This window comes from Virgibacillus alimentarius, assembly GCF_000709085.1.
Lineage (GTDB): Bacteria > Bacillota > Bacilli > Bacillales > Amphibacillaceae > Virgibacillus_B > Virgibacillus_B alimentarius.
On record NZ_JFBD01000037.1, the window covers coordinates 1 to 41,162 of the forward strand.

Annotated in this window: 37 protein-coding genes, 3 pseudogenes and 2 riboswitches; of the genes and pseudogenes, 9 read left to right on the plus strand and 31 right to left on the minus strand. The window is 37.2% G+C overall.

Annotated elements, in window-relative coordinates; all coding sequences use genetic code 11:
- The first annotated feature begins 413 nt into the window (after window positions 1–413).
- Window positions 414–2,345 carry a heavy metal translocating P-type ATPase gene (locus GZ63_RS0106470; RefSeq protein WP_029268008.1) on the plus strand — a complete coding sequence of 644 codons (1,932 nt, stop codon included), beginning with the start codon at window positions 414–416 and terminating at the stop codon, window positions 2,343–2,345.
- 17 nt (window positions 2,346–2,362) lie between these two features.
- Here the strand turns inward: GZ63_RS0106470 and GZ63_RS0106475 are convergent, their stop codons facing one another.
- Together GZ63_RS0106475 and GZ63_RS0106480 are read right to left on the minus strand one after the other, a co-directional pair.
- Window positions 2,363–3,190: a YihY/virulence factor BrkB family protein gene (locus GZ63_RS0106475; protein ID WP_029268010.1), complete on the minus strand. Its 828-nt coding sequence runs from the start codon at window positions 3,188–3,190 to the stop codon at window positions 2,363–2,365.
- A gap of 24 nt (window positions 3,191–3,214) precedes the next feature.
- On the minus strand, window positions 3,215–3,502 hold the full coding sequence (locus tag GZ63_RS0106480; protein ID WP_029268012.1) for a hypothetical protein: 288 nt from the start codon (window positions 3,500–3,502) through the stop codon (window positions 3,215–3,217).
- Between the two features lie 314 nt (window positions 3,503–3,816).
- Here GZ63_RS0106480 and GZ63_RS0106485 point away from each other — a divergent pair, with 314 nt between their 5' ends.
- Complete coding sequence (locus GZ63_RS0106485; protein WP_029268014.1) at window positions 3,817–5,166, plus strand: alanine/glycine:cation symporter family protein; 1,350 nt, start codon at window positions 3,817–3,819, stop codon at window positions 5,164–5,166.
- Window positions 5,167–5,277: 111 nt separating this feature from the next.
- Here the strand turns inward: GZ63_RS0106485 and GZ63_RS0106490 are convergent, their stop codons facing one another.
- The 3 genes from GZ63_RS0106490 to GZ63_RS0106500 all read right to left on the minus strand — a co-directional run bounded on the left by GZ63_RS0106490 (window position 5,278) and on the right by GZ63_RS0106500 (window position 7,976).
- Window positions 5,278–5,943: an SOS response-associated peptidase gene (locus tag GZ63_RS0106490; RefSeq protein ID WP_029268016.1), complete on the minus strand. Its 666-nt coding sequence runs from the start codon at window positions 5,941–5,943 to the stop codon at window positions 5,278–5,280.
- A 28-nt stretch (window positions 5,944–5,971) separates the two neighbouring features.
- Window positions 5,972–6,967 (minus strand): glutaminase, encoded by a 996-nt coding sequence (locus tag GZ63_RS0106495; protein ID WP_029268019.1) that lies wholly within the window; start codon window positions 6,965–6,967, stop codon window positions 5,972–5,974.
- 205 nt (window positions 6,968–7,172) lie between these two features.
- Window positions 7,173–7,976, minus strand: coding sequence for a CAP domain-containing protein (locus tag GZ63_RS0106500; RefSeq protein WP_029268021.1), 804 nt, complete (start codon window positions 7,974–7,976; stop codon window positions 7,173–7,175).
- Between the two features lie 503 nt (window positions 7,977–8,479).
- Between GZ63_RS0106500 and mreBH the strand changes: the two genes are divergently transcribed.
- Window positions 8,480–9,487, plus strand: a complete 1,008-nt coding sequence (gene mreBH, locus GZ63_RS0106505; protein ID WP_029268023.1) for a rod-share determining protein MreBH — start codon at window positions 8,480–8,482, stop codon at window positions 9,485–9,487.
- Between the two features lie 140 nt (window positions 9,488–9,627).
- Here mreBH and GZ63_RS0106510 read toward each other — a convergent pair whose 3' ends face one another.
- Complete coding sequence (locus GZ63_RS0106510; protein ID WP_029268025.1) at window positions 9,628–10,806, minus strand: saccharopine dehydrogenase family protein; 1,179 nt, start codon at window positions 10,804–10,806, stop codon at window positions 9,628–9,630.
- Window positions 10,807–11,381: 575 nt separating this feature from the next.
- On the opposite strand from GZ63_RS0106510, the gene GZ63_RS0106515 reads away from it, so the two are divergent.
- A complete protein-coding gene (locus tag GZ63_RS0106515) occupies window positions 11,382–12,719 on the plus strand; it encodes a sodium-dependent transporter (protein ID WP_029268028.1) in 1,338 nt (445 codons plus the stop codon).
- A gap of 267 nt (window positions 12,720–12,986) precedes the next feature.
- On the opposite strand, the gene GZ63_RS0106520 is transcribed toward GZ63_RS0106515, so the two are convergent.
- From GZ63_RS0106520 to GZ63_RS0106595, 16 genes and pseudogenes are all read right to left on the minus strand, one after another.
- On the minus strand, window positions 12,987–13,658 hold the full coding sequence (locus GZ63_RS0106520; protein WP_029268031.1) for a hypothetical protein: 672 nt from the start codon (window positions 13,656–13,658) through the stop codon (window positions 12,987–12,989).
- Window positions 13,659–13,908: 250 nt separating this feature from the next.
- Entirely contained in the window at window positions 13,909–14,961 is a 1,053-nt protein-coding gene (locus tag GZ63_RS0106525) for a C45 family autoproteolytic acyltransferase/hydolase (protein WP_029268033.1), read from the minus strand.
- A gap of 40 nt (window positions 14,962–15,001) precedes the next feature.
- Window positions 15,002–16,885: an ABC-F family ATP-binding cassette domain-containing protein gene (locus tag GZ63_RS0106530; RefSeq protein WP_029268035.1), complete on the minus strand. Its 1,884-nt coding sequence runs from the start codon at window positions 16,883–16,885 to the stop codon at window positions 15,002–15,004.
- A gap of 128 nt (window positions 16,886–17,013) precedes the next feature.
- Window positions 17,014–17,193, minus strand: a complete 180-nt coding sequence (locus GZ63_RS16470) for a hypothetical protein (protein ID WP_038221023.1) — start codon at window positions 17,191–17,193, stop codon at window positions 17,014–17,016.
- Window positions 17,194–17,308: 115 nt separating this feature from the next.
- Window positions 17,309–17,776 carry a 6,7-dimethyl-8-ribityllumazine synthase gene (gene ribH, locus GZ63_RS0106540; RefSeq protein ID WP_029268037.1) on the minus strand — a complete coding sequence of 156 codons (468 nt, stop codon included), beginning with the start codon at window positions 17,774–17,776 and terminating at the stop codon, window positions 17,309–17,311.
- Window positions 17,777–17,795: 19 nt separating this feature from the next.
- Window positions 17,796–18,989: a bifunctional 3,4-dihydroxy-2-butanone-4-phosphate synthase/GTP cyclohydrolase II gene (locus GZ63_RS0106545; RefSeq protein WP_029268039.1), complete on the minus strand. Its 1,194-nt coding sequence runs from the start codon at window positions 18,987–18,989 to the stop codon at window positions 17,796–17,798.
- A gap of 14 nt (window positions 18,990–19,003) precedes the next feature.
- On the minus strand, window positions 19,004–19,645 hold the full coding sequence (gene ribE, locus GZ63_RS0106550; RefSeq protein WP_029268041.1) for a riboflavin synthase: 642 nt from the start codon (window positions 19,643–19,645) through the stop codon (window positions 19,004–19,006).
- Window positions 19,626–20,739 (minus strand): annotated as a pseudogene (ribD, locus tag GZ63_RS16475) (bifunctional diaminohydroxyphosphoribosylaminopyrimidine deaminase/5-amino-6-(5-phosphoribosylamino)uracil reductase RibD). The gene ribE and the pseudogene ribD overlap by 20 nt, the downstream one beginning before the upstream one ends.
- Before the next feature lie 199 nt (window positions 20,740–20,938).
- Window positions 20,939–21,086: riboswitch (FMN riboswitch) on the minus strand.
- A 60-nt stretch (window positions 21,087–21,146) separates the two neighbouring features.
- Window positions 21,147–21,611 (minus strand): hemerythrin domain-containing protein, encoded by a 465-nt coding sequence (locus tag GZ63_RS0106560; RefSeq protein WP_051681413.1) that lies wholly within the window; start codon window positions 21,609–21,611, stop codon window positions 21,147–21,149.
- Between the two features lie 96 nt (window positions 21,612–21,707).
- A complete protein-coding gene (gene narI, locus GZ63_RS0106565; protein ID WP_029268044.1) occupies window positions 21,708–22,403 on the minus strand; it encodes a respiratory nitrate reductase subunit gamma in 696 nt (231 codons plus the stop codon).
- Window positions 22,404–22,444: 41 nt separating this feature from the next.
- The gene (gene narJ / locus GZ63_RS0106570; RefSeq protein WP_029268046.1) at window positions 22,445–23,047 is read right to left on the minus strand and encodes a nitrate reductase molybdenum cofactor assembly chaperone; all 603 of its coding nucleotides are present in this window, start codon (window positions 23,045–23,047) and stop codon (window positions 22,445–22,447) included.
- A gap of 3 nt (window positions 23,048–23,050) precedes the next feature.
- Window positions 23,051–24,547 (minus strand): nitrate reductase subunit beta, encoded by a 1,497-nt coding sequence (narH, locus tag GZ63_RS0106575; protein WP_029268048.1) that lies wholly within the window; start codon window positions 24,545–24,547, stop codon window positions 23,051–23,053.
- A pseudogene (locus GZ63_RS16480) lies at window positions 24,537–28,218 on the minus strand (nitrate reductase subunit alpha). Before GZ63_RS16480 ends, narH begins: the two are co-directional and overlap by 11 nt.
- Window positions 28,205–28,492 (minus strand): hypothetical protein, encoded by a 288-nt coding sequence (locus GZ63_RS0106585; RefSeq protein ID WP_029268050.1) that lies wholly within the window; start codon window positions 28,490–28,492, stop codon window positions 28,205–28,207. Before GZ63_RS0106585 ends, GZ63_RS16480 begins: the two are co-directional and overlap by 14 nt.
- Window positions 28,493–28,523: 31 nt before the next feature.
- Complete coding sequence (locus tag GZ63_RS0106590; RefSeq protein WP_029268053.1) at window positions 28,524–28,841, minus strand: hypothetical protein; 318 nt, start codon at window positions 28,839–28,841, stop codon at window positions 28,524–28,526.
- A gap of 42 nt (window positions 28,842–28,883) precedes the next feature.
- The gene (locus GZ63_RS0106595; RefSeq protein WP_029268055.1) at window positions 28,884–29,297 is read right to left on the minus strand and encodes a hemerythrin domain-containing protein; all 414 of its coding nucleotides are present in this window, start codon (window positions 29,295–29,297) and stop codon (window positions 28,884–28,886) included.
- A gap of 270 nt (window positions 29,298–29,567) precedes the next feature.
- On the opposite strand from GZ63_RS0106595, the gene GZ63_RS17840 reads away from it, so the two are divergent.
- Both GZ63_RS17840 and GZ63_RS0106605 read left to right on the plus strand, forming a co-directional pair.
- On the plus strand, window positions 29,568–29,738 hold the full coding sequence (locus GZ63_RS17840; RefSeq protein WP_156947688.1) for a hypothetical protein: 171 nt from the start codon (window positions 29,568–29,570) through the stop codon (window positions 29,736–29,738).
- A 158-nt stretch (window positions 29,739–29,896) separates the two neighbouring features.
- On the plus strand, window positions 29,897–30,166 hold the full coding sequence (locus GZ63_RS0106605) for an alpha/beta-type small acid-soluble spore protein (RefSeq protein ID WP_029268057.1): 270 nt from the start codon (window positions 29,897–29,899) through the stop codon (window positions 30,164–30,166).
- A 41-nt stretch (window positions 30,167–30,207) separates the two neighbouring features.
- Here the strand turns inward: GZ63_RS0106605 and GZ63_RS0106610 are convergent, their stop codons facing one another.
- From GZ63_RS0106610 to GZ63_RS18305, 3 genes and pseudogenes are all read right to left on the minus strand, one after another.
- A complete protein-coding gene (locus GZ63_RS0106610) occupies window positions 30,208–30,420 on the minus strand; it encodes a gamma-type small acid-soluble spore protein (protein WP_029268059.1) in 213 nt (70 codons plus the stop codon).
- 64 nt (window positions 30,421–30,484) lie between these two features.
- On the minus strand, window positions 30,485–30,964 hold the full coding sequence (gene rraA, locus GZ63_RS0106615) for a ribonuclease E activity regulator RraA (RefSeq protein ID WP_029268061.1): 480 nt from the start codon (window positions 30,962–30,964) through the stop codon (window positions 30,485–30,487).
- A gap of 196 nt (window positions 30,965–31,160) precedes the next feature.
- Window positions 31,161–31,298: pseudogene (locus tag GZ63_RS18305) on the minus strand (cytochrome o ubiquinol oxidase subunit III); the annotation flags it as partial.
- 181 nt (window positions 31,299–31,479) lie between these two features.
- Here GZ63_RS18305 and GZ63_RS0106620 point away from each other — a divergent pair.
- The gene (locus GZ63_RS0106620) at window positions 31,480–32,241 is read left to right on the plus strand and encodes a MerR family transcriptional regulator (protein WP_029268063.1); all 762 of its coding nucleotides are present in this window, start codon (window positions 31,480–31,482) and stop codon (window positions 32,239–32,241) included.
- A gap of 201 nt (window positions 32,242–32,442) precedes the next feature.
- Window positions 32,443–33,180 (plus strand): amidohydrolase family protein, encoded by a 738-nt coding sequence (locus GZ63_RS0106625; protein WP_029268065.1) that lies wholly within the window; start codon window positions 32,443–32,445, stop codon window positions 33,178–33,180.
- A 357-nt stretch (window positions 33,181–33,537) separates the two neighbouring features.
- Here the strand turns inward: GZ63_RS0106625 and wrbA are convergent, their stop codons facing one another.
- From wrbA to GZ63_RS0106645, 4 genes are all read right to left on the minus strand, one after another.
- Complete coding sequence (gene wrbA / locus GZ63_RS0106630; protein WP_029268067.1) at window positions 33,538–34,149, minus strand: NAD(P)H:quinone oxidoreductase; 612 nt, start codon at window positions 34,147–34,149, stop codon at window positions 33,538–33,540.
- 200 nt (window positions 34,150–34,349) lie between these two features.
- On the minus strand, window positions 34,350–34,802 hold the full coding sequence (locus tag GZ63_RS0106635; protein ID WP_029268070.1) for a MarR family winged helix-turn-helix transcriptional regulator: 453 nt from the start codon (window positions 34,800–34,802) through the stop codon (window positions 34,350–34,352).
- A gap of 492 nt (window positions 34,803–35,294) precedes the next feature.
- Window positions 35,295–36,635 carry a Na+/H+ antiporter NhaC family protein gene (locus GZ63_RS0106640; RefSeq protein WP_029268072.1) on the minus strand — a complete coding sequence of 447 codons (1,341 nt, stop codon included), beginning with the start codon at window positions 36,633–36,635 and terminating at the stop codon, window positions 35,295–35,297.
- A gap of 148 nt (window positions 36,636–36,783) precedes the next feature.
- A riboswitch (SAM riboswitch) is annotated at window positions 36,784–36,898 on the minus strand.
- A gap of 311 nt (window positions 36,899–37,209) precedes the next feature.
- Window positions 37,210–38,091: a helix-turn-helix domain-containing protein gene (locus GZ63_RS0106645; protein ID WP_029268074.1), complete on the minus strand. Its 882-nt coding sequence runs from the start codon at window positions 38,089–38,091 to the stop codon at window positions 37,210–37,212.
- A 206-nt stretch (window positions 38,092–38,297) separates the two neighbouring features.
- Here GZ63_RS0106645 and GZ63_RS0106650 point away from each other — a divergent pair, with 206 nt between their 5' ends.
- The gene (locus GZ63_RS0106650) at window positions 38,298–38,834 is read left to right on the plus strand and encodes a ribonuclease H-like YkuK family protein (RefSeq protein WP_029268076.1); all 537 of its coding nucleotides are present in this window, start codon (window positions 38,298–38,300) and stop codon (window positions 38,832–38,834) included.
- A 178-nt stretch (window positions 38,835–39,012) separates the two neighbouring features.
- Here GZ63_RS0106650 and GZ63_RS0106655 read toward each other — a convergent pair whose 3' ends face one another.
- Window positions 39,013–40,122 carry a flavin monoamine oxidase family protein gene (locus GZ63_RS0106655; RefSeq protein ID WP_029268078.1) on the minus strand — a complete coding sequence of 370 codons (1,110 nt, stop codon included), beginning with the start codon at window positions 40,120–40,122 and terminating at the stop codon, window positions 39,013–39,015.
- A gap of 148 nt (window positions 40,123–40,270) precedes the next feature.
- Window positions 40,271–40,570, minus strand: a complete 300-nt coding sequence (locus tag GZ63_RS0106660) for a hypothetical protein (RefSeq protein WP_029268080.1) — start codon at window positions 40,568–40,570, stop codon at window positions 40,271–40,273.
- Window positions 40,571–41,162 lie beyond the last annotated feature (592 nt).

Below are 41,162 nucleotides of genomic sequence, written 5' to 3' on the forward strand. Positions count from 1 at the left end.
GTGTTGCCTCATATATGATTTCTGTTCGTCAGACCAGAGGTTTGCCTTGAGCTTTCTTCAGATTCCATATCACTATGGACACCCTTGCTTTTGGCTATGTGCTTACCGCTACATGGTTGCACTCGGGACTTTCACCCGTTAGAGTTCGCCCATGCTGGGCGAACTAAAGACGCATTGGACTGCAATCCAATGCGCTTTTTTTGAGTTTATTCTTGACATCTCAGATTATCTTGATAATATAATAATAAGTATTAAATTATAATAGTTATAAATAGATGATAATGAAAATCATTCCCAAGCAGCTTTTGTTGCCCGTTTTGTAAAATATTTCTTGACATATAATATAATAATGATAATATAATAATAGATATTTATTTATAATTATTATAAATAAAAGATAATGGAGGACAGCTATGGAAACTAATATAGAGCAAGTTCGTTCAGTTAACATTAAAAATAAAGGTTCATCCAATATTGCTTTTTTTAATCGCCTTAAAGAACATAGTGAGTTAATCGCAGCACTTTTTAGTGGGTTGTTAATTCTAATAACATGGGCTTTAAAAGGTTCCTTGTCGCCGACGCTATGGATTACTTTCCATATAATCGCCTTCACAGTAGGTGGATTTGCTAAAGCAAAAGAAGGTATAGAAGAAACAATAGCAAATAAAGAATTAAATGTGGAAATGTTAATGATATTCGCTGCTATAGGCTCTGCGGCGATTGGTTATTGGACTGAAGGAGCTATTTTGATTTTTATTTTTGCTTTATCCGGGGCTCTAGAAACATATACCTTAAATAAAAGCAATAAAGAAATTTCTTCATTGATGAATTTACAACCGGAGGAAGCAGTTTTAGTAGAAAATGGAGTTGAAAAAATTGTTCCTGTTTCAGACCTAAAAGTTGGAGATACTATTTTCGTACGTGCCAGTGAGCGTATTCCAGCAGACGGGATCATCACAAAGGGGGCAACATCAATTGACGAAAGTGCTATTACAGGAGAATCCGTACCTGTTAATAAAGCAAATAAACAAGATGTTTTTGCAGGTACGGTTGCCCTAGACGGGTCCATCTCCATTGAAATTACAAAGCCTGCACATGAAACACTATTTCAAAAAATAATTCATTTAGTACATTCTGCTCAAAAAGAAAAATCACCGTCCCAATTATTTATTGAAAAATTTGAGGGCACGTATGTTAAGGTTGTCTTAGCTGTTGTTGCGGTTATGATGTTTTTACCTTATTTACTGTTTGGTTGGTCATTAACAGAAAGTATTTACCGTGCTATGATTCTACTTGTTGTTGCATCCCCATGTGCACTTGTAGCATCAATTATGCCAGCCACTTTAGCGGCTATATCGAATAGTGCTAAAAAAGGTGTCTTGTTCAAAGGTGGTGTTCATGCTGAAAACGTCAGTCATGTTAAAGCAATAGCTTTTGATAAAACCGGAACATTAACGAATGGTAAGCCCGTCGTAACTGATGTCTACTTTCAATCTGATACGGATAAAGAACGAATCATTGCAATTGCTGGAGCGATTGAAAAGGAATCGACACACCCTCTTGCACATGCAATAACAACATATAGCTTAAAACAGCAAGAGATTAATTCGATTCATGTTCAAGAAATGAAAACGATTAGCGGCAATGGAGTTTCAGCGTATGTAGATAATCAAAAGTGGGAAATTGGCAGAGCAGCTTTTGTAGGGGAAAAAGATGCATTAACCTTCCACGATGGAATTGCCTCTACCTTGGCAAATGAAGGGAAAACAATTGTATTTGTGAAGGTTGAAGACCAAATTGTAGCTCTCTTTGCTTTAAAAGATACACTTCGGAAAGACACAATAAAATCAATTAAAGCGTTAAAAAAACAAGGCATTCACACCGTTATGCTAACTGGAGATAACAAAGTAACAGCAAAAGCAATTGCATCCGAAACAGGAATAGATCAATATATTGCAGAATGTCTACCAGAAGAAAAAGTTAATTATGTCAAAGAGTTAGGTGAACGTTTTGAGAATGTTGCAATGGTTGGAGATGGAATTAATGATGCACCTGCATTAGCAAGTGCAGATGTAGGTATTGCGATGGGAGAAGGCACCGACGTAGCACTTGAGACAGCAGATGTCGTTTTAATGAAAAATGATCTGTCTAAAATCACAAATGCGATTAGCATGTCTAATCGAATGAATAGAGTTGTAAAGCAAAATATATTTTTCTCACTCGCTGTAATCGGATTGCTTATTTTATCAAACTTTTTTCAAATACTTGATTTACCATTAGGTGTTATTGGTCATGAAGGCAGTACAATTCTGGTTATACTAAATGGTCTTCGATTACTAAAATAGCTGCCCGTTTGGGTCAGCTATTTTTTTGCATTCATTTTCTCTTCTCGAATCATTGCGTTAATAATTCCACCAGTTATTATAATAATTCCAGAAATGTAAAACCAAATCATAAGAATGATAACTGCCCCTAGACTGCCATAGGTTGCTGAGTAGTTACCGATTGTACTGACATAATAGGAAAAGGCCAATGAAACTAATTGCCATCCAATCGTAGCAAATATAGCACCCCACATTGCATTCCTTAATCGTATTTTCTTGTTTGGAGCAAGCTTATATAACGCCAGTAAAACGATAAAAAATACAATGGAGGAAATGATCCAGCGCAATGTATTCCACACATGTATAAAGTCATCCGATAAACCGAAAAAAGAAAATAGATAAATGCCAATCGTTCTCCCGAAAATTGGCAACAAAAATGCTACACAAATAACAACTACCATTGATATCGTTAAGGCTATAGCGATTAATCGAGCAACAATAAACGAGCGATCTTCCTCAACCTCATATGCCCGGTTAAACGCTTTCGTTATCGCATTAACACCATTGGAAGCCGACCATAATGTGCCAATAATACCAATCGATAATAATCCGCCGTTTTGCGCATTAATTAATTGATTAAGATTTGTATTTATCAACTCCGTAATTTCAGGTGGAGCGTAAGTGTCAATAAAGCCCATAAATGACTGTTCATCAATTGGCAAATATCCAAGTAACGTTATTAAAAATAATAAGAAGGGAAATAAAGATAGCAAAAAGAAATATGCAAGTTGTGCTGAGAGACCGAACACATCCGCATCATTTATACGTCCGAAAAACGTTTTGCCAAAAGCCGCTACTCTCTTCACATAACAATCCCCCTTCTGTATTATCTATTCTTGGTCCTTCTTGCTAGATAGCTTGTCCAATGTGTTTTCCACTTGTTCTAGTGCATTTACCATGTTTTCCGCATTATAATTAATACGGTCATTTAATTGGTTAAAAGCTACTTTTGTTTTACGGACACCTTCTGAAGGATTTTTAACAAAATAAGTTGTTTTCGATTTGTATGAAGCTATTTTATCTTTCGTGTAAGCCCGTGTATCTTTATTAATTAAAGTAGCTATCCCACCAACAATAGCTCCTATTATCATTCCCAAACATAAATTTCGCTTACCCATTTTACTCTCTCCTTTTTTATATGATGTACACTCCAATTTTATGCCGAAACAACTTTTCCTTTATAAAAGATACTTACATTTATTCCAAAATCTTCTTTAAAAAAGTATTTCAGCTCATAGTAATTCTAGCATATAGCGACAAATTTTTACACTTTTATCTTATTTGTAACAACAATCAACACTTGACATTCTAACTAATATTCTAAATACTATAAATACACTGAATAGCAAAAGGAGGGTCTTTAAAAAATAGAGAGAACCTATATAAGCGGTTTCTTATAATTTATTATGTATGTTAAGAAGGGAGCACTGATATGGATACGTTATTGGACCTTTTATCAAAAGTAAGCGATTTCATTTGGGGACCGCCCTTGCTTATTCTGCTTGTGGGGACTGGTATCTTTTTAACTGCAAGACTTGGAATAATTCAATTAAGATTATTACCTTATTCATTAAAACTTGTTTTTTCCAGAAATCATGATAAGAAATCTGATGGTGATATTTCCCACTTTCAGGCTCTTATGACAGCTATGGCTGGTACTGTGGGAGTCGGTAACATCGTTGGTGTTGCAACAGCCGTCACGCTTGGAGGACCTGGTGCTATTTTTTGGATGTGGCTAGCCGGATTTTTTGGAATGGCAACGAAATACGGTGAAGCAATTCTTGCTGTTAAATATCGTGTAAAAGATTCACATGGTCAAATGGCTGGAGGACCAATGTATTATCTTGAACGGGGTTTAAAACAAAAATGGCTTGGAGTTCTTTTTGCGATATTTGGTGCACTTGCTGCATTCGGAATTGGAAATGGAACACAATCAAAAGCTGTAGCCGATGTAATGTATGATAATTTCTCAGTTCCGTATTGGGTTTCTGGTATTGCACTTGTTATTTTTGCAGGTGCAGTAATTCTTGGTGGTATCAAATCAATCGGAAAAGTTACAGCATTTTTCGTCCCAATCATGGCCGTATTTTATATCATTGCAGGATTGATTGTTTTAATTATGAATATAGAACTTGTTCCAGAAACATTTGGTATTATTTTTGAAGCTGCGTTCTCTAGTGAATCGGCTGCCGGAGGAGCAGTTGGGGCTGCTATTCGGTTTGGTATCGCCCGTGGTTTATTCTCCAATGAAGCGGGACTTGGTTCTGCTCCAATAGCAGCAGCTGCAGCGAAAACGGATATTCCTGGTCGGCAGGCACTGGTTTCAATGACACAAGTTCTTTTCGATACAATTTTCATCTGTTCTATTACTGGAATAACTATTGTCATGTCAGGTAAGTGGGAAGATAGCTCCATTGATGCCGGTGCACTTACTGCATCTGCTTTTGGCGAGCTCCTTGGTGATCCAGGCTCACTTATTATCTCGATTGGCCTATTGTTTTTTGCATCATCAACCATCTTAGGCTGGGGCTATTACGGGGAAAAATGCTTTCAATACCTATTTAAAAATCCCGCGGCCGTGAGAGCCTACCGTATCGTTTTTGTTTTATTTATTTTTGTTGGTGCAACTGCATCACTTGAAGTGATCTGGGTGTTTGCGGATGTACTAAACGGCCTTATGGCAATACCAAACTTAATAGGGCTTATCGGATTATCAGGAATAATCGTTTTTGAAACAAAAAGACTCCTAAACAAGCGGGAAGAGGAACGTGCAGAAGGATAAAATCAGAAATTATTTTGCAACTACTGAATGTATGGGATTACAAAAAAGACTGCTTAATACGCATATGCTGAAGCTTATCAAGCAGTCTTTTTTCGTTCCTTTTTAAATTAATTATAGAAGCGGCTCAATACATGCCTGGCTATTGTTTTTTGCAGCGTTAACATAGCTGCTGACTGAGTAAGCTGTTAGTTCATCCGTTTCTAGTGCCTGCAAAAATTGATTTGCTTCAAATGGCTGCCGGTTTTGCGGATGGATCCATGCATCCTCTTTGTCTTTTGGTAAAATAATTGGCATTCTATGGTGAATCTCTTTCATAAAATGATTTGAATCCTTTGTTAAAATTGTACAGGTGAAAAGCTCTTTTTCATCTCGCTGCCACCTGTCCCACAATCCAGCAAAAGCAAAAAGTCTGTGATTCGCTAATTGAATCCGTTTAGGCTGTTTTTCTTGTCCTGTTTTCTGCCACTCATAAAAGCTATCTGCAATAATTAAGCATCTCTTTCTAACCATCAAATTTTTAAAACTCGGTTTCTCATGTGCTGTTTCGCTACGGGCATTAATCATCTTATAACCAATTTTTTCATCTTTGGCCCAAGATGGAACAAGCCCCCATCGCACATAACCGGCACGCTTTTCTCTTCCATCATGTATGACCACTAATACATTTTGCCCTGGTGCAATATTATAACTTGGTTCATAAGCATCTATCGGACGGTCAATACCAAATTTTTGTAAAATTTCTGCTTCTTCTGCAAGCAATGTATACCTCCCGCACATATAAATCCCCCTATCTGTAGAAGATATGTTAAAACACACTTAAATCCCATTGTGTCGCGATATGACGCAATAGCCGAATACCAGCAATACTATTACCTTTATCATCTAACGCCGGCCCATATACACCAATTCCACACCCTTCCGTGAACGGTAGCTCCTCATCTCTGACCCGGGGTGGTGATAATGCTAAAATACCGCCAGATACACCACTTTTAGCAGGAATTCCTACATAAGTTGCAAATTTTCCAGAGGCGTCGTACATGCCGCATGTCAACATCAATGCTTTAGCTATCCGGGCAATTTGCCGCGGTATAATTTCTTCTTGTGTTTCCGGATCTTCTCCATCATTTGATAAGATCATTCCTATTCGCGCTAAATCGTCTGTCGTTATTTCAATGGAGCATTGTTTAAAATAGGTTTCTAACGTGATATTAAGATCAGATTCTAGAAAGCCGGTTTCCAGTAAGTAGTAGCCAATAGCTCTATTTCGCATGGAGGAATCTCTTTCAGATTCATACACATCGACATTGACTGCTGGACGGTAGCCGAGCATTTTCTCTAATAATACAAATATTGATTCCAATTTTTCATCGGATGTATTTCCAATTAAAGTCGAAGAAACTGTAATTGCTCCTGCATTAATGAATGGGTTAAAGGGTTTTTTTAACTGTTTCATTTCTAAGTGCATGATCGAATTAAATGCTTCACCAGTAGGCTCCACATCAACACGATCAAGCATATACGCCACCCCGCGCTCTATGCAAGCTGCAATAAAGCTAATTACTTTAGATATACTTTGAATGGTAAAGGGTATCCCTACATCCCCAGATCGGATTGTCATCCCGTTTTTCCCAATGATCGTAATTCCCAAATGATTAGGATTGGCTTCTTGCAATATTGGAATATATGACGCAACTTCACCATCTGTTATATGTTTCCGATAAAAGGAAATCCAATCATCAACATAATTTTGCAACCATTCTTTAGTCAGCTCTGTATTCCAGTTAGCTGAACCTTGTACCATTAACAACACCTCGCTACTAACATAGTATGCTACACAAAAATTTAAGTAAGCATTTTCCCATCTCACGTAAAAAACTTCATATTTATCCAAAATATAAAGGATACTTTCAAAAGTAGCAACAGAAAATGTTTCTAATATGCATTAACAGGAAATTCCAAAATATAAAAAAAGAAGCACTATTTAAAAAGTGCTTCCTTCATAACAGTTATTTTCCAATAAACTGTTGTGTCCAGTGATTACCCTGCTCGACATACCCTACTCCGATATGTGTGAAATCTTCGTTTAAAATGTTAGCTCGGTGACCATCACTATTCATCCATCCATTTACTACTTCAGCTGGTGTACGTTGTCCTTTTGCAATGTTTTCTCCAGCAGTGCGATAATCAATGCCAAAGCTCTTCATCATATCAAATGGTGATCCATAATTAGGACTATCATGTGAAAAATAATTGCTGTCAGCCATATCACGTGATTTTTCACGAGCTACTTTACTCAACTCTTCATCTATTTTTAATGGATCTAGTCCTTGCTTCACTCTTTCATCGTTTGTTAATTCGACGACTTCTTGTTCAAATTCATTTAATTGCTGATTTTGATTTGTCTGTTCTTGCTTATTTTCCTGTTGTTCTTGCTGTTGTGCTGGTGCCCCAGCTTCTTGTGAAGGCTGTTCTTGCTGTGTTGGTTTTTCAGCCTCTTGTGCAGATTGGTCTTGTTGTACTGGGTCTTTCTGCTTTTCAGGCTGCTCTTTTCCCTGTTCAGCGTTATCTTTATCTGCTTTATCTTGCCCTTTTTGTGAATGTTGTTCAATGTTCCAAACCCATTCATAATTTTGCAAGCAATCAAATGATTTCTTATCTATATTTCTATCATTAATATTAATAGCATATTTATCGTTATATGATTGCTCTGTATTATCTGTATTAGCAGATGCTTCTACAGAAGTATTTAAAGTTCCGCCAAGTAAAAAGGCTGATGATAATACGGTTACTATACTTGCTTTTTTAAACATAGTTTTTGTTCCTCTCCTTTTGTTTTGATTTGCAAAATTATCATAGCACGAGTTTTTTGTAATAATAATGGTAGGCTTTCCCATACGAGCTTAATAGAATCAATCACAAATTTTGAAATAATAAAACCGTTATTAAAATAGGATTTTTTGATCTCCTAAAAATAGAGTTGATGGAAGAAACTATTTTAGTTGGCAAAAAATACAACAATATTGCTATTGACACATTAAAAAATCTTCTTTTATATTACAACCAGCGGATAAATTGTAACGCAGTTGTTACTTGATTTTTTCTAAAGAATTGTTCTTTTTCTATCGAACCCATTAAATAAAAATAATATATGTATTAATTGTTTATATACCCCCAAAAACTATGATAAAATATAGTAATGAATATAGATGAGTATTAGAATGTAAAATCAGCAGAAATTAATAGATCAAATCTGTCTATTCTATTAAAGGCTGGATAAAATAAACGCAATGTCATCATTATTGGAGGAAATGATATGTTTTCAACTGAAGAAATTGGAATTGATTTAGGTACTGCTAATATTCTTATCTATTCCAAGTCAAAAGGGATAGTGCTAAACGAACCGTCCGTAGTAGCGATTGATGTTAATACAAAGCAAGTAGTAGCTGTTGGAGCTGAAGCAAAGGAAATGGTCGGAAAAACACCAAGAAATATCGTGCCTATCCGTCCATTAAAAGAAGGAGTCATTGCTGATTACGATGTAACAGCACAAATGCTGAAAGAATTCATGAAAAAGGTAAGCAAAAAAATTGGCTTGTCCATGCGTAAACCTACTGTTGTTGTATGTACCCCTTCTGGGAGTACAGCAGTAGAGCGCAGAGCAATTCACAATGCTGTTTCCAGTTATGGTGCAAAACAGGTTCATCTTATAGAAGAACCGATCGCGGCTGCGATTGGCTCAGACTTACCGGTTGATGAGCCAGTTGCGAGTGTTGTTGTCGACATCGGAGGAGGAACTTCAGAAATCGGTATTATTTCGTTCGGTGGAGTTGTTTCCTGTAAGTCCGTGCGTGTTGGCGGGGATAAACTTGATTCGGAAATCATTCAGTTTATTCGAAAAAAATATAATATATTGATCGGTGAACGTACAGCTGAAAACATAAAAATGGAAATCGGATATGCGCATCCTAATCATCAAGAAGCTACCATGGAAGTACGGGGTCGAGATATGGTTACTGGTTTGCCAAAAACGATAACCGTCACGTCTTCAGAAGTACATGAAGCTTTTAAAGAATCACTTGATCAAATACTAGAAGCAATTCGAGCAACACTTGAAAATTGCCCACCTGAACTAAGTGGTGACATCGTTGATCACGGTATTGTAATAACTGGTGGCGGGGCAATGCTAAATGAAATTCAAGAATGGCTTTCAGAAGAAATATCTGTCCCAGTACACATTGCACCAAATCCACTTGAATCAGTAGCAATCGGAACAGGACGATCTTTAAAAATGATTACAAAATTAGAAAAAGCAGCCAAATAAGTATAAAAAGGTGATGTACAGAGAATGGTACATCACCTTTTTATTTAACATATAAATAAACTACTCCCCAATAAGCAAATAGATTTTGTTTTTCTTTCTACTTAATGGGGAGCATATGGATAGGACTGCTTTTTCTTTTGTTAAATTTTCTTGTTGCCCGGAAGTTTCATTTCCCTTCTTGTTTCCATAATATGGACATCTCGTTTCGCCATTTCATCGATGTAGATAGCACCTGGTATAATCTGCTCTGGAGGATAAACCCCTTTTTTCGTAATCGTATGGTTTCCTATCATTTGAGCAACAACAGAGACTGTATTTGCTGTAGCTCTTGCCATTGCTGTTATATTATTTTTCCTATCTTTATATGTTGTCATTTCATACACATAAACGATAGGTTCCCTGCGTACCTCACCAGCGGTTTTCACCCGCAATAATACAGCATCTTCTTTTTCACCAAGCTCAACAATCGGATCTAGTACTTTTAAAAGCACTTCTCTTGGATTGATTTTTTGACCGTCAATACCTACTGTATAATCTGTTCTTGTCAGATTTAAATCTACCAATAACTTAAATTTTTCTGCGTGTCCAGGGTAACGAATGGTTTTATATTCCAGTGTATTTAAATCAGGAAATGAAAGCGATAATGTCGATGTTCCACCAGATGTATGGAAGGCCTCTAATGGGCCAAATTTCTTAAAGTGAACTCGCTCTACCTCAGTTAAAGATGGAATTTCCTGTTTAATTCCATTTCTAATGATCGTTGATGGATCTGTATAATGATCAAACAGGCCAGCCATTGAAAATACATGATTATATTCTAATGGTTCCTCAGGGGATACAGGAATACCACCAACGTACAATTTAATATCCTTCAAACTGTCTAACTTACTTGCACCATATCCGGATAAAATATTAATCATCCCCGGAGCTACCCCTAAATCCGGTATAATCGTTACATCGGCAGCTTTGGCTTCATCCTTTAAAGCTAAAACTTTATCAGTCATCGAACCAATGTGTCCACCTAAATCAATAGAATTTACTCCTGTTTGAATAGCTGTTTTAGCTACTATTTCATTAAAAGAATAAAATAAAGCATTGATGATTACATCGAATTTGCACATAAAATTTGCCAATTGTTCTTTATCGTTTGCATCTACTTTATAAGCTGTAAGTTTATGAGCGTAAATTTGATTACATATTTGCTGCGCTCGATCATAATCAATATCTGCTAAACCAACAGCTTTAACTTCCTTATTTGCTACCAAATCTCTGACTGCTTCTTTTCCCATTAGTCCAGATCCCAACACACCTATTTTCATCCGATCAGCTCCTGACAAGAAGGATTGTGTAACTAATTTAATCTACATTAATTTGAGCACGCTACAATTTTCAACTAACAACAACATAGATATCCTTCCCTCTGCTAAACACCTCTAAGGCCTAAACACCTACGCCAACCTGTCTTTAATTCTTCACTTTCATTCAATTTTTCATATCCTTTAGCTACATATCTATTCAATATTTCAACAAATTATAACTTTTTGTAGAAAAAATATAAACTTCATGTTATAATTTTTTATGCTGTGATGTTAAGCGCATTCATATTAAAGTGTACACCATTCTCACTAGTAGAATCGAAATTTATTCTAGTAAATGAAATCGCTTTCAAGTATATGCATATTAAGAAAACTAGAAAAGTGATACTAGAATCTAATTTAAGTATATTCCAGAGATAATATTTCTTCAAATTTCTGAATTATTGATTTTTATGGAATGTTTTCTAAAATAATGTTAACTGTTAACGATTAACTGTTGGCTGAATACTGAAATTTAAAAAGATTGAAATTCTACTTCTTGTCTAGTACACTTAAAAATTAAAGAAAGGAAGCGTATCATGCAAAAAGATCAATGGGCAACAAAGATTGGTTTTATTCTTTCGTCAGCTGGTGCTGCAATTGGTTTAGGAGCTATTTGGAAATTTCCGTACATAACTGGTATGAATGGTGGCGGTGCTTTCTTCCTACTGTTCATCGCATTCACTATAATTATTGGTCTTCCTATTTTAATTGCAGAATTTATTATTGGAAGGGGTTCACAAAAGGAAGCAGTAAGTGCCTATAAATCACTGGCCCCAAAAAGTGGTTGGTCTTTTATAGGACATTGGGGCGTTGCTGGATCATTTATCCTAATGTCTTTTTATAGTGTTGTTGGGGGCTGGGTACTTATATATTCCCTAATGTCAATCCCGGGTTTAATTATTGATAAAGGCACCAATTATGAACAGTTATTTGGGAGTATTACCGGAAGTCCATTAATTACAATTCTTGGACTGGCGCTATTCATACTGATTAATATCATCGTCGTTTCTTTCGGTATTAAGAATGGAATTGAAAAATCAAGTAAACTATTAATGCCTTTGTTATTTGTATTCTTTATTATACTTGTTATACGCTCTGTGTCATTTGAGGGAGCCATGGAAGGCTTGAAATTTTTCCTTCAGCCTGATTTTTCAAAAATTACAGCTGAAAACGTTTTATATGCACTTGGACAATCTTTTTTCTCACTTGCTGTTGGTGTTTCCGTAATGGTAACCTACAGTTCTTATTTAAATAAGAATGTGAGTCTTACAAGTTCAGCCCTTTCTGTTTCATTTATGAATATTTTCGTTTCACTTCTGGCTGGACTAGCAATATTCCCGGTTGTTTTCTCATTTGGACTAGAGCCAGCGGAAGGTCCTGGATTGTTATTTATTGTCCTGCCGGAAGCATTTGCACAAATGCCATTTGGTGAATTATTTTTAAGCTTATTTTTATTACTCTTTCTATTCGCAATTTTGACATCTTCATTCAGTATGCTAGAGATCATTACTTCAGCTTTTACTGCAAAAAAGCAACGTTCACGCAGAAAAGTAGCTTGGATAGCGGGATGTATTGTCTTTATTGCTGGTATTCCATCCGCATTATCATCAAGTACGATGGAAAATTTCAAAATATTTAACTTAACTGTTTTCGATGCTTCTGACTTTCTGGTAAGTAATATTATGTTACCAGCTGGTTGTTTATTTATCTCATTGTTTATCGGTTACAAAATGGAACGCACTTTAGTAAAAGAGGAATTCTTACTAAGCAGTAACCTATCTGTAGGAACCTTTAAAGCTTGGTATACCTTGATTAAAACGATTGTACCAGTTACCATTATTGTTGTATTCTTAACATCTATAGGAATCATTTAACTGAACTCCCCACAATAACATCCTTATGGATTGTTCGAGTGGGGAGTTTTTCCTTTTGTATTTCAGGCTGGTCTCATAAATCCTTTTAATCCGTCGTTGGTTATTCTCTTGTAATACGGGCATCACACTTATCCTCTTGCCCAATCTTTTTAAAGGATGTGCCTATTCACTGGGATTAACCCCCCTCATTGAGAAAGAGACTCCAAATAAAAAATAATAGGAGGATATTTCATTCACCTAATAACCTCCTATTTTTCTCTTTAGTTTTTATAAATCCTCTTCAATGCGGTAAATTAATTTAAAGTTATTTTCATCTAATAATTCAGCAACGTGCACGCGGAGACCGTGGCCAAAGATCACTTCATTATCTGTCATCGCAACGATCATAGCTTTTACTTCATTCTTCTTATCTATATATATATCTCCTACTACAGGTTTTAATTCATTGTCGCTGACGGAAAGGAAACCAGGTGATTCATCTTGTGCTCGTTGCGCTTCAGAAACTATACTAGCATCATAATAAGCTATTTCATTACTGTCTTCTGCTCGTCCTGGGACCATGACTACATATTCATGATGTTTTACTCCATTGTCTCTTGTGGTTACCACATTTCCATCTTCAATATAATCTACCTTTTCGATCTCATTAAGTGCATAATGATCTAAAAAGTCTGGGGCGGGTTTTATAATTAATATATAATCGCCCTGTTCCGGTATCTTGTCTTTATCAATCGTATATCTTTTTCCATAAAATATGAATGTGTCCTTATCTTTCGGTTTGTGAAGAGTTATATCAGCAGATCTCGTTAAAATTTGCTGCATATCTTTTAATCGGTAGAGGTGTACAGATTTTTTAAACATTGGTTTCACGGAATATACTTTATGCAGTTCGTTTTTATAGTAAACAAATTGTCCCTTTCTTACTTGAAAAAGATTCATTATGTTACCTCCAATATAAATTATTGATCCTTGATTCGCTTTAGCGTGGCATTTCCCTTTTCCCGTATGTATCACGCAACTAAACATCGAATTGAGGATTATTTTTCCACTTATCAAGGATCTACATTGCTATTCTAAAGGATAATTGTCTGTTTTTCATCTTATTTTTGCTTATCTATACTATTTTCTTTTTTGCCATAAAGTATACAAACTAATGCAGTATAGGAGTAAAAACTGTAGAAACGAGCAGTTATCTTGTGTTTCTATCTATATGAGGAAATCCTAAATCAGTTTCTACTTCACCATAAATGCGTGTCGTCTTCACATTTTCCCCTTTTAACCACTTCGCAAAATCAAAGATCATCGGATCACGATCCCCACCTAATGCAATCCATGCGATTTTTTGTTTTGGAAAATAGGCAGAAGTATGAATGGTCCCTGACCAATTTTTATACTGCTTTGAAAAAACTCCTTTATCTGTGCTATTCAATAGCCGAAATGCACGGATCGCATCTGTAGCTTGATTTTGTTGTGCTCGGATAGCTTCCATGCGTTGATAGGAATCATCCAAATGAAATCGATTTTCGTGCTTCAAAAGTTCAAAATGATTGGTACATACATTTGATTTGCGAACTTCGACGCCTCTTGGTGTAGCCTCCACTACAAATGTCTCTTCCTTATCGTCAAATACGATATAACTAAATGAATGGCGGTGTGGGATTTCTTTAAGCATGGATACTGCTTCGTCCACATTTGCACAGCTTTCTAAAACCATTCTTCCAATCATGTTGCATATAAACCCATCTCCTGGTTTTTTTCGGTGCATAAAATTGTACCCTAAAGCAAGGCCTTTTTCATTCATTCCATCCATTCGGCCCGTTATTCTCTGGGATGGTCCAATAATTGCATAGCCTTGATCAGAAGGTTGAAAAAAAGTATAACGACCCTCATATGTTTTTGGATGATAGTCATAGTTGCGAATCATATAATCTGGCCCAGTTAAAATCGAACAGCCACTGCGATTGTATTCCAACCGATACCCGCCAAAATCCTGTAAAATTTTTGCCATCGACCATTCCAACGCATCCTGAAGACCGAGCAATTCATCCCAAATGCCAGGTGCAAATGAGCGTATAGCTGCTTTTGCCTCATTTACATCAATCGCAAAGCGTGGTTTTCTAATTTTCCATTGCTTTTCCCTGTTTTCCACTGTTAGTGAGTCCTTTAGCAATTGCCCTTGCTTAAATCCAAAATCATAATGATTTCCACGAAACTGTATAATGTCACTATAGATTTGTTTCATAACATCCTCCCAGCCAAAAATGACTACACTTATTATTTAACTATCTCTCTAACTCTTCCACTAACAAGGATAATTCTTCCCATCGTTCCACTTTATCTTCTAATACAGCTTCGATCTCTTGTTGTTCTTTATACAACTCTTGTACTTTCTCCAAATCACTGCCTGCCTCTGCAACTTCTTGTTGAATGTCATTAACTTTCTCTTCTAACCCTATAATTTCATCTTCTATACTTTCCCATTCTTTCTGTTCTTTATAAGAAAGTTTCCGTTTTTGCTTCGTTGAACTGCGCGTTTCTTTTTTTGGCTTTGAGTCTGATTCTTTATGTTTTATTTTAGATTGGTTTTGTTCCAAGTAATCACTATAATTCCCATAAAACTTATTAACTTCCCCTGTACCAGAAAATACAAGCAGTTGATCTACAACCCGGTCTAGGAAATACCGGTCATGGGATACGGTAATAACAACCCCCGGATACTGATTCAAGTAATCCTCTAGTACACTTAAGGTTTGCGTATCTAGGTCATTTGTCGGTTCATCCAAAAACAGAACATTCGGCTCAGTCATTAATATTTTTAATAAATATAATCGCCTTTTTTCCCCACCGGAAAGTCTTCTTATATACGTCCATTGCTCCGGGCGGGAAAATAAAAAATGCTCAAGCATTTGCTCTGCAGTGATAGGCTGCCCATCTTTTGTATAGATAACTTCAGCCACTTCTTTAATGTATTCAATAATCCGCTTTTCCCCATCAAGTTCTTCGTCACCTTGGGTATAGTAGCCAATTTTTACTGTTTCTCCAATATGGACATTCCCTTCATCGGGAGCAGCTCGTTTTGCCATCATATTTAACAATGTTGTTTTTCCAGTACCATTTGGTCCAATAATCCCCAATCGACTGCCAGGGGTAATTAAATGATCAAAATCTTTCAATAAGGTTTTTCCCTGATAAGATTTCGTAATTCCTTGAAGTTCAATAACTTGCTTTCCTAATCTTTTTGTACCAACTTGAAAATTAATATTTTGGTTGTTTGTATCAAATGTTTGCTGCTGCATTTCGTGTATACGTTCAACACGGGCTTTTTGTTTTGTTGATCTAGCTCTAGCTCCCCGTTTCAGCCAAGCCAATTCTTTCCTTAATGTGTTTTGGTGTTTTTGCTGGTAACTGACTTCCAGCTCTTCCCGTTCTGCTTTCTTTTCTAGAAAAACTTCATAATTTCCTTCATATATATAAAGGTTTCCTTTATCTAATTCATAAATTTGATTGGTCACACGATTTAAAAAGTATCTGTCATGCGTAACAAGTAGTAACGCTCCGTTATAAGAAGCTAAATATTTTTCAAGCCATTCAACTGTTTCATTATCTAAATGGTTGGTCGGTTCATCCAAAATCAATAAATCAGCTGGCTGAATGAGAGATTTTGCAATCGCAACACGCTTTTTCTGTCCACCAGAAAGTTCAGTAACCTCTTTATTAAAATCTGTGATTCCCAATTTGGTAAGAATCGTTTTTGCAGTTGTGTTTGCTTCCCATGCTTCGTATTCATCCATTTTTTGCTGCATTTTTAAAACATTATTCTGAGCTTCTTCATTCGTTGAATTAGATGCAAGCGCTTGAAGTGCTTTTTCATAGTCTCGCATCACCTGCATAATGGCAGCTTCCCCATAATAAATTTGCTCAATAACCGTTAAGTTTGGATCGAGTTCTGGTTCCTGGGCTAAATATTCAATGTGATAGTTATTTGGATGTTTCATCGTCCCTTTTTCAGGTGAATCTATATTTGCAATTACTTTCAAAAATGTCGATTTACCGGTCCCATTAACTCCTATTAACCCAATACGATCCTGATCAGTTATTGTACATGTTATATCATTAAACAATACTTTTTCACCATAAGATTTATGCAAGTTTTCTATTGTAAGCATCCTTTATCGTCCTCGCTATTACTCAGTTTATTATATTCATGGATAGGGAAATAAAAGTTGACCTGTTCTCAGGAGGGAGTCGCGCAAACAAGCTTTTATTGTTATCCGCGACGTTAAATCATATGTTGTTATCTTTTTCGATCTTTAAAAAACTTTTTCACAAATAATACAATCAAAAACAATAGCCAAGATGTAACTACATAAAAAATGACCTTACTCGGCTCGGTCATTTTTGAAAAGAAAAAGGCCATTCCTGTCCAAATAATTCCAATTGCGAGTATTTGATATCCTAAAAATTTTATTTCCATCCCCTCCAAGTATAAGTGATAATCTAGTAATAGTTTAGCTTACTGCCCTTTAATTTTCCATGAATTTATTTAAAACCGAGTAAGTAACCTTAAATCGGCTCCTACTCGGCTCTTTTTATTGATTGATATTTTTCATTAGATTAGCCATTTCAATAGCGGATACTGCCGCTTCTCCACCTTTATTACCTGCTTTCGTTCCTGCTCGTTCTATTGCCTGCTCAATCGTATCCGTTGTTAATACACCAAAAATAACTGGTTTATCCGTCTTCAGCGTTGCACTGGAAACTCCTTTTGCTGCTTCGTTGCAAACATAATCATAATGGGATGTAGAACCGCGAATAACTGTTCCTAGTGCAATGACAGCATCATAATCTTTTTCTGCCAAATTTTGAGCAGCTAAAGGAATTTCAAATGCACCCGGAACCCAAGCAATGTCAACATTTTGTTCATCTACACCATGTCTCTTTAATGCATCCATCGCTCCATCTAATAATTTGCTCGTAATAAACTCATTAAATCGTCCTACTACAATTGCTATTTTTAAATCAGTACCAACTAGATTGCCTTCATATACTTTACCCAATTTTATTCCACTCCTCTTATTATATTTCCAGTAAATGTCCTAATTTATCTTGTTTTGTTTTCATATAGTATTCGCTTTCTTTACGCGAAATTGTCTGTATCGGTATACGTGCTTGTATTTCGATGCCAAATGACTCTAATGCGGCTATTTTATCTGGATTATTTGTTAATAGGTTTACTTTTTTGATACCTAAGTCCTGTAAAATCTGAGCACTTAGTCCATATTCCCGTAAATCCGGTGCAAAACCTAACTCTTCATTTGCCTCTACAGTATCAAATCCGGCGTCTTGAAGCTGGTAGGCCTTTAATTTATTAATTAATCCAATGCCCCTGCCTTCTTGTCGCATATAGATTAAAACACCGTTTTCAGCCGCAGCGATTTTTTTCAACGCTTCATCTAATTGAGGACCGCAGTCACAGCGATGAGAACCAAATATATCTCCTGTTAAACATTCAGAGTGAATTCGAACGAGTGCAGGATCATCTGCGGCTAAATCACCTTTTACAAAAGCAAGATGGTCCTTCTGATCCACATCATTCGAATATCCAATCACATCAAAAACACCATAATCTGTCGGTAAGGAAGTTTTCACTTCTCTTTTCACATGGATTTCATGCTTTTTTCGATAGGCAATTAAAGATTCGATTGTTATAAGCTTTAAGTCGAAGGTTTGCGCCATCTTTTGTAAATCAGGAACACGCGCCATTGTTCCATCTTCTCTTATAATTTCACAGATTGCACAAGAAGGAGCGGCGTCGCACAAAACCGCTAAATCGACAGAAGCTTCTGTATGACCTGCCCGCTCTAAAACACCCCCATCCCTAGCGATTAATGGAAAAATATGACCTGGTTGTTTAAAATCTGTTGCTGCTGTCTCTTTACTTGCCAGAGCTTGAATGGTGCATGAACGATCCTCTGCACTAATTCCAGTAGAAGTATCTTGATGGTCAACGCTTACAGTAAAAGCCGTACCATGGGGATCCGTATTTTGACTGGTCATTAATGAAAGACCGAGTCTCTCAGCTACATCCGCTTTAACTGTTGTACATACTAGGCCCTTGGCATGTGTAATCATAAAATTAATCAGTTCTGGTGTAACTTTTTCAGATAATGCAACCAAATCGCCTTCATTTTCTCTTTGCTCATCATCGACAACAATTATTGGCTTCCCCATCTTCAAATCAAAAATTGCTTCATCTATCGTATTGAACATATTGTTCACATCCTTTACATAAATCCATTTGTTTGTAAAAATCCTTCGTCTATCTTTTGTTTCCCTGGACCACCTACAATTTGGTTTACGTATTTGGCAAGCATATCGCATTCGATATTAACGATATCACCTTGTCCCTTCAATCCAAGCACGGTTTGAGAAGTTGTATGAGGAATAAGAGATATGGTAAATGTGTTTGCGCTATGCTCGAAAACAGTTAAACTAACACCATCTACAGCAATGGAACCTTTCTTTAGTAGAAATTTGGAAAATTCATCATTGATTTCAATCGTATAATAAATGGCATTTCCCTGTTTTTGCTTCGTAATAATTTTCCCAATCCCATCTACATGTCCAGAAACAAAGTGACCGCCGAATCTTCCATTAGCAGACATCGAACGCTCTAGATTTACTTTTGATCCCATTGTTAATGTATTTAAAGAAGTAGACTTTATCGTTTCTGGCATAACATCAACTTGAAAAGCATCTTGATTAAAATTTGTAACCGTCAAACATATTCCATTTACTGCTATGCTGTCACCAAGCTTCATATCTACTAAAATATCTGCGGCTTCTATCGTCAATTTAGTAGATTGTTCCGATATTTTATTTATCTTCTTAATCGTTCCCATTTCTTCAACAATCCCCGTAAACACCTGATTCCTCCTCTCGTAAACCAGATATAATTTTTATATCCGTACCGATCTTTTCAACATTTTTTATTTCTAATAACAGCCGTTCCTCCATTGATTGAAATCCGTTTCCAGAAAATGATGTAGGAGCTTCTTTTCCACCTATTAATGTTGGTGCTATATACGTTATTATTTGGTTGATGTGTCTGCTTTCAAGGAATGAAGCATTTACTTCGCTCCGCCTTCCACCCATAAGGACATGACACCTTTACTTCCTAATATGCGCAGTACATCATCTATGTTTATTTGCTCCTGCTGAAGCTGGATGACTTTAACATATGGTTTACTGCTGAAGATTTGTTTCTTTTGCTCATTCACATTTTCCCCAACAATAATCCATGTTTCCGCTTCCTGATCTGTAATTACTTTTGCCCCAACCGGTGTCCGCAGCATCGTATCCAAAATAATACGAACCGGGTTTATTCCCCCTTGTGGCAATCGTGTTGTCAAACTTGGATTATCTTTTATAACTGTATTTACACCAACAAGGATTGCATCATGTTCATGTCGATAACGATGTACATCGAGACGTGCTTCTTCACAAGTTATCCATTTACTTTCACCTGTGGATGTAGCTGTCTTTCCATCTAACTTACCGCTGATTTAATTGTGATATATGGTGTTTTCATTTTTATATAATGAAAAAATGCTTTATTGAAGTTTTTTGCTTCTTTTTCTAAAACACCGACTTCTACTTGAATTCCTGCTTGACGCAATTTTTCAATACCACTTCCGGAAACTTTCTCATTTGGATCAACGCATGCAATAACCGCGCGTTTAATTCCACTATTAATTAATAGATCAGCACATGGAGCTGTTTTCCCGTAATGGCTGCAAGGTTCAAGCGTGACATAAATTGTTGCACCATTCGCTTTATCACCTGCCATATTTAGTGCATTTACCTCTGCATGTGCTTCTGAAGCTTTTAGGTGAGCACCAAATCCAACTATTTCTCCATCTTTTACAATCACAGCTCCGACCAAAGGGTTGGGGCTCGTCTGACCAGATACTTGTCTCGCAATCGTCAAAGCAAATTCCATATACTTTTTATCATTCAATAAATCTCCCCCTTTTTAACGCATTTAAAAACCTCTGAATTCACTTCAGAGGTATAAGGGCAGAATTTTAGCAAGCTAGCTATAGGTAAATAAACATACTTGAACAAAATAGCCCATCTATTCGACAATCATGTACCAAAAAAGGATACACGAATCCTATGCGATGTGGACATTTTCCAAAATGCTTTGCTGGCTTCAAAAATTCCTTCTCCCATCCAGACTGTAACTGTCGGTCCCGGAGTTTCACCAGGTCCACCGCTCGGCTTCGAGTGCCTTGCGGGTCACGGACTTAGAAATAGTATTTCATCACCGTCGGTTGGGAATTACACCCGACCCCGAAGGAATATAATGCGTATTTAATTTCTATATAAGTATAACATTATTTTTTCAGAAAACGCAAACTATTTTTATTTGTTTTCATGGAAATGAGATGCGAGTTCACGAAGTTTTTCCTCCGGAACTGCTTTTTCAATCATTGGAAATATAATTCGTTCTTCTTTACGTATATGTGACTCCAGCAGGTTGCCTAAATCATGCATGAATGAAACATCAATTGTATCAGATTTATTCAGTGTGTCGAACTTTGCACGTATTTTAACATGCTCTAACAGCATCTCTTGTATTTCAGAACGGTCGATTGATGCATATTGTGCATAAGCTGTTAATAATACTTCCTCTTCTTCGCGAAAATGCTTCTTGCCACCAGGTTCAAAGAAAGATACAGCATCTTTTTTTACTTCTTCCAATGAAAGTCTGCTTTTCTCGGTCCCTGCTTGCTTTAACTTTAATGCTATAAATAATGCATTCGTATGGTGGTGTGACAGTGGATGAAGGGCTTCATGCCTTTTAATTCCTTTATGCTTTTTTACCATTGTTTCCTTCCCCTCCATGTACTATTTTGTTTAAAACGAGATTACGGTAAAAAACCAGGAGCTGTCTCACATTTGCTTCTGGTTCTTTTTAAAGTACTATAGACCTTTTTTTCTGTAATTAGATCGTGAACGATATTGCTGCGGAGCTCTCCCCGGATACCCTAAAGGCAAGGTGTAAAAATGAATTAAATTCGTAAATGGAATGGCAGCAAAAAGTGCAAACGCTGCGATAACATGTGCTTTAAAAACAAATGGTACACTTTCCATTAAATGATATTTAGGCTGAAAAATAAATAGACTGCGGAACCATGGTCCAATCGTTGTTCGGTATTCATACGAAACCACCGTTGTATTGTAAATAATTGTCATATACGTTCCTAGACCTGCAACGATAATTAGAGCTATGAGGGAAAAGAACGATGCAAATGTCGCATGTGCCCGGACACGTTCGAATTTCATTTTGCGGATTAACAGGATAATTAAACCGACAACCACCATGAGAGCAGCGATTCCTCCCCCAATAATAGCCCCGGCATGGTATAGTTCATCACTTATTCCAAAAAAGTCATAAAATCCTTTTGGTATAACCATTCCCATTACATGGCCAAGAAAGGCAAAAATGATACCCCAGTGAAAAAGCGGTGAACCGATTCGCAGCCATTTCTTCTCGAAGAACTCCGTAGATGGAGCGGCCCAGCTTAACTGACGAAATGCAAAACGATAAAGCAAGCCAAGAACCATAATGGTTAATGTGATGTATGGAAAAATAACCCACCAAAAGATAGCGGCCATTTGTTTACCCCCTTTGGCTTATTCATGTAGATTCATCTCTATTACTCGTACATAATTGGATATGGTAATTCTTCTAAATCAGCTTCTTCTCTTTCGAATTCTAATTTTTCAATTTCTTCATCTGTTGGAGCGGGAAAAACATACCGCATTAAAATCGTCAAAATAGGAGTATATGGATTACCATCAGGTATATTATTTAACATTCTCTGAACTGCTACAGCAAGCCGTCTTTGCAATCGCTCATGATGACTGTTTTCAGGTGAAACAGCCAAAAATTCAAAAAGCATTGGCATATAATCGGCTAATTCACCATCCATCCTCTCAAAACCAGCTTGATTGATCATCTTTTGTAATTTAATGAGTGCAGCACCCCGTTTTCTGCTATCCCCAAGTTCGTGTGCTGTTAAATATAAACCTAATTTTGACTTTAAATCGAAGGTGGATACATACGTTTCTCTCATTTCTTGTAAACTTAGACGATTTAAAAGGTCAAAAACTTGATGTAATTCTTCTATTATTACTTCCGAGTCTATGTTTTCTATGATCAAATCCATTAAATCACTACGCTCATTCATATAAGAATCCTGAGGATAACTTAAAAGATGGGAGACAATGACAAGTAATGTTCTTTCTTGTTCTTCCATTGCCTACTCCCCTTTCCCGAATGAATGGTATGCCACACCCTCTGGTGGAGCCAAATCTTCAAGGCTGCATGTACCCTGTTCAAAATAAAGATTTTCATCCATTTCCCTGCGCCCTGTTGGGATAACAAAACGTTCATTATACTTCGCAACTCCAAGGAGCCGCGCCATTTCTTCAACCTCTTCCGGACTTGTACCGGCCTCCTTCACTAATTCACTTTGGCGAAATTGATCAATACCGCCTACTGTTTTACCTCTCATATGCACTCTCATTGCAGTTAATTTCAGCAAAACTTTTCGTATAACATCCGTATCTCCCGCTGACAAGATAGATGCCAGATACTCCATAGGAATACGCATTTGATCAACAGCCGGAATGTATCCATCTGTTTTTAAATCATTTTCATTTGTAATATGATTCATAATCGGACTAAGAGGCGGAACGTACCAAACCATTGGTAATGTGCGATATTCTGGGTGTAATGGAAGAGCAATCTTCCACTTCATTGCCATCTTATATACAGGTGAATTTTGTGCCCCTTCTATCCAGTCCGCACTAATTCCGGCTTTTTCTGCCTCTTTGATGACTTCCGGGTCAAATGGGTCGAGAAAGACAGATAACTGTGCTTCGTAAAGATCTTGTGGGTCTTCAACAGAAGCTGCTTCTTTTACTTTATCTGCATCATATAAAACGACACCGATATAACGGATTCTTCCTACACAAGTCTCCGAACAAATTGTAGGCAGGCCTGCTTCTGTTCTTGGATAGCAGAAGTTACATTTTTCCGCTTTATGTGTATTCCAGTTGTAATAAACCTTATGGTAAGGACAACCGTTCATGCAAAATCGCCAGCCACGACATGCCTCTTGATCCACTAATACAACGCCGTCTTCATCCCGTTTATACAAAGCGCCAGAAGGGCATGAAGCTACACAAGATGGATTTAAGCAATGTTCACAAATTCTTGGTAAATACATCATAAATGTTTTTTCGTATTGCATTGAAATGTGTTCCTGTAATTTCTGAACATTAGGATCCAATGGTACAACTTCACTGCCACCTGCTAAGTCATCATCCCAGTTTGGACCCCACTCTGGTTTATCCATATATTTCCCTGTGATCATTGATTGTGGTCTTGCTACGGGCAGATTATCCGTTTTCGGGCTGTTGATTAAATGCTCATAGTCATAGGTCCATGGCTCATAATAATCATTCATATCTGCCATATTAAGGTTATAGAAAATGTTCGCAAGTTTGGAGATAGGACCTCCAGCTTTAAGCTTTAATTTTCCATTCCGAAGCTCCCATCCACCTTTAAATCGATCTCTATCCTCCCAGCTCTTTGGGTAGCCTGGTCCAGGACGAGTTTCCACATTATTAAACCACATGTATTCTGTACCTGGGCGGTTGGTCCAAGTATTTTTACAAGTCACCGAACAAGTGTGGCAGCCGATGCATTTATCCAGATGCATGACCATTGCAACTTGTGCTTTAATCCTCAAGCCAATCTACCTCCTTCAATGCTCTGATAACAGCAATTGTATCTCTTTGATGCCCTGTCGGTCCGTAATAATTAAAACCATAACTCAGTTGAGAATAACCGCCTATCATATGCGTTGGTTTTAAGGATATATGTGTCACACTGTTATGCGTGCCTCCGCGTTTTTTTATTTATAGCTGTCGCCGGCACCCCCAATGTTCGATCCTGAGCATGATACATATATGCCATCCCTTTTGGAATACGATAGGTTAAAACAACACGTGCAGAAATGACCCCATTTCGGTTATATACTTCGATCCAATCATTATCTTTAATATCGATAGACGCTCCGTCTTCTTCATTCATCCATACCGTTTGCCACCCTCTAAATAGTGTGGACATGTTCGTTGTATCCGTGAACATCGTATGGATGCCCCATTTCTGGTGTGGTGTTAAATACCTTACTGTAATGGATTTCCCATTACTTTCCACTCCTTTTTCATTTTTTAGAAAAGGTCCTTTTGATAAAGGCGGTAAATATAAAGGCAATCCTTCACCAAAGTCCAACATCATTTCATGATCAAGATAGAAACTTTGTCTGCCTGTCAGTGTACGCCAAGGAATATTGTATTCGGTATTCACCGTAAATGGAGAGTAACGTCTATTATCCTTTTCTAGCCCGCTCCATACCGGTGTTGAAATGGCATGTCGTGGCTGATCCGTTAAATCATTTAATGTTATATCTTCATCTTGTCTTCCTTTTGCAATTTCCTCTAGTTTTTGACCGGTTTTCTTCTCCAGTGATTTCCAACCGGCAACTGCCCTCTTTCCATTTGTAGCCCCTGACATTAACAAAATAGCGTCAATAGCTTGCTTATCTGTATACAAATCCGGATTTCCTTTTCCGATTCCTTCTCTTTTAGAGACTCCTATCCGGCTAAGTAATTCTTTATAAACCGGCTCACCGGGAATATTCACCCCTTTTCCTCCATACCCTTTTTTAATTTCAGGACCTATGGTAGTCATTTTTTGATAAACATTCGGATAATCCCGTCTAACAATTTTAAAGTTAGGCATCGTTTTTCCTGGAATTGCTTCAATTTCTCCTTTGCGCCAATCTTTAATCTTTCCACGTGATTGAGCGATTTCTCCTACAGAGTCATGGCCAAGTGGCGTCATTACGATATCATCACATGCCGGCAGGTGCTTCTCTGCAAGTTCCGAAAATACTTTACTGATTTCTCTGAACGTATTCCAATCACTTTTCGCCTGCCAAGGTGGAGAAATGGCTGCATTAAATGGATGGACAAAGGGATGCATGTCTGTACTGCTTATATCAAACTTTTCATACCAAGTAGCAGTAGGCAAAACGATATCTGAAAATAACCCTGAACTAGTCATGCGAAAATCAACACTGACTAAAAGATCCGCCTTTCCAGTTGGAGGGTCTCCTTCTGCCTTTACCGTATTCGGTTTCCATGAGTTTTCTATGTCGCCTAGTATTTGATCTTCCCCACCTACTAAGTGCTTCGCGAAATATTCATGGCCTTTTCCACTATCACCCAATAAATTAGAGCGCCAGTTAAAAAATACTCTAGGGAAATTTCTAGGATCATCCGGGTTTTCAATCGCCCAATCCACATTCTCTTCTTTAATTTGCTTAACAACGTCTTCGATTACTTCCTGATCGTTTTTCGCACCTTTTTTTCGACTATCCTGAACAAGATCAATTGAGTTTTGAGTAAATTGCGGAAAAGAAGGTAACCAACCAAGCCTTGCAGCAAGCGCATTAACATCTGCTGGATGCATCTGATTATACTTTCCTCCCCAATTTGATTGTTCCTTATTAATATTAGCCTCATAGCGATACTGTTCCGTAGCAAAATAAAAGAATGATGTGCCATTTTGCATACGTGGCGGTCCGAACCAGTCTTTTGCAAAGGCGACTTGCTGCCATCCCTCTAGGGGCCGGACCTTTTCCTGGCCAACATAATGCGCCCAGCCACCGCCATTAACTCCTTGTGAACCGGTTAATAGTACAAGGTTTAAGATACAGCGGTATATTTGATCACTATGATACCAATGGTTTGTACCTCCACCCATCGCAATCATTGATTTTCCATTTGTACGTGCTGCAGTATCAGCAAATTCCCTTGCAACTTGAATGACATGGTTTTTATTGACACCAGTGATGCTTTCCTGCCATGCAGGTGTATAAGGCTTTGGATCATAATAGTCAGTCGGATAATCCCCAGGTAAATTACGATTCACCCCTACATGTGCCATCATTAAGTCATATACGGTTGTAACTTTTATTACTTTTCCGTCTTTGCCCTGAATATGCTTTACAGGGACACCTCGCTTAATAATTTCTTCATTCTCACTTGAGAAGTTTGGAAAGCTTACCATTAGGGTTTCATCAGACATATCAATAAAACTTAATTTGGGGTCAATGAAACTTCCATCTTCTTTTTTTAATTCAAGATTCCACTTGCTATCATCATCCCAGCGAAAGCCTTGACTTCCATTAGGTGCTTCCAATTGATTTGTATTTGCATCCCAAACAACAGTCTTCCAATCCCCAAGTTTATGGTCGTCATTTATATCATTTGTTCTTAAAAAGTTTTCGGAACGGCAATCATCCCCGTCTTCGTTTAATGTGACCAAAAACGGCAAATCTGTAAATTTTTTTGCATACGCTGTAAAATAAGGTGTTTCCTGATCAACATAAAATTCTTTTAAAATAACATGGGTCATCCCCATAGCAAGTGCACCATCTGTCCCTGCTCTTGCCGGAAGCCAAATATCAGCAAACTTTTCATATTCCGCATAGTCCGGGCTTACACCTACAACTTTTGTTCCGTTATATCTTGCTTCAACCATAAAATGAGCATCCGGTGTCCGGGTTTGCGGTAAATTCGTACCCCAAATAATAAAGTATTTCGAGTTATACCAATCCGCACTCTCAGGAACGTCTGTCTGCTCTCCCCACACTTGTGGAGATGCAGGCGGTAAGTCAGCATACCAATCATAAAAACTTAAGATCGTACCACCAATTAAAGAAAGAAAACGTGTACCAGCGGCATAGCTGACCATGGACATTGCAGGAATAGGACTGAACCCTACAATACGGTCAGGTCCATATTTTTTAATGGTGTAAATGGAAGAGCTAGCGATGATTTCGCACATTTCTCTCCATTCTGCCCGCACAAAACCACCTTTGCCTCGAGCTTTTACGTATTTTTCACGCTTCTCGGGATTACTGACAATATTCTCCCACGCCTTAACAGGATCATAGCCCTGATTTCGTTCAGCTTTCCACAATTCATACAAATCCCCGCGAATGTAAGGATACTTCACCCTGATTGGACTGTATGTATACCAGGAAAAACTCGCACCTCTTGGGCATCCGCGTGGCTCGTACTCGGGAAAGTCATCTCCGGTACTTGGGTAATCTGTTTGTTGTATTTCAGATGTGATAATTCCATCTTTTACGTAAATTTTCCAGCTGCAAGAACCCGTACAGTTTACACCATGTGTAGAACGTACAACTTTGTCATGCTGCCATCGACGGCGATATATATCTTCTGCATCTCTAGAACGTGGACTTTCCTCTGTCCAACCGTCATTAATTAAATTACCTCGCTTCAGATGCTTCAACCTTTGCAATAATTTATTCTTATTTCTCTTCATTTACACCGCCCCTTTGTCCCACTGTTTCAAGAGGATTAAAACGTTCCCCGGTAATACGAAAGCTTTCGTCTCCTTCTTCCATTTCTTCAAGGAAAATCTGTAAAGTCGGTGCATTTGCAGCGACTAAAATTAACCGTTCTAACGTATCCAATTCATTTAATTCATAAATGCTTTCTATCGTTTCCGTTGATATATCACCAAAACGCATGCGCAGTACAGCAATTAAATCTTCACGATCCTGAACAAATGCTGCTTCATTCTCAAAATTAAACATGCTTATCCTCCCTCACCTCAAAAAACGGCTTTTACATTTTCATCATTTTAAAGTAATCGGCAATCATTATTTGTTTACAATCCTCTCCAATGGATTTAATAAACGTATCGATGTCTTTATCCAGCGCTGTAACTGTATCATAAGAAAATAATTGGGATCTTTCTTGTGTAAATCCTTCCCCAAACCTGACAATTACTTGTAATCCCGAATCTTCTTCTATCACATTCGCTTCAATATCATATGAGTGGATATTCATTTTCTCTAATTCTGCAATGACATGATTATAAAGATTTGGAGAGACAATTCTCATCATTCTCTCCGAAGAAGCTTGCTTTTTTTCAGCATTCATTCTATCTGCCTCCCCAATAAAACATTTATCTAGTCAATAATATTAATGATCAGGCAATATTGTTTCTTCTTTTTGATTATGCAATAAATCTACTAAAATTAAGGCCTGAAATCGTTGTACAACATCGTCACTAATTCCATTGCGAAGAAGTTCCTTTATTTCTTGTATTAATAATTTCAAAAGATCATGGTCACGGGTTAAAGCAATAATAGAATCTTTCAACTCTGGAGACGTTTCAACTAAGTCTTCGTACAACCCTTCTTCCTCTGATTCTGCATGCCTAAGTGTTCGAGTTTCCCAGTGCTCAACAATAACAAACGCTAATTCTAATGCTTTCTCTTTTTGGTTATCTCTCACCAATTTATCAAGTAATTCCGTTAACTCAGTTGCCTCATTTAGCGCCGCTTCATGAATGGCAGAATGACTATCCACATGTTTCAGTGCTGGGCCTGACATAAACATTCACGTCCTTTTTAAAATATTCTACTACCCTTTATACCCTTCTTTGAGATAGCTTATTCTGTTTTATAATACTTTCATTGTAACTGCACACGAAAAAAGAAGTTGTGACTTTTATCACATAATTAGACAAAACCGGTTGTTTACGTTCCCAGAAGGTTCTTAAATGCAGGAAGAGATGGACTCCGTTCAAAACGTAATATTCACATCGCATACATATTTTTTGACTATTATCTTCATGATAAAAAGAAAAGGAGATGATATGTCATGCCCAGAGAAACGGAAAATACCGGTTCAGAGTCTACTCCTCATTTTGATGGTAAACGTGAAGGAATTCTTAATGACTCAAAAGGGATTCAAATGGGGATAAAAAGCAACTCGAAACAATCGCCATATCGAATTGACGACTTGATGGAAAGGGAAGACATGGAGAGATAGGATCAGATCATCAACAAACCAAAGGATAAATAAAATGATTAACACCCTAGCGTTTTGAGCTGCAAACCATCAATGTTTATGTTTATTCCATTTGTTAAACAAAGGAATGCGTGATTCTTGCATTAGAGGAAATCCTAATTATAAGGGAGGCAATAGATATGGCAAAAAAGGATAATAAAATACTCGTCCCCAAAGCGAGGGAAAATTTATATCATTTAAAGGGGCAAGTAATGAAGGCAAAGGGTTATAATGTTACTGACCCGCACAATGCAAAATATGAAATTGCCAAAGAAGAAGGAATCCCCCTAAATAAGATGTACAATGGTCACCTCCGTTCCAAGGAAGCTGGGAAAATCGGAGGTCCCATTGGCGGTAATATGGTGAAAAAGATGGTCAAAATAGCACAAGAAAAAATAACGCAAAAATAAATTCCATCCGCTGGTTCCTAAATAAGAACCAGCGGATGGAACTACTGATTGTCTTTCGATTGTTGATTTTTCGTTCTCACTACCTCCATATTCGTGTCACTATAAATACCAGTCCCATGTCCTCCTGTTGTTTTAGCAAGTATTTCTTTGACTTCGTTATAAGACAAGCCTGAACGTTCATTTTGACGTTTTACTGCGTCAATATTCGTTCCTGCTACAGTAAACGTATCATTATTATTTTTGTTTTCCTTCATATGAAACACCTCTTTTTAATTTTCACTTACTTTTTCCAAAGAGGCAATTTTTCATCCAAAAATCTTAATTCAATGATCTCTCTGATATAATAACACCATCTTCATCCACATATACATAATCTCCCGGTTTCCATTCAACCTCGCCAAAGGTGACCGAAACATCCCTTTCGCCTTTTCCTTCTTTCTTACTTTTTAATGGGTTGCTTCCCAAAGCTAGCACTCCTACATCCATTTGAGCAAGATCCGCTGTATCACGTACACACCCATTAATAATAATTCCCTCTATTCCACGAGTCACTGCAATAGCTGCTACACGGTCACCAAGCAGGGCACAGTTTTTAGAACCTGCACCATCGACAACAAGGACATGGCCTTTTGGGATAGCGTTTAAAGCTTCTTTAACCAATACATTGTCTTCTAATACTTTTACAGTAGCGATAGGTCCACAAAATGCTTGCTTTGCTCCATATGATTTGAATTCCTGTTTGCAAATTGCTAACTCTTCCGAAAATTCATCACATAAATCTGTTGTTTTAAAAGACATTATCTACACCTCTTCCATAAAATATGAAATATACATACATAATAATGGAACAGTAGGACCAATGACAAGCAATCCGGTGAAAACGATCAGCCTCTCATAACGAAACAATCGATTATCCAGATTTACTTCCTATTACCAAACACAACCCTACTCTTATTAGAAACGATTATAAACTGTTTGACAATTTTGTGAACGAAATAAATGATTTATTAGCTGTTCCAGGATTTAAACATCGTTTCTTCACTTGCAGGATAATAAATAATCCCCAAAATAGGCCAAGTGTAACGTATGCTCCGTGCGTACCTAAAGTTGTTAACAGGCCTGCCATGACAGCACGGGGAGCAAAAATCCTATGCAGTGTTATTTGCTTCATGTACTGAAATTAGATAAAAATAGAAAATGTTTAATCGATTAGAGGAAAGAAAAACATTCGATTTTATTATAAAATTTATTATTTCCCCTTGACCTTTCCGTTGCGTAAAGGTCTATGCTAATAATTGTTAGGAGGTAAGATCATGGAATATACAGTAAATCAGTTGGCGAAGTTATCAGGTGTGAGCGGCCGTACACTCCGATATTATGATCAAATCGGATTACTGAATCCAGCAAAATACAATGCATCAGGTTATCGTATTTACGGTACTGAAGAGGTTGATTTACTTCAACAAATTTTATTTTACCGTGAATTGGAAGTAAGCCTGGAAGATATTAAGGACATCATGAATCAGCCGACATTTGATCAAACTACAGCGTTAAAAAAACATTATAATGTACTAAAGAAAAAGCGTGACCGTCTTGACAAAATTATAGATACAGTTGAAAAAACCATTGAAAACAAAGAAGGAGGAACTACCATGAAAGACCAAAATAAATTTGAAGGCTTCAAAGAAAAATTGATCGATGATAATGAACGAAAATATGGTGACGAAATACGTGAAAAATATGGAGACGAAACGGTGGATGTAAGCAATGCAAAATTAAGAGGAATGTCCCAAGAAACATATCAGGCGATGACAGATTTAGAAAAAGAAATCTTTTCATTGCTCGAGAAAGCAGTTGAAAATGAAGACCCTTCCTCAGACATCGCACAAAAACTTGCTACAAAGCATAAAGAATGGCTTATGTATTCTTGGCCAAATTACTCCAAAGAAGCACACGCAGGTCTTGCCGAAATGTATGTCGCTGATGAACGATTCACTGCTTATTATGACAAAGTTGTGAAAGGCGGAACAGTATTTTTGCGCGATGCGATTTTAAATTACTTGGGTAAAAATTAATTTAAATCGCTGCAGGATAAATTAGCTAAATTGTGTAAGTAAGCGTGTGTAGGGCTCTTGCTTCACAATTTAGTTTTTTGTTATGAAAAAGCTAAGGATCATCACCAAAATAATATGGAGGGATATTATGACAATTAAGGGTACATCCTCTAGCAAAGAAAGTAACATACACGCAAATCAAGCGATGAAGGCAGGAGAAAAATGAAAATATTTGATTCACATCTACATATTATTGACAAGAGATACCCGTTGTTTGAGAATCATGGGTTCGTGCCTGCTTCTTTTACTCCTAAAGATTATTTACAAACAGTGAAAAATATAAATGTAATTGGAGGAGCAATTGTATCAGGTTCTTTTCAAGGATTTGATCAATCCTATTTAATTGATTCATTAAAAACGCTTGGTGATCATTTTGTTGGTGTGACACAATTATCCTACAACACACCGGATGAGGAAATCCTTGCACTTGATAAATATGGCGTAAAAGCGATTCGATTCAATGTTAATCGTGGAGGATCCGAGAATATATCACATTTAGATTACATGGCAAGAAGGGTGTATGAACTGGTAAATTGGCACACTGAACTATACATTAATTCCAATTCATTACCAGAAATAGCAACAACTGTAGAAAAACTTCCAGCGGTTTCCATCGACCATCTAGGTTTGTCAAAAAGAGGACTTCCAAATCTTTTATCATTAGTGAATAAAGGGGTAAAAGTTAAAGCAACTGGTTTTGGAAGAGTTGACTTTGATGTTGCGGAAGCTATCAAACAAATCTATTCTATTAATCCGGACGCTTTAATGTTTGGAACAGATTTACCTTCAACAAGAGCAAAGAGACCTTTTTATTTATCAGATATCGATCTGATCCATAATAGAGAAGCAAGAGCTAAGAAAGTTCTTTATAAAAATGCACATGATTGGTATTTTAAATAAGGCTAAGTAGGTTATCGTATTTTAAAAGAGAATGGCCCACCTTTATTCATGACTTCCTTTTCTTATAAAATGAATACGTTCCTTTTAAGGGAAGAAAAAAAGCTCTCTTTAAAGAGGCAAGTGACCCCGGAGCGATAAACAGAAAAAGTCTATCATCGAAAATATATAACACACCTGAATCTATTTAGGATCTTCAATCGAAGCGGACTTTTTGAATTCACACGTATTTATTCACATCTCTATTTTAGAATGATAATAGCAACGTGAGAATATCATTCTCATGTTGCTATTACCTGTGCGCCTTCCCGTTGTACAAAGATTCAATTTGCAAAATTGGCTTCTAAATCTTACAAAAGGTTATTGATTTCCTTTTTTCACCCATTCCGCTACAGTAACCGTACGTTTTGCTTGATGCTTTACCGCTTCCTCTACATCTTCAATCATTTTACCATCTTGACCAACTGTAACACTTGTGCCATACGGGTTTCCTCCTGCTTCAATTATAACTGGATCCGTATAACCAGGAGTCGCTATAATAGCACCCCAGTGCATCATAGAGGTGTACAATGATAAAAGTGTTGCTTCTTGGCCGCCATTCGGATTTTGTGCAGAAGTCATTGCACTTACAACTTTGTTAACGGTCTTGCCGCTTCCCCATAGCCCTCCTTGAATATCAAGAAATTGCTTCATCTGAGAAGCCATATTTCCAAAACGTGTTGGGGTACTAAATATAATAGCATCTGCCCATTCAATATCATCTGATGTCGCTTCTGGAACGTCTTTTGTTTCCTCTATCGTTGATTTCCATGCCTCATTTCCCTCAATGACAGATTGTGGAGCTAATTCTTGCACTTTGAGAATCTTAACCTCAGCACCTACCTCTTTCGCTCCTTCCTCAGCCCATTTAGATAATTGATAGTTTGTTCCACCCATACTATAAAAAATAACTGCTAATTTGACGTTTGACATGATTACATTCTCCTTTATGATAAAATCCTGAATAATTTGGATAAAGTACCCACATAGCTATTTTCTTCTTCTATTCCATTAAGTATACATTTTTAGATTAAAACTGTTCTTCCTGAAGTATATTTTAAGGGAAAATCCCCCTCCTTTTTATTTCTAAATAATATATTATGAATTCGAGGTATTTGGGTAAAAAAAGCCGGTTAGAGTTCCTCTGCATATAAACCTAGCTTTTTTAGCTGTTTAATTAGCTCATCTTTTTCGCTGTTATTTAGTCCAGCGAATATGTCTTGAATCGCTTCCTTATGTTTTGGAAAAATCTCATTCATAAGCTCTGTCCCCTCGTTTGTAATCACTGCATATGTCACACGGCGATCTCTAGGGCAGGGTTTACGTTCAATAAAACTTTTCTTTTCCAGTTTATCTACGACATACGTGATACTGCTGCTCGCTAATAATACTTTCGTTCCAATTTTCTGTATGGGTTGATCTCCTTTATGATAGAGTAACTCAAGCACAGCAAATTCCGTGGGATTTAGTCCGTACCTTCTTATATCTTCCTCAACGCGTTTTGTAATAGACTCCATGGCTCTGGATAAAACAACAAATAGCTTTAAAGATAAATCCTGTTCTTCAATATTGGACGATTGTTCCATGAAAGACACCCTTTCATTAATCTCGAATTCGAGATAATTATAAGACGAAATTTTGTTTCTGTCAATCATGAAAAGGGTTAAGTTATATTCCGTCAGCTAATGAAAATATCTGCCCCTTTCAGGGGGGAAAGACCGATTCATCCGCCCTTTACATTCTTGAAAATGGTGTTTTCTCGCCTAATAAAATAAAAGATATTAAACTTCCCCCTGGTCTATCTATAAATTATCTAATATACTAACTTCACCATTACTTGTAATCACCCCATAATGACAATGTCCTTTCCCGCATAAAATTAATTGTTTTTGTTCGAAATCATAAACGCAGTAAGGTTGAAGCTCGATCAAATCTTATAATTTTTTATATGCTTTTGTTTCTCTAATTAATTCTTTGTGAGATTAATAATATCACTATCCAATAAAGCGTCTCAGTGAATTGTTCTGAACGAACAAAAAATCCGTCCCTCCTACGTTTGGAGGGCGGATTTTTTAAATTTATGGATATTTTCTATTTTGCGTACTTTGAGGCTGTGAAGTTTTTTCCGTTGTAAACTTCGGAAACCCTGTTGCAATTGCAATCATTCCAGCTACTGCGAGCAGTACCGGATAGATGCAATATGGCATGATGGACACCGGTGAAATGGAGGCGATCCCAGCAACTGCCAGCAATTGTGCACCATATGGAAGAACCCCTTGAAAGGCACTCGCAAAAATATCTAGGATACTCGCTGAACGGCGCGGATCAACACCAAATCGTTCGGTAATTTGTTTGACTAACGGACCAACACTGATAATCGAAATTGTATTGTTCGCTGTTGATAAATCAAATGCGCTGACAAGTCCGGCAATACCGGCTTCGGCACCTTTTCTTGACTTTATTCGACTATTGATAGCGTTTAGTAGAAAGGCGATGCCACCGTTGACACGAATCAATTCAACCAATCCGCCGAGTAAAATGGATAATAAGGATAATTCTTGCATGCCGGCCATTCCTTCACCAAGTAAATTCAGAAATTCCATGCCATCAAAAGTACCATAGAAAAAACCAACTAACCCCACAAAAATGGTGCCTCCAATTAGGACATAAATTACATTGACACCAACGACTGCAAAAATAAGTACAGCAAGATAGGGCAATACTTTAATCAAGTCGTATGGATGGTCTCCGCCAATAGATCCGCTTGCATTCCATGTCAGGACACCAAAAATAACAGCAGCAACTATAGCGGTAGGCAGGGCGATAAAAATGTTAACTTTAAATTTATCGCTCATTTTGACAGCTTGTGTTCTAACAGCGGCGATGGTTGTATCTGAGATCATGGACAAGTTGTCGCCGAACATCGCTCCGCTGATAATGGCCCCCATAAATAATGCTGTACTTATGCCTGTTTGTTCAGCTAATCCAACACCGATTGGGGCAAGGGCAACAACCGTTCCGACTGATGATCCCATTGAAATAGAGATGAAACAGCCGATTACAAATAAACCAACAATGAGCAAGTTTTCCGGTAGAAAAGTCAGTCCAAGATTAACGGTTGATTCAACTGCACCGACACCTTCCGCGACCGAAGCAAAAGCGCCAGCTAATAGGTAGATAATAACCATTAACATGATGTTTGGGTGACCTGCCCCTTTTGTCAGGTGATCGAGTTTATCTTTAAAGGTCATTTTTCTGTTCATGAACAGTGCGACTAATACAGCTATAAAAACCGCAACAAGCACTGGTAGTTCATAAAAATCCCCATTGATCACACCAGAACCGATAAATAAAATTAAAAAGATAAAGAATGGTAATAATGCCAACGCATTACCTTTTTTAATGCTTGATGAATTCATTTCTATCTTCCCCTTTAATGTAATGCTATTTTGTGAATGACAAGGGTTTGTTTATAGATCTTTTACCGTGTCTTTCAAAATCTTACAACGTATAAAAAATCAGTATAAAAACAAAAAACCTTCCGCTTTGGAAGGAGTTAGTCTAAACACCTTATCTTCCAAAACGCTTGAAACGCGATTTGCTGGAATTGGCACCTTGCATTTAATTAAAACAGGTTGCCGGGCTTCATAGGGCCAGATCCCTCAGCCACTCTGGATAAGTTTGTATGAAATTTGTATGATAGATAGTGTAGTATAATATTGCGAAAGTGTCAATGAATTTGTGATTTTTTAAAAATCTATGAAACATATCATAAATCGATGAACCCTTCGAATTAAACAAATGCACGGAATTAGCTACGCATGAAAAGCAATATTATTCAAATCTAAAAAAAGATTATGAAGGAGATCAAAAATTTTTAGTATTGCTAAGAAATTTATCAATGAGTGTACTATCCCTATTGATTTAAATATATGGTATACAGCAACTGGTAAGAAATTAAAGATCCAATTCTTCAGTTAAAACGACCAACAATTAGATTTCCTCCTCAAAAGACAAGTTTATTGGTTCATCCAATAACTCCGATTGAATCTCTAGATTTGTTGTCGGTACATCTTCTTCTACTTCTTCAAAGGTAAACTGATCCACCCACACTTGCCCATGCCCTGATAAAATAATGCCAAACGCTATAACGGAACTGCCTGAAGGAACGTCTAAAACAATCGAATACCGGTTCCAGTTCGTATTTCCTTTTATTGGGCGATCACTCATATTATCGAACTGTAATATATCATCGGAGACACCATCTACTCTCATCCACATACTAGAAAAGGACCCTACATCTTTCGTTTTTAGGAAACAAGAAAGTCTAATGCGTTTCCCAATAAACTTATCCGCTTTAAATTGCTGCATCATTGTGGCAAAATTTGTTTGATCAAGTACTGTTTTAGATTTTAAGTAACCCGACGCTTTCCCTTGATGAACAACTTCGCGATCAATTCCCATCTCATAATTAAACGGATCAGATCCGCTTAAAAACCATCCTTTTACTTGTTTATTCATATAAGATTCCTCCTTATTTTCCATCATAACTGACATTAGCCTTCGATATTGCCCAGGCGGCAAACGATAATATTTTTTGAAGGCTCTTGTAAAAGCCTCTTGAGATTCAAAATAATAATAAAATGCTATATCAAGAATCCGTTCGTTGGTGTAGAGTAAAGCCGCTGAAGCATTTGCCAAACGTCGCATCCGAATGTACTCAGTAATAGACGTGCCAATTACTGAACAAAATATTCGATGAAAATGAAATTTAGAAAAGCCCGCCTGCTTCGCTAAATCATCCATCGTTAGTGATTCATGTAGGTGATCTTCGATATAGTTAATGGTTTCATGAATAATGTCTTCATAATGCATGGGGTCCCTCCCTTTATTAATAGAATAGCAAAAAGAAAAGGAAACTTTTTGATTATTTTTGCGAAAAATCACATTTACAGAGATGTATCAGCTTTTCTAAAATTTTTATCGTCCATTAAAAATTTTGTGCACAATTCAGCGTCAAAGATCATAGGCTATATATAGGAGCAGTTTTCTATACCGCAGAAAAGGTTGGATGTGCAAATATGAAAAACGGTACCGATAACCACTATTGGTTTCAAAATCTACAAGAAAATCGAATGTCATTTGAACAAGTCTTTCATCATATTGTAAAATTCATGCATTCTGAACCATATGGCAATTACCGATTAATGGTAGGCACGGATTCTCAAGTACATCAAAAAATGACCCTCTTCATAACTGGAATTGTCATACTAAACAAAGGAAGCGGTGTATGGGCATGCATTAGAAAAGTGATTATTCCGTGGAAAATGCTGCATCTTCATGAGCGAATTTCATACGAAATGTCCTTGTCTGAGGAGATTGTTTCCTTATTTACTGAAGAAAGAAAAAAACAGTTAGTCAATATCGTCCTTCCTTATCTTTATCAAGGAGCTTCATTTTCAATAGAAGGTCATATTGATATTGGAGCTGGTAAAAGGAATAAAACACGTAAATTTGTTAAAGAAATGGTTACAAGAATGGCAGCAATGGGAGTCGAACCAAAAATTAAGCCGAATGCCTTTGTAGCCTCTAGCTATGCAAATCGTTATACAAAATAAACAATTCGATAAAAATGTTCCTTCCTACAAATACAGAGATAACGATCTTCTTATCTTTGAATTCATCTAACGAAGGAACATGCGTACATTTTTGTCTCATGAAAAAGTTTAAATTCGATTGTCAATTGCAGATTTACATATACAGCAAAGAAGGTATAAGCCTCTTAAATTGATCGTTTCATAAATATGTTTTGTATACGTGAATAACTTCAAAAACCGCACGCTCAGCTGCTTGAAGTGCTCCTTCAAGATGTCCCCCAAATTCAGAAGAGGTTTCTGTACCAGCAAAAATGATCTTCTTCTCCCACGCAGTAGTATTCGTCGGTGGACCGTATTTTGGAAAAGCTTTAAGCGGTTTAAAATCGGCGTCAACCGCAGTTTCGGGATCGCTGGACCAATCTTTGTATAGGAGTGAAATTGGTTTTTCAGCGGAAGGCCCAAAGAGCCGCGTTAACTGATCAACAACAAGCTTGAGAACTTTCTCCTCACCTAGTTCATGCCGAATCTTTGCAGGTATCCCAAAGAAACCAAAGAGAGCACCGTAACCTGTACCGGATGATGCATCGTGGATCTCCTGCAAGGGGCCGCCCCAGCTCATTACCTGGCCAGAAAGTCCATCATCTCGCCAAAAGGGGCGATTATAAATCGCAACTGCCTTGGCCTGTCCCGCCATCCATGTAGGCTTGTCCATTAAGTTCGACGTAAGCTTGGCAGGGAGAGACGGCGAGAATGCTATACGTTGTGCCACTATTCGGGGCGGTAATGCTAAGATAACAGCTCCTGCACGTATACTTTCCTTTTTTCCATCGGCGAGGTCTGCTTTGAGGGTGATCGCTCCTTCTTCATCCATACGAATTGCCGTTACACACGTGTCTAATTCGACCGTGCCATGAGGAAGAGTAGCCGCTACGGCGTCAATGAGAGACTGAATACCCCCAATGAGACGCACCGATTTTTCAACAGCTCCTTGTGGTAACACGTGTCGCTGTACGGGGGCATTTTGAGATTGCTCAAATAGTATTGCTCCTTCGGTGTATTGTTCGAATGTCCTTAAGTCGAGTTCCCTGACAAGACTGGAGATAACAGGCTCATGTTGCGGCCAAAACCATGTTGGTCCTAGATCAAACTTGCCGAGATCAGGCCTGTCCGCGGGCGCCTTACTTAAAACTCTACCTCCAATTCGTCCTCGCGATTCTAAAACTTTGCATTCGATGCCTTGTGAAATAAGCATAGAGGCAGCACGAAGACCACTTAAGCCAGCCCCAACGATTATAATAGGATTGTTCATTTTCTTACCTCCAGTCGTTCTGAGTTTACCCCATTCAATACAAATAGAATAAACTCGTTTAATAATAAAAGAAAATATTATGCATTTTTCGCAGTTTTTTATAATTGATTAAAAAATAATCGATTCGCTTGTTGAAGAATGGTATCCTTTAGCTGAATAAAAATCCCATTATGAATGGCGAGATGATAAGTAATACAGAAATTATAATTAGTGCCAATGAAACTTTCTTTGGAAGTGTTGCCCTTCCCTTTCCTTTATACCAACCAGAAAATTGCAGCTTATTTCTATATAAAACAAAAAGTAATACTACTATTGCTAATGCACCAAGCCAAGAATAAGTTTCAGTCGCTTCATTAATTGTATAAATGTTTCCTATAATCATCCATCCCACTCCACCAAGAAGTGCAAATATAACAATAATACGGAGCAGCTCAAATAATGTTCTCATTTCTAATTCTCCTATCTTAAAAAGGCACTGAACCCCAGAACCTGTTTGTTATGAATATGGATAATTCCTATAACTCAACTTTTAGGCCTCTATTCCCTTCCACAAGAAGTGTTCGGTAGTAATTTTCTTCTTGCCATGCCCCAAAAACTTTATTAATGATGTAACCAATATCTTTCAAAAACAAATATTCACAATTCATTATATCTAATATACGATTTTAAAGTATAAAATGTAAACAAAATTAACATGTAAATATAAATGTCTATTTCTTTATACAGATTACCTCATAAATGTCTACTAAATATGTTTTAGTAAAAAAGTAATTTTATCCTACTTAATCATTTATCTACTTATTTAATATAAAAATTTCTGAAAATTAATTAAAGTGGGATTTTGGAATAAAAGTTGCATTTTATATGTTAAAAAGGAGGGGTTACTATTTTGAATTAAATTATTCTATCTGTATGGGAATAATATTGATCACATTAAAATGATACTTATTCAACGACAAATGTCATGACATGGACATAGTATAATTATCTAGGAGGGTTTTGATGGAAGCTTCGGTGAAAGACTTACCTCAAGGAAAAAA

Coding starts and splice junctions, on each gene's coding strand:
- GZ63_RS0106605 (WP_029268057.1), top strand. CDS start 29,897: ATGGCAAAAAAGGATAATAAAATACTCGTCCCCAAAGCGAGGGAAAAT.
- GZ63_RS16470 (WP_038221023.1), bottom strand. CDS start 17,193: ATGGAAATAAAATTTTTAGGATATCAAATACTCGCAATTGGAATTATT.
- GZ63_RS0106545 (WP_029268039.1), bottom strand. CDS start 18,989: ATGTTCAATACGATAGATGAAGCAATTTTTGATTTGAAGATGGGGAAG.
- GZ63_RS0106660 (WP_029268080.1), bottom strand. CDS start 40,570: ATGAGAACATTATTTGAGCTGCTCCGTATTATTGTTATATTTGCACTT.
- GZ63_RS0106510 (WP_029268025.1), bottom strand. CDS start 10,806: ATGAAAATAGGTGTGTTGGGATCTGGACTAATGGGAAAAGAAGCAGTC.
- GZ63_RS0106625 (WP_029268065.1), top strand. CDS start 32,443: ATGAAAATATTTGATTCACATCTACATATTATTGACAAGAGATACCCG.
- GZ63_RS0106480 (WP_029268012.1), bottom strand. CDS start 3,502: ATGGGTAAGCGAAATTTATGTTTGGGAATGATAATAGGAGCTATTGTT.
- GZ63_RS0106650 (WP_029268076.1), top strand. CDS start 38,298: ATGAAAAACGGTACCGATAACCACTATTGGTTTCAAAATCTACAAGAA.
- GZ63_RS0106520 (WP_029268031.1), bottom strand. CDS start 13,658: ATGAATCTTTTTCAAGTAAGAAAGGGACAATTTGTTTACTATAAAAAC.
- GZ63_RS0106530 (WP_029268035.1), bottom strand. CDS start 16,885: ATGCTTACAATAGAAAACTTGCATAAATCTTATGGTGAAAAAGTATTG.
- narJ (WP_029268046.1), bottom strand. CDS start 23,047: ATGGAAGAACAAGAAAGAACATTACTTGTCATTGTCTCCCATCTTTTA.
- GZ63_RS0106490 (WP_029268016.1), bottom strand. CDS start 5,943: ATGTGCGGGAGGTATACATTGCTTGCAGAAGAAGCAGAAATTTTACAA.
- wrbA (WP_029268067.1), bottom strand. CDS start 34,149: ATGTCAAACGTCAAATTAGCAGTTATTTTTTATAGTATGGGTGGAACA.
- GZ63_RS0106610 (WP_029268059.1), bottom strand. CDS start 30,420: ATGAAGGAAAACAAAAATAATAATGATACGTTTACTGTAGCAGGAACG.
- GZ63_RS0106470 (WP_029268008.1), top strand. CDS start 414: ATGGAAACTAATATAGAGCAAGTTCGTTCAGTTAACATTAAAAATAAA.
- GZ63_RS0106640 (WP_029268072.1), bottom strand. CDS start 36,635: ATGAATTCATCAAGCATTAAAAAAGGTAATGCGTTGGCATTATTACCA.
- GZ63_RS0106655 (WP_029268078.1), bottom strand. CDS start 40,122: ATGAACAATCCTATTATAATCGTTGGGGCTGGCTTAAGTGGTCTTCGT.
- GZ63_RS0106495 (WP_029268019.1), bottom strand. CDS start 6,967: ATGGTACAAGGTTCAGCTAACTGGAATACAGAGCTGACTAAAGAATGG.
- GZ63_RS0106485 (WP_029268014.1), top strand. CDS start 3,817: ATGGATACGTTATTGGACCTTTTATCAAAAGTAAGCGATTTCATTTGG.
- GZ63_RS0106560 (WP_051681413.1), bottom strand. CDS start 21,611: ATGGTAAAAAAGCATAAAGGAATTAAAAGGCATGAAGCCCTTCATCCA.
- mreBH (WP_029268023.1), top strand. CDS start 8,480: ATGTTTTCAACTGAAGAAATTGGAATTGATTTAGGTACTGCTAATATT.
- GZ63_RS0106590 (WP_029268053.1), bottom strand. CDS start 28,841: ATGAATGCTGAAAAAAAGCAAGCTTCTTCGGAGAGAATGATGAGAATT.
- narI (WP_029268044.1), bottom strand. CDS start 22,403: ATGGCCGCTATCTTTTGGTGGGTTATTTTTCCATACATCACATTAACC.
- GZ63_RS17840 (WP_156947688.1), top strand. CDS start 29,568: ATGCCCAGAGAAACGGAAAATACCGGTTCAGAGTCTACTCCTCATTTT.
- GZ63_RS0106585 (WP_029268050.1), bottom strand. CDS start 28,492: ATGTTTAATTTTGAGAATGAAGCAGCATTTGTTCAGGATCGTGAAGAT.
- GZ63_RS0106525 (WP_029268033.1), bottom strand. CDS start 14,961: ATGAAACAAATCTATAGTGACATTATACAGTTTCGTGGAAATCATTAT.
- GZ63_RS0106515 (WP_029268028.1), top strand. CDS start 11,382: ATGCAAAAAGATCAATGGGCAACAAAGATTGGTTTTATTCTTTCGTCA.
- GZ63_RS0106635 (WP_029268070.1), bottom strand. CDS start 34,802: ATGGAACAATCGTCCAATATTGAAGAACAGGATTTATCTTTAAAGCTA.
- GZ63_RS0106620 (WP_029268063.1), top strand. CDS start 31,480: ATGGAATATACAGTAAATCAGTTGGCGAAGTTATCAGGTGTGAGCGGC.
- GZ63_RS0106500 (WP_029268021.1), bottom strand. CDS start 7,976: ATGTTTAAAAAAGCAAGTATAGTAACCGTATTATCATCAGCCTTTTTA.
- GZ63_RS0106645 (WP_029268074.1), bottom strand. CDS start 38,091: ATGCATTATGAAGACATTATTCATGAAACCATTAACTATATCGAAGAT.
- rraA (WP_029268061.1), bottom strand. CDS start 30,964: ATGTCTTTTAAAACAACAGATTTATGTGATGAATTTTCGGAAGAGTTA.
- GZ63_RS0106595 (WP_029268055.1), bottom strand. CDS start 29,297: ATGTCAGGCCCAGCACTGAAACATGTGGATAGTCATTCTGCCATTCAT.